This window comes from Kitasatospora sp. NPDC048545 (assembly GCF_040651155.1).
GTDB lineage: Bacteria > Actinomycetota > Actinomycetes > Streptomycetales > Streptomycetaceae > Kitasatospora.
The window spans coordinates 1-55,919 of record NZ_JBEZIQ010000024.1; the positions used below are offsets into that span (position 1 = coordinate 1).

Sequence of the window (55,919 nt, forward strand, 5' to 3'; positions counted from 1 at the left end):
ACGCCCGGTTACATTCCGAACCCGGAAGCTAAGCCTTACAGCGCCGATGGTACTGCAGGGGGGACCCTGTGGGAGAGTAGGACGCCGCCGAACAACCTTTGTGAAGAACCCCCATCCGGATTCCGGATGGGGGTTCTTCGCATTTCCGGGGCCGGCTATGGACGACGCCCGCCCGCCCGCTCGCCGAAGCAGCGAGCGGGCGGGGGAGCGGTGGGCTCAGACGAGGTGGTCGAACTCGCCGGCCTTGGCGCCGAGGATGAAGGCGCGGAGCTTGGCGGTCGAGGTGGTGACGATGACGGATGGGTCGTCGGATTCGCGAACGTGGCGGAGATCTCCGTCTCCTTGCGCCAGTTCGAGGCAGTTGTCGGCGCCTTCGGCGTCGCTGTACGACGACTTCTGCCAGACGAGGTGGGACATCGGACGCCTTTCAGGTTTGAAGCTCGTAGAGGAGGTGGTGGATGAGCCCCCAAGAGTCGCGAGTATCGAGCTTACGCAGGGCGTCGCTGCGGTCGACAGGTGGTAGCGCGAGTTCGCTCAGCTGCTGGAACTTCTTGATGTAGGCGTCGACCTCAGCCGGCTCACCGAGGTGTTCGGCGCGCTTGGGCCCGGACAGGACGATCGTTGAGAGCTCATGGCACCCGGGATCGCAGAGCAGGAATGACGCTGAGAGGGGCGCATGCTTCGGCGCTGTGAACGGCAGCACTTGGATGCTGACGTTGGGCATCTCCGCCATGTCGAGCAGGTGGAGGAGCTGGGCCCTCATCGTCGCGTCTCCCGCGAAACGCATGCGCAGGGCGGCTTCATGAATGACGAAGCTGAGCTGCTTGTCTTCGGTGAGGATGCGTTGCCGATCCATCCGGAAGCGGACCTGCGTCTCAAGCTCCCACGGACTTCCGAGAGCACCTTCGTAGATGGCCCTCGCGTAGTCAGGTAGTTGAAGGACACCTGGGACGTAGAGCGAGTCGTAGCTGTGGAGCTGGACGGATCGCTGTTCCACTTCAGCCAGATCGAGGGCCAGCGTGGGAACCTTCCCCTTGTACTCGGTCCACCAGCCCTTGCCATCGCTGGCTCCCAGGTCGCACAGAAGCGCGACGTAGGTAGCATCCGTGCAGTCGTAGCCTTTGAGCAAGGCCAGGAGTCGCTCTCGATCCAGGCCAGTTCGTGCGGCCTCGATGTGGCTCAACTGCGGACCGACGATACCGATGAGAGCACCGGCATCCTTGACCGCCAGGCCCGCAGCTTCGCGCAACCTCCTCAGCTCAGCGCCGAACCGCCGCTGCCGCTCGCTGATTTGGGTCCTGAGTGCCAAGGGGGATTCCTTCCGTTTCGGGCCAGTCTCCACCCACACGAGTGAGCTTGGCCAGGTTGGGCGAGGTATCTCGGAGATCTAGTTGCACGCGTAATACCTTCGGCCCTACTCTCAGTGTTGCACTGATCACATGACGAAGCGTCAGTCTCGTCGATTCCCCTCTCCTCTCTCCTGGGGGTCTCTCATGCGTGCCTGCAACCCGCCCGACTGGTCCACCGCTCGGGCTGAGCTCTCCGACCTTCTCGCCGCCGCCGGGTGGTCGCCCTCCCTCATCGGGGACGCCGAGTTGGCGCTCCACGAACTCTTCGTCAATGCCTGGCGCCATGCCGGGAGTCCGGCGCCGCTGGTGACCCTCGTGCTCTCCGCGCAGCGCCTCCGGGTCTCGGTCTGCGACGACAGTCCGGTCCTCCCCGGAGACCCCCGGCCGCCGGCCGACCCGCTGTCCTGCTCGGGCCGGGGTCTGCACCTCGTTCGCGCCCTCACCCACCGTTTCGGTGCCGACCCCCGCAAGCAGGGCAAGGCCGTCTGGTTCGAGCTGGAGGCCGCCGCGTGAACCGTCGTCGCTACCCCATGCAGCCCACCGATCCCCGGGTCCGCGCCTACACCGACGCCCACATCCGCACCCTGCTGGCCGAACTCCACGAACGCGGCAAGAAGTTCGGCCTCGTCTTCCCCTCCGCCGCCACGGACAGGACCCTCGACGGCCGCGTCCTGGTCCGCTTCAACACGGCCCCGGCGTCGACCCTCCTGAACCTCCTCACCCTCCTCCTCGACGCGGACCGTGAGTGCTCGTGCGGTTCCTGATCGCCGCTGTCTTCCTCGCCCTCCTCGCTCTGGCGTTGGCCACCGTCGCCCTGGGCGTCGTCACCGCGCTCAACGTTGCAAGGCCCGACGGAGAAGAGCCCCACGATGTCTGACCCCGCCCCGGCTGTCGCCAACGCCCTTGCGGCGACGCACTACGCGGTCGCCGCGGCCTTCAACACCCTCGCCGGCGTTCCCGTGACCCCGCCCGTCGCCGATGACTTCGACTGGCCCGACCTGGAGACCTTCATCCACCACCTGGGCTTCGCCGCCGACGACTCCGAGACCGCCCTCAACCTGTACCGCCTGCTCTTCGCCGTCCAGCGGATCGCCTACCGCGACGCCGCCGGCCGTAACTCCCCCTGGTCGGCCGCCCGTCTCAACCCCCGCTCCGGCTAGCTCCGCGGGAGGTCGAGGGCGGGGTGAAGGTGCAAGTCCTCGTACCGGGTCCAGCCCACCGCACCGGCCCCGCTCGCACCCCCGTCGTAAGCACGCCCGGGCATCGGTTCGGTGCCCGGGCGTGCTTACGACGGGCCGGGCGTAGGGACTAGCCTGACCTGCATGGACGCGTTCGAGAGCCGGCTGCACGGCGCCTGGGAGTGGTGGGACGCCGCCATCGGGGACGCCCAGGAGGGCCGCTGGGTCCGGACCCCCGTCGAGCGCCGGGTGATGGACGACATCGCCGCCGCGACCGTCGGGTTCGGGTACCCGGACCCGTCCGTCGAGCTCTCCCTGCGCGCCCGGGTCAGCCGCGTCGCCACCTGGGCGGGCGTGCTCCGGCTCGCCGCCCGGGCCGGCGACTGGGAGCTCAGCCCTGTCGCCGGAGTGCTCCCGCCCAGGCCCGCGGGCATGGCCGAACTGCTCTCCGCCGTCCATGCGGTCGGCGAGCAGGGCGAGGTCTGGCTGCGGCAGCTGCCCGTCGACGGACCGCCACCGCCGCGCGCGGTGGCCCGGGTCGAGGGCTTCCTCTTCGGGCCGGGTTCCGTCGAGGACCTCCGCCAGTACTTCTACGACTGAGATCCGCGGTACGGCCGGTCCGGGTCGAGGAGGTCCCGGGCCGCCGGAAGGGTCGCGTGTAACGCCTTGGACCGCCGGAGCCAAGTAGAGACGTAAGGAAGTGCGCGTCGTCCCAAGGAGTCATCCGTGTCAGCGGAGCACCTGATAGCACCACCCTCGCGTGACCCGGCGGCGTTCGCCGTGTTCTACCAGCAGCAGTTCGACACCGTGCTCGGCTTCGTCACGCGGCGCACGGACAGTGCCCACCTGGCGGCCGATCTGACGGCCGACATCTTCCTGACGGCGCTGGAGCAGGCCGACAGTTACGACGCCCGGCGCGGCGCGCCCGTCGCCTGGCTGTACGGCATCTCCCGCAACGTCCTGGCCTCGCACTTCCGCGGCAGTGTCCGGGAACGCGACGCGGTGGCCAGGATCGCCGGTCAGCGGTTGCTGGACGACCAGGACGTGTCCGCGATCGAGGGGCGCATCGACGCGGAGCGCGAGGCCCGTGGGCTGGCGGGCAGGCACGCCGCCCTGTCCGAGCCGCTGCGCGCGGTGCTGGACCTGGTGGCCGTCGACGGGCTGGCCGTCCGTGAGGCGGCCAGGGCGCTGGGCATCAGCGCGGCCACCGCCCGGGTGCGGCTGCACCGGGCCCGCAAGGCACTGCAGAAGGTCGTCCCGCAGACCACCACCACCAGCACGTCCCTGAACGTTCTCCTGGAGGCCGCCTCGTGACCACGCCCCTGCACTTCCAGCAGAAGCTCGGCGCCGAACTCGCCGCCCGTGCCGAAAACCTGCCCGTCGCGGGCACCACCGCCAGGGTCCGGCCGCGCTACACCCGCAGGCTGGTGGCGACCGGCCTCGGGCTGGCCGCCGCGACCACTGCGGTCGTCCTGATGCCGCACGGCGGCGCCTCCGGCGTGGCCCCCGCGCCGCAGGCCGGCTCCGTCGCCCCGCACTCGGCCGGTGGCGGCTCGACCGCGGTGCAGCTCACCACCGCCTCCTACACGGTGACCCCCCACCAGGACGGCACCGTCTCCTTCCAGCTGATCGGCGCCGAGTGGTCCGGGCTCCAGGACGCCCTGCGCTCGGTGGGCGTGCCCGCGCTGGTGATGACGCCCTCGGCCTCCTGCCACACCCCGGTGGCCACCGACAGCAGCCGACTGGAGTCGGTGATGTCGCTGGACCCCGCGAACGGCCGCATCTCGATCCTGCACCCCGCCGCCATCCCGCCGGGGGAGAGCCTGCTGCTGCTCGACACCGCTCCCAAGGACGGGCTCCACCCGAACGCCGTCGGGAGTCTGGAGATCTCGCTGACCAAGGAGACTCCCGGCTGCTTCCCGCTCTCCCAGACCAACGGGGTCGGTGTGGGCTGAACCGCCCGGTGGGGGCGGCTTAGCCTCTCGGTATGACGAATTCCTGGCCCGAGCAGGCCGCGCTGGCCCACGGCGAGCGGGTGGAACTGACCACCCCGGATCCGCCCCGTCCGGAACTCGGGCACCTGGGCCCGGAGGTCCTGGGCACCCGGGGTGTGGTGCTCGGATGCGTCATCGAGCGTGACGACCGCGACGGCGGTCGCGTCGGGCCCGTCTACCAGGTGGAGACCGAGGACGGCAGTCCTTGGCGACTTCGGCCGGAGTTCCTCGTTTCCCTGGACCGCTGATCACCCCGGAGCAGGAAATCGGCCGGGCCGACTTCCTGCTCCGCGGGCCTCACCGTTCGGGAGTGAGCGGCGTCAGCGGCAACGCGACCCGGCTCTCCCAGGCCTGCTCCAGCGCGCGGGTGAACGTTTCCGCGGGCTGGGCGCCCGAGACTCCGAGCCGCCGGTCCAGGACGAAGAACGGCACGCCCGTCGCCCCCATCGCGCTCGCCGTGGTCTCGTCCTCGCGCACCGCCTCCGCGTACGCCTCCGGATCGGCCAGCACGGCGGCTGCGGCCCCGCCGTCCAGGCCGGCCTCCACGGCCAGTTCGACCAGTCGGCCCGCGTCGAACGCGGAGCGCTCCTCGGCGAAGTTCGCCCGGTACAGGGCGTCCAGCAGCAGGTCCTGCCGGCCGTGCTCCTCGGCGAAGTGCAGCAGGCGGTGCATGTCGAAGGAGTTCGCCGCGTCGCGCCCCTCGCGCAGGTACGGCAGGCCTTCGGCGTGCGCGTTCTCGGCGATCCGCGCCTCCGCGGCCTCGGCCTGCTCCAGGCTCATCCCGTACTTGGCGGCGAGCAGCGGTACGACCGGCCGCGCCTCGTGCGGCGCGCGCGGGTCCAGCTCGAAGGAGCGGTGGACGACCTCCACCTCCTCGCGGTGCGGGAACGCCGCCAGTGCCCGCTCGAACCGGGCCTTGCCGATGTAGCACCACGGGCAGTTGATGTCGCTCCAGATCTCGACGCGCACGGCGCTGTACTCCTTCCAGCCTCGCGCGGACCTCCCGCGCCGACGTCTACCCGGAACATCCTCGTCCACCTGAATATTTCAGGGAGAGAAATATTCAGGTGGACGAGGCGCCGCCGGTCTCGCCACCGGGTCCTCGGCCCGTCGGCCGCTCCGGCGCAGGACGTCGGCCCGACCGGCCTCCTGCGCCGATCCGCCGCGCGGGCTACGGGGCCGCGACCCATCCCGGGAGGGTGGGCAGTACCGTTTCGGCGAGGCGGTTCAGGGCCGCTTCGTCGGGGGCCAGGTCGTCCTGGCGGAAGACGGCGAACTCGAAGGCCCGGCCGCCGGGGGCCTTCGGGTCCTGGGCGACGACGAGGTTGCGGGTGGCGGGGCCGGACTTCATCTCGGGGCCGAGCACCGTCGCACTGGACGAGTAGGTCACGGCGGGGTGGCCGAGGACGGTGGCCGGCTTGGCGAAGAACTGGGGCATGCCGATCATGTCCTGGACCGAGGTGTTGCTGTCCATGAGGCTCACGACGGTGTGCTTCAGCCGCACCTCCACCATGACGTCCTTGCCGAAGGCGAGGGGAGCCGGGTGCGCGGTCGTGACGCGGTCCTCGGGCGTACCCAGCAGGGCCGGGAGGTCGGGGCGGTCGAGCGCGGCGCACAGGCTCGGGTACCCCGGCTGATCCGTGGGCCCGGGGGCGGCGCACTCGACGGGCTTGTCCTCCGGCTTCGGAGGAGTGTCGAGGAACCCCAGCCCCCACAGACCGGCCAGGACACCGGCGGCCAGCGCCACCACGGCCGCCAGCTTGAGGCCCGGCCGGTCGTTGCCCGTGTCGGCGGTGTCGTTGCCCGTATCGGCGGCGTCGATGCCCTCGGTCCGGTCGGCGGTGCCGGTCGTGTCGGATTCCATCCTTGAGTCCCCCGTTCGAGCGGCTCGCCCCCGACCACCCGGGAGCGTCGTGAGCCGGGCTGATCGTAGCGTCGGCCCGGTGGCGGCGATGCGGGTGGTCGGCCCTCTGACCTGTGGAGACGTGGCACGCGCGGCAACTTCCGGAGCATGCCGGGGCGGTCGCGTCCCGGGCGAACCGCCGGACCCGGGCAGCTCGGTGCGGATCCGGGGCCACTCGGCGTCGAACGCGGCCGCCGCTACAGGCAGATCCAGCAGTACAGCCGCTCGCCCGCCGCGTGCACCCGGCGGGCGAGGCCTATCGACTCCTCGGCCAGCGGCAGGAGGTCGGACGGATCGGCGCCGTTTGAAGTTCCAGCTCAGCTGCAGCGGTCCGCGGCCGTAGTACGCGGACTGGCCGGCCGGGCAGCCGTACGGCTGTGACGCGTCGCAGTAGTGCGGGTAGTCGGCGGTGTTCTGTTCGACGACGTACTTCAGGCCACCGGTCTCGTGGCTGACGTTGGCGAGGAAGGCCGCGGCCTCGCGCTTGCGGGTGGCGTCGTCGCCGGTGGTGGTGAACTTCGGTAGGCGCTCAGGGCGTCGACCAGGCCCTTGTAGGTGTGGAAGGCGTTCCGGCTCGGGAACATCGTGTCGAACTGGGCCTCGCTGACCACGAACGAGCCGGCGGCGGAGGCCGGGGCGGTCCGGCCGGCCAGGGCGAGGGTGCTCAGGACGGCGGCCGAGGCGGCCGCCGAGAGGGTGCGCGAAAGCTTCACGGTGCCCTCGATCGGTACGGGGGAAGGGGGAGTCGGCGCAGTGCCCGGAGTGTCTCTTCGGCTGCGAAGCGCCTCGGCCATCGTGCTGGGTGGTCCCTGCGGGTTGAACCCCCTGGAGGTCCAGGCCACTCGTAAGAGGCTTATCCGATCGAGGAGTTGGACGCGCACCTCCGGCGAGCTGGTCGCGGCACCACCGCCAGCACCGGATAGCCTCCTCCGGAGCGAGACGACGCAACCCGGGGGGCAGGGCATGGGCGGTCACACCGACGACGAGGGCGACGAGCGGCTGGCGGCCGAGGGCGAGGTCGCCGTCGCCCGGCTGGCGATCGACTCGGGCGAGCTCGACCACGCCGCCGACCACCTCTCCGACGCCATCCTCGCCGACCCCCAGCTGCCCGAACTGCACGAAGCCCTGGCGGAGTTGTGCGCCGCTGCCGGCGGCGCGGCGGCCGCCCGCGAGCTGTTCCCGCTGGACGGCGAGGTGTACCTCGGCACGGTCGTCTGCCGCGCCCACGTGGAGGCCGCCGCCGGGGACTGGGACACCGCCGTCGGCCTGCTCGCCTCCGCCATCCGGCACGAGCCGGCCCGCCCCTGGGCGCACACCGCCTGGCTGGCCCGCGAGGACCTGCCGGGCCTGGTCGACCCGGACGCCGTCGCCCAGGCGGTGGCCCGCGCGGCCGCCGCGCTGCCCGACCCGCTCCCCGCAGAACTCGCCGAAGCCGTCAGGCCCTTCGACGCCTTCGTACTGGCCGTGCTGGACCGCCACGGCGACCACGCGCTGCTGCTGGCGATGGCCTCCGGGCTGACCCGTCGCCTCGGCGCCACCGCCCACGCCGTCGAACTCGCCGAGCGGGCCCACCGCGCGGCCCCCGGCTACCTGCCCGCCGTGATGCTCGGCAACGCCCTGCGCGCCGACGGCCACCCCGAGCGGGCGCTCGCCGTCTGGGAGGCCGAACTGGCCAGGGTCACGCCGGACCGGGACAACTCCAGCAGCTACCTCGCCGTCGACGTCGCCGAGCTGTACGGCGTCCTCGGCCGCCCCGCCGAGGGCCTGCCCTGGCTGGACCGGGTGCTCGCCACCGAGCCCGACCACCCCAAGGCGGCCCCGGCCCGGTACGGGCTGCGCCACGCCCTGGACGGCGACCCGGTACACCTGCTCGGCCTCGCCGACCACCACCGCGACCACCCCGACCACGAGTACGCGCCGGACCTCCTGGCGCGGCTGAGCCACCGGGAGCCCTGGCTCGGCATGGTCCCCGGCACGTCCGAGGCCACCGTCAACCTGCTGCACCAGGTCCTCGCGGCACCCGACACCGGTCCCGACACCGCGGTCGACTGCGAGGTCTCCACCCTCGAACCGCCCAGCTCGCAACTGGCCCTCCACCTGGCCCTGCCGCGCTGCACCGTCGCCTACCGGTCCGTCGACGAACCCGACCCCCGGCGGCCGCTCACCGCGACCGTCACCCGGGTCTGGACCTGGGGCGGCACCGACGGCACCGACCCCAGACCCGCCGTCGCCCCGCCCGCGCCGGAGAGCGCCGAACTCGTCCGCGCCGTCGTCGGCATCGTCTGGCCGACCGTCCCGGCCGTCTACGACGAGGCCGTCCGCCTCGCCGGACTGTCGCTCGACGACCTGCTCGGCGTCCTGGTGCACCCGCCGCTGCCGCGCGAGGACGAACTCGGCCGGGCCCTGCTCGCCCACCAGCCCGAACTGTGGGTGCGCGCCGTCCAGGCCTTCGCCTGCCTCGGCATCGCCCACCACCGCACCGACCAGCCGTGGCCGGAGTCGGACCGCCGCCGGGTGCTGCTCGACCTGCTGCTCGGACCGGAGGACTGGGTCACCGAGGCGGCCGGTTTCGCGCTGGTCGCGATCGGCTGGACGCACCCGGAGGCCCGCGCGGACATCGCCGCCCAGCTCCGGCGTCGGCTGCACTACTGCGTCGACGCCCGGCGGGTGCGGGTGGTGACGATCCTGCGCTCGGTGTGCCGACTCGTGCTCGCCGCGCCCTGGGTGTCGCCCGCCGACCGCGACCTCGCGCGGGCGGCCATCCGCGCCGAGGACGGCACCCACGCGCCGGAACCCGGGCCCGCCCCGGTGCCCGAACCCGAGCCGGAAGCCGATCCGGAGCCGGAACCGGCCCCCGAGCCGCAACGCCCGGGCTTCCTCGGCCGGTTCCTCGGCCGCGGCTGACGCCCCCGCCGCCGGGCCGGACGGTCCGCAGACCGAGGGTCCCGCGCGGTCCCGCCGACCGGAGTCGGCGGGAGTCGGAGCCGTCCCGCCGACCGAAGGCTCCGCAGTCGCAGTCGCAGTCGCAGCCGCCCCGCCGGCCGAAGCCGGCCCCGCTACCCGATGCCCGGCAGCGGGTCCTGGTCGACGTCGAACCGGGCGACCCGCTCCGCCGGGTCGCGGCACTCCGGCCCCAGCCGCAGCATCCGCGACTCCGGATCGTGCAACGGCCGGTGGCACCGTCGGCAGGTGACCCGCCGGCGGAGGGTCTGCGCGGTGTCCGTACCGGGGAGCGGCTCAGGGCTGGTCATGGGGGAGACGGTAGCGGCCCGTGCCGTGCCGGGCCCCGGTCGATGCGTGAAACGATGGCTGCCATGGCCACCGACCGCAGCAGCGCAGGAGACCCGGCGCGCACCCTCGCCCTGCTCTGGGGGCTCACCGCCGAGGAGAAGCCCGGCCGGCGCGGGCCCCGGCAGGCGCGCTCGACCGCCGAGATCGCCGCCGTCGCGGTGGCTCTCGCGGACGCCGAGGGCGTGGACGCGGTGACCATGCGCCGGGTCGCCCAGGAGCTCGGGGTGTCCCCGATGGCCCTCTACACCTATGTGCCCGGCAAGGCCGAGCTGCTCGACCTGATGCTGGACTCCGTCTACGCGACGATGCCCCGCAGCACTCCCGCCGACGACGGCTGGCGCGCCCGGGTGGCCGCCGTCGCGGACGACAACCGCGCGCTGCACCGCGCCCACCCCTGGGTCGCCGCCGTCTCCACCAGCCGCCCGCCGCTCGGCCCCGGCCTGATGGCCAAGTACGAGTACGAGCTGCGCGCCGTCGAGGGCACCGGCCTGCCCGACGTCGAGCTGGACGCCGCGCTGACCCACCTGCTCGGCTTCGTCCAGACCTGCGCCCGGATGGCCGCCGACGAGCGCGCCGCCCGGCAGGACAGCGCGATGACCGACGAGCAGTGGTGGGCGGCCAACGCCGGGCTGCTCGCCCGGGTCTTCGACCCCGAGCGCTACCCGGTGGCGGCCCGGGTCGGCGCCGCCGCGGGCGAGGCGCACGGCGGGGCGTACAGCCCGGACCACGCCTACGCCTTCGGCCTGGCCCGTGTCCTGGACGGCCTGGAAGCCCTCATCGCGCAGCGGTAGACCTCATCGCCCAAGCGGCAGCCGTCAGGCACCGGCGGCGGCCCGCCCGCCCGCTTGCCCGCCGGCCCGCTCACGCGCCGGCGGCCCGGGCGTCGTACTCGTCGCGTGCCGTGATCACGGCCGGCACCCGCCGCTCCGACCAGTGCGCCAGCGCGGCGACGAGCTCCGCGGCCTCCCGCCCGAGCGGGGTGAGGCTGTAGTCGACGCGCGGCGGGATCACCGGGTGCGCCTCGCGCAGCACGAAGCCGTCCCGCTCCAGCGTCTGGAGGGTCTGGGCGAGCATCTTCTCGCTGACGCCCGACACCTGCCGCCGCAGCTCGCTGAACCGGTAGCCGCGCTCGCGCAGCGCGCCGAGGACCAGGACCCCCCACCGGCTGGTGACGTGCTCCAGCACGCCGCGGGAGGGGCACATCCGGTCGAAGACGTTCGGTGGGGGGAGCTCCCTCAACTGCTCGCTTACCTTCATGTCAGTACCCTACTTTGAAGTGCGTACTTTCGAAAGGTTAGTGCCACCTCTAGGGTGAGTTTCGAGGCCAGAGCCCCACCGGATCCCGCCACAGCCCCACCGGATCCCGACGGAGCACCCGCAGATCCCGAAGAACCCCTGAGGAGCATCACCATGTATGTCGTCACCGGTGCCACCGGCCAGCTCGGCCGTCTCGTCGTCGAGGGCCTGCTGGCCCGGGTCCCCGCGAGCGAGGTGGTGGCCGCCGTCCGCTCCGCCGAGAAGGCCGCCGACCTGGCCGCGCGCGGTGTGGACGTCCGCGTGGTCGACTACGACAAGCCGCAGACGCTCGCCGGGGCCTTCGCCGCCGGCGACCGCGTGCTGCTGATCTCGGGCAGCGAGGTCGGCCGCCGGATCCCGCAGCACCGGGCCGTGGTCGATGCCGCCGCGGCCGCCGGGGTCGCACTGCTCGCCTACACGAGCGCACCGGGCGCGGCCACCTTCCGACTGGCCGACGAGCACCGGGCGACCGAGGAGCTGATCCTCGCCTCCGGTCTGCCGTACGCCTTCCTGCGCAACGGCTGGTACACCGAGAACTACCTGGGCGACGCGGCCGGCACGGTGGCCCGCGGCGTGGTGCTCGGCAGCGCCGGGGAGGGCCGGATCGCCACCGCCCCGCGCCGGGACTACGCCGACGCGGCGGTCGCCGTCCTGCTGGGCGAGGACGTGAACGCGGTGTACGAGCTGAGCGGTGACACCGCCTGGAGCCTGCCCGAGCTGGCCGCCGAGCTGGCGAAGGTCTCCGGCAAGCCGGTCGGGCACCGGGACGTCGCCCCGGCCGAGCACCTGTCGGTCCTGGTCGGCGCGGGCCTGCCGGAGGGCTTCGCCGCGGCCCTGGTCGACGTGGACGCGGGAATCGCCCGCGGCGAGCTGGCCGGCACCCCGGGCGACCTGGCCCGGCTGATCGGCCGCCCGACCGTTCCGCTCGCCGAGTCGGTCCGGGCCGCGCTGAACGCCTGAACCGCGGGGAACGCCTGAACCGCGGGGAACGCCTGAACCGCGGGGAACGCCTGAACCGCGGGGAACGCCTGAACCGCGGGGACGAGCCACCCGTCCGACCGGCCCGGATGCCGGGAACGTCCAGCATTCAAGCACTGTCATGACCAAAATACGGAAACGGAGATGACAGTCCGCCCTTCCGCCCGCTACCGTCGCCTCCACCACACGCGCGCGGAAGGGCACCCGGCCATGCCACAGACAGACCAGCAGGACAACGGCCGGGGCCTCTGGTACGGCTTCGCGGCCTACGGCATCTGGGGGCTCTTCCCCCTGTTCTGGCCGCTGCTGGAGCCGGGCGCCGCCGACGACATCGTGGCCAACCGCATGGTCTGGTCCCTGGTCGCGGTGGTCCTGCTGCTGGTCGCCCAGCGCCACTGGGGCTGGATACGCCCGCTGCTGCGCCAGCCCCGCCGGCTCGCCATGCTGGCCGCCGCGGCCGCCGTGATCTCCGTCAACTGGGGCGTCTACATCTGGGGCGTCAACGCCGGGCACGTCGTCGAGACCAGCCTCGGCTACTTCATCAACCCCCTGGTCACCATCGGCTTCGGCGTGCTGGTGCTCAAGGAACGGCTGCGCGTCGCGCAGTGGACGGCGGTGGGCATCGGCGCGCTCGCCGTCGCGGTGCTGACCGTCGCGTACGGGCAGCTGCCGTGGATCGCGCTGACCCTGGCGCTCTCCTTCGCGACCTACGGCCTGCTGAAGAAGAAGGTCGGGCTGAGCGGGGTGGAGAGCCTGGCGGCGGAGAGCGCCTTCATGTTCCCGTTCGCCCTCGCCTACCTGGTCTACCTGGAGGTCAGCGGCCGCGGCACCTTCGGGCACACGGTGGCCGGCTCGTACGGCTGGGGCCACTCCGGGCTGCTGATGCTGAGCGGCGTGATCACGGCGATCCCGCTGCTGTTCTTCGGCGCGGCCGCCGTCCGGGTGCCGCTGACGGTGCTCGGACTGCTGCAGTACCTGGCGCCGGTGTTCCAGTTCCTGATCGGCGTCGCCGTCTTCCACGAGTCGATGCCGCCCGCCCGCTGGGCCGGCTTCGGCCTGGTCTGGGCCGCGCTCGCGCTGCTCACCTGGGACGCGCTGCGCCAGGTGCGGGCCGACCGCGCGGCGCGGGCCGCGGCCGTGCCGCAGCCCGCACCGGTGGACATGGCGAAGGCGACCGTCACGCGCTGACGGCCGTCACCCGCCGACGGCCGTCACCCGCCGACGGCCGTCACCCGCCGACGGTCCTCACGCGCTGATGTCCCGGCTGGCGAAGCGCGACCAGGCCGCCGTGCCGAACACGGCGACGTAGGCGGCCTGCAGCCCGAGGTCCTTCAGCACGCCGTCCCAGTACATCGGCTCGCGCAGCAGGTCGGCGAAGCTGAGCCAGTAGTGGGTGAACAGGAACGGCCTGATCGCGTCCAGCTGCGGGAAGGCGTCCAGGATCTGGACGGTGATCACCAGGCCGACCGTGGCGGCCATCGCCGCGATGCCGCTGCCGGTCAGCGTGGAGACGAACAGACCGATCGCCACCAGCCCGGCCAGCGAGGCGGCGACCACGCCGGCCACCAGCACCGCGCGCAGCAGCGCGTCGGCGAAGCCGATGGTGTCCCCGGAGATCAGCGTGACCTCGCCGAGCGGGAAGAGCGCGGCGCCGGTGGCCAGGGCGGCCGCCGCGACCGCCGCCGTCGCGGCCAGGCAGAACACCAGCCCGGCGGTGAACTTGGCGGCCAGCAGCCTGGTCCGCCCGGCCGGGGCGACCAGCAGGTAGCGCAGCGTCCCGGTGGCCGCCTCGCCCGCCACCGAGTCCCCGGCGACCACGCCGACCGTCATCGGCAGGAAGACCGGCAGTGCCACCGCCAGTGCGGTGAAGACCAGGAACAGCCCGTTCTGGGTGGTCTGTGCGATGAAGCTCGGACCGCCGCCGCCGTCGTGCGGACCGTCCGTGTTGAGCTTGACGATCACCCCGATCAGGACCGGCAGCACCGCCAGGATCCCCAGCAGCACCTTGGTGCGCAGCCGGCGGAAGGTCAGGTGCAGCTCGTTGCGGAACAGCGCCAGGAACCCGGCCGCCGTCTGCGGCCGCCTGCCCGTGCGCAGCGCCGGCGCCTCAGCCCGCGACATCGAAGCCCTCCCCGGTCAGCGCCACGAAGGCGTCCTCCAACGTGCCCCGCTCCAGCCCGAAGCCCTGCACCCGCACCCCGGCCTCGACCAGCGCCGCGCACAGCTTGGGCAGCGCCTCGTCGCCGCGGTCGCCCAACTCGCCGTCCACCCGGCCCTCCCCGGGCACCAGGGCGGCGACCTGGTGGGCGGCCAGCACCTCGGCGGCCTGCGCCACGTCCGGGGTGCGGACCACCAGGCGGCCCTGCGCCCGGGCGGCCAGCTCCGCGACGGTGCCCTGCACCACGAGCCGGCCCCGCGACATCACCGCCGCGTGGGTGCAGACCTGCTCGATCTCGTCCAGCAGGTGCGAGGAGAGGAACACCGTGGTGCCCTCCGCCGCGACCTCCCGCACCAGTGCCCGGATCTCCCGCATGCCCTGCGGGTCCAGCCCGTTGGTCGGCTCGTCCAGCACCAGCAGCTCGCGCGGCTGCAGCAGCGCGGAGGCCAGGCCGAGGCGCTGCTTCATGCCGAGCGAGTACGCGCGGGCCTTCTTGCCCGCCGCCGCGGCCAGCCCGACCCGTTCCAGTGCCGCGTCGACGCGCTGCGACCGGGTGCGCGGGTCGGCGGTCGGGTCGGCGGCGTCGAAGCGGACCAGGTTGTCCCGGCCGGAGAGGAAGCCGTACAGCGCGGGGCCCTCGATCAGGGCACCCACCCGGGGCAGCACGGTGGCCACGGACTGCGGCATCGGCTCGCCGAGGACGGCGGCCACGCCCGAGGTGGGGGCGATCAGGCCCATCAGCATCCGGATGGTGGTGGTCTTGCCGGAGCCGTTGGGGCCCAGGAAGCCGAAGACGGAGCCGCGCGGCACGGCCAGGTCCAGGCCGTCCACAGCGAGCTGGCCGCCCCGGAAGCGCTTGGTCAGGCCGCGGGTGCTGATCACGTCGTCGGAGCCGGAGCCGGGAAGGGAAGCCGGGGCCGAGGGAGTGGCGGCGGCGGAGGAGGGCGGAACGGGAACGGGGGCCGGGCGCGACTCGGCGCCCGGACCCCCGGCCGACTCCGTAACGTCCCCCGTTACGGGAGTCCCGGTCATCCGTCAGTTCACCCCGGCGGCGTGCTGCAGGACCGGCAGGGTCACCGCGCCGGCGAAGACCCGGCCGTCGTCGGTGAGCAGGACGTTGAGCACCTTGGTGCTGATCAGGGTGCCGCCGTCGACCTGCTTGCCGAGCGACTTCATCAGCCCCTGCGGGTTCACCGGGGCGCGGCCGCCGTGCTTGCCGTCCCCCTTCGGCGCGGCGACCGGGGCGCCGGGCACCTGCGAGGTGAACACGGCCGTCCAGCCCTCGCCGATCACGTTCGTGCCGTCGTGGCCGCCCTTGGCGGTGTCGGCCGCGGCCCCGTGCTCCTTCGCGGCCCCGTCCGCCTTCTGCTCCGTCACCTTGGCGCCCTTGGGCAGTGCGAAGTCGAAGGTCTTGGCGGCCGGCTTGGCGAAGGAGACGTCGGTGAAGTGGACGTCCAGCACGGTGGTGCCGTCGGTGGACTTCACCGCCACCGCGAGCGGCACGCCGTTGTCGGCGGCCACCGCGATCCGGACCTCGGCGACGGTCGAGCCGCTCTGGGTCGGCTTCACGCTCAGCTGGTAGGCCTTCTGCCCGGCCACGTTGGCCGTTCCGGCCACGGTGACGGAGGTGGTGCCGGCGCTGGCGGTCAGGAACTGCCGGGCCGCCTCCTGCGGGGTGGTCGGCAGCTGGGACAGCGGGGCCGCGGGGTGCTTGTCGCCGGCCCGGCCGGTCAGGTGTACGGCGCTGTTGGTCGAGCTGTCCCAGGCCCAGGCCTGGTCGCCGTTGCGGACGACGGTGTAGCCGGCCATGTTCTCCATCATGTCGACCCGCTGGTGGTCCGGGCCGTCCACCGCGACCCGCAGCGTGCGGTCCCCGCCGAGCAGGCCGAGCAGCTTGGCCTGCGGGTCCGCCGACGCGCTCGCGCCGTCCCCGCCGTGGCCGCCCGCGGCCGCGCCGATCCCGCCGGCCGCGCCCAGCAGCTGGGTGGGCAGGCCGAGGTCGGTGCTGACCGAGACCGTCCCGGACAGGCTCTGGGCCTCGGAGCCGAGGGCCTTCGCGACCACCTGTTCGGCGGTCAGGGTCGGCAGGTCGGGCGGGGAGTCGGCGGCCAGCGCGGGCACCAGCCCGACCCCCGCGGCGATCACCGCGGCCACCGCCAGCGGCACCGCGGCGCGCACCAGCACGCGCCGCCGCGAGCGGTACGGCACGCCGCCGTCCAGCTCGTCCCCCGTCGCCGTCTCATTGGTCATGGCGTACTCAACTCCTCTGCGAACACGTGCGCTTGGCCTTGCCCTTCCATTAGAGGATGCCGCGCCGCCGCCGTCATCGCCCTGCAGGGCCACATCGGGTTGGCCTTCGTGGGTATGTCGACCCTGATACGGCCTCAGGGTTACTCATCCCGGAGTACCACCGCTGGCGTAGGGTCGCGCCATGGACGGAACCGCCACGGACGCAAGCAACCCCCCGACCGTGAACGCGATGCGCCGCGCCCTGCGCCGCGCCAGGGACGGCGTCGCCCTCGACGTGACCGAGGCCGCCGTACTGCTGCAAGCCAGGGGCGAGGACCTGCGCGGACTCTGTTCCAGCGCCGCCCGGCTGCGCGACGCCGGCCTGGAGGCGGCCGGCCGCCCCGGGGTCATCACCTACTCCAAGAGCGTGTTCATCCCGCTCACCCGGCTGTGCCGCGACAAGTGCCACTACTGCACCTTCGCCACCGTGCCCGGCAAGCTGCGCCGGGCCGGCCACGGGATGTTCATGTCCCCCGACGAGGTGCTGGAGGTCGCCCGGCGCGGGGCCGAACTCGGCTGCAAGGAAGCCCTGATCACGCTCGGCGACAAGCCGGAGGACCGCTGGCCCGAGGCCCGCGAGTGGCTGGACGCGCACGGCTACGACGACACCATCGCCTACGTGCGGGCGATGTCGATCCGCATCCTGGAGGAGACCGGTCTGCTGCCGCACCTCAACCCCGGGGTACTGAGCTGGACGGACTTCCAGCGGCTGAAGCCGGTCTCCGCCTCGATGGGCATGATGCTGGAGACCACCGCCACCCGGCTGTGGAGCGAGCCCGGCGGTCCGCACTTCGGCTCCCCGGACAAGGAACCCGCCGTCCGCCTGCGGGTGCTGGAGGACGCCGGGCGCAGCTCGGTCCCGTTCACCAGCGGCCTGCTGATCGGTATCGGCGAGACGTACCGGGAGCGCGCCGAGTCGCTGTTCGCGCTGCGCAAGGTCTCCCGCGCCTACCAGGGCGTCCAGGAGCTGATCCTGCAGAACTTCCGCGCCAAGCCGGACACGGCGATGCGCGGCATGCCGGACGCCGAACTCGACGAGCTGGTCGCCACCGTGGCGGTGGCCCGGCACCTGATGGGCCCGGCCGCCTGCCTCCAGGCCCCGCCGAACCTGGTGGACGGCGAGTTCGAGCGGCTGATCGAGGCCGGCGTCGACGACTGGGGCGGGGTCTCCCCGGTCACCCCGGACCACGTCAACCCCGAGCGCCCCTGGCCGCAGATCGAGCGCCTGGCCGAGCGGTCGGCGGCGGCCGGCTTCGAGCTGCGCGAGCGCCTCGCCGTCTACCCCGGGTACGTGCGCCGCGGTGAGCCCTGGCTGGACCCGCGGGTGCTGCCGCACGTCCGCGCCCTGGCCGACCCGGAGACCGGCCTGGCGAACCCGGACGCGGTGGTTCGCGGCCTGCCCTGGCAGGAGCCGGAGGACCTGCCGGCGTCGTACGGCCGGACCGACCTGCACGCCACCATCGACACCGAGGGCCGCACCGGCGACCGACGCGCCGACTTCGAGGACGTGTACGGCGACTGGGAGGTGCTGCGCGAGCAGGTGCTCGCGCAGGGCGCGCCCGAGCGCCTCGCCGGGGACCTGCGGGAGGCCCTGGCGGTGGCGGCCGACGACCCGGTGAAGCTGACCGACGACCACGCCCTGGCCCTCTTCCACGCGGACGGCCCGGCCCTGGACGCGCTCTGCCGGATCGCCGACGACGTGCGCCGCGACGCCGTCGGGGACGACGTCACCTACTGCGTCACCAGGAACATCAACTTCACCAACGTCTGCTACACCGGCTGCCGCTTCTGCGCCTTCGCCCAGCGCCGCACCGACGCCGACGCCTACACCCTCTCCCTGGAGCAGGTCGCCGACCGGGCCGCGCAGGCCTGGGAGGTGGGCGCCACCGAGGTCTGCATGCAGGGCGGCATCCACCCCGACCTGCCCGGCACCGCCTACTTCGACATCGCCCGCGCGGTGAAGGAGCGGGTGCCCGGCATCCACGTGCACGCCTTCTCCCCGATGGAGGTGGTCAACGGCGCGACCCGCACCGGGCTGTCGATCCGCGACTGGCTGCAGCGGGCCAAGGAGTCCGGCCTGGACACCATCCCGGGCACCGCCGCCGAGATCCTGGACGACGAGGTCCGCTGGGTGCTCACCAAGGGCAAGCTGCCGGCCGCGACCTGGGTCGAGGTGGTCACCACCGCGCACGAACTGGGCATCCGCTCCTCCTCCACGATGATGTACGGGCACGTCGACACCCCGGCGCACTGGCTCGGCCACCTGCGGCTGCTCGCGCAGATCCAGCAGCGGACCGGCGGGTTCACCGAGTTCGTGACCCTGCCGTTCATCCACACCAACGCCCCGGTCTACCTGGCCGGCGTCTCCCGGCCCGGCCCGACCGCCCGGGACAACCGCGCGGTGGTGGCGATGGCCCGCCTGTTGCTGCACCCGCACATCCCCAACATCCAGACCAGCTGGGTCAAGCTGGGTGCCGAGGGCGCGGCCGAGATGCTCCGCTCCGGCGCCAACGACCTGGGCGGCACGCTGATGGAGGAGACCATCTCGCGGATGGCCGGCTCGGCGTACGGCAGCTACAAGTCGGTGCGCGACCTGCGGGCGATCGCCGAGGCTGCGGGCCGCCCGCACCGCCAGCGCACCACCACCTACGGCGAGGTGCCGGCCGAGCGGCAGGCTGCGGCGCTGGCCTCGGACGGGCACCTGCCGGAGCTGCTGCCCGTGCTGGACTGACCCCGCGGTGCCCCGGCGGCGATCCCGTGGTGTCCCGGCCGCCGCCCGCGCGGCGGCCGGGCCCGGGGCTGCGCGGGGGCTCCGGGGAGCGGGAGCCGGAAGCGGGTACTGCAGTTCGAGGGATGCCGTCGATCCGTACGGGCCGTCGAAGTACAGTGCGAGGGCGCGCGACCGGCCGAGCGTCGTGCGCGGCCCCCGCTCCGAGGAAAGGCGCCCCGTCGTGATGCCACTGTGGTCACGCGCCCAGCAGCAGGACTACCGCAGCCGGGTGCGGGGCTGCCTGCTCGGCGGGGCCATCGGCGACGCGCTCGGCGCCGGTGTCGAGTTCGAGGCGCTGGAGAAGATCAGGGCCCAGTACGGCCCGCAGGGCGTCACCGGCTACGTCCCCGCGTACGGGCGCACCGGCGCCGTCACCGACGACACCCAGCTCAGCCTGTTCACCGTCGACGGACTCATCCGCGCCCACATCCGGCGCGACACCGGCAGCTGGCACCCGCCCACCGACCTGCACCTGGCCTACCTGCGCTGGGCCGCCACCCAGCGCGACTGGGGCCCGGACGAGCGCCGCCCCGACCTCGGCTGGCTCGGCCGCGAGGAGTGGCTGTACGCCCAGCGCGCCCCCGGCCAGGGCTGCCTGTCCGGCCTCACCGGGCCCGACGCCGAGCGGCTCGGCACCCTCGACCGGCCCAAGAACCCGCACTCCAAGGCCTGCGGCACGGTGGTGCGGGCGGCGCCGTTCGGGCTGCTCACCACCTGGGAGCCGGGCCTGGTGTTCCAGCTCGCCGTCGAGTGCTCGGTACTCACCCACGGCCACCCCACCGGCTACCTCGCGGCGGGCGCGTTCGCGGTGGTCATCCAGTCGGTGGCCCGCGGCGGCACCCTGGAGGAGGGCGTCCACCTCGCGCTCGCCCTGCTCTCCGAGCGGCAGGGGCACGAGGAGACCACCGCCGCGCTGCGGGCCGCGCTGGACGCCGTACGGGCCGGCGAGCCCTCCGCGGAGCGGGTCGAGGCGCTGGGGGAGGGCTGGGTCGCCGAGGAGGCGCTGGCGATCGCGGTCTACTGCGCGCTGGTCGCCCACGACGTCCGCTCCGGCCTGCTGCTCGCCGTCAACCACTCCGGGGACAGCGACTCCACCGGGGCGATCTGCGGCAACCTGCTCGGCGTGCTGCACGGGGACACCGCGCTGCCGCCGGGCCTGGTGGCGGGAGTCGAGGGGCGCGCCGCGATCCTCGAACTCGCCGACGACTTCGTGCTGGAACTGATGCACGGCGCCGAACTGCACGACCGGCGGACGGCGGAGGGCACCGGCTGGTGCGCCCGCTACCCGGTGACGGACTGAGGCACCGCCCAAGCCGGCCCCGACCGCTGGGCCATGTCCGGCCCAGGGGCCGCCCCCTGGAACGGAAGTTGCCCGTAGCGCCGACGGCCGCCGAGGGGCGACGGACACCGCTACGGGCAACTGGTCCGGGTACGGAACCGCTCGGGCGGGTCAGCCCGGGAGCTCGCCGAAGCCGCCTGCCGCCGCCGCCGAGGCGAAGGCGTTCCAGGCCTCGGTCGAGAAGCGGAGATGGGGTCCCCGGGGATCCTTGGAGTCCCGGACCGCCACCTCCCCCGCGCCGGGGAGGGCGATCTCCACACAGGCGCCTTGGCCGCCGCTGTGACTGCTCTTGCGCCATCGGGTTCCGTGCTCGGACGGGGTGATCATTCGTGGAATTCCTTTTCGATGTCGGCTATCAGCGACCGGCTCTCCGCGACACCGAGTGCGGCCGCCCTCAGGTAGTCGTACAGACCGGTATAGCGGCGCACATCAGCCTCCTTCTCCAGGTAGAGATCGCTCGTCACACCTTCGAAGTAGACAACCGTGGAATCGGCTGACTCCGGGAACTCCAGCAGGGAGAATGTCCCGGTCATGCCGGGATGCGCGCCGTGCGAGAACGGGATCACCTGGATGGTGATGTTCGGGCGCAGGCTGAGCTCCAGCATCTGCTGCAGCTGCCGGGCCATCACCCCCTTGCTGCCGACCTCTCGGCGCAGCACCGCCTCGTCTATGACGGTCCACAGGCTGCCCAGCTGGTTCTCGCCGTGGACGCGCTCCTGGCGCTTCATCCGGACCTGCACCCGGCGCTGCACGGCGTTCGCGTCGGTGTCCGGCTGGGTGCCCTCGACCACGGCCTGGGCGTACTGCTCGGTCTGCAGCAGGCCCGGGACGAAGGAGGACTCGTACGCGCGGATCGAGGAGGCCTCGGCTTCGAGCCCGATGTAGACGCTGTACGGGGTCGGCATGTCGTTGAAGTCGTGCCACCAGCCGCGCTGGCGCGACTCCTTGGCCATCTCCATCAGGCTGGCACGCATCTGGTCGTCGGCCACCTTGTACACGTCGCAGAGGTCGCGCACGTCGCGCTGGCTGATGCTGCGGCGGCCGTTCTCCAGGCGACTGATCTTCGACTGGGAGACCATCAGCCGGCCGGCGACCTCCTCCGCCGTCATGCCGAGGCCCTCGCGGAGTTTGCGCAGTTCGGAGCCGAGGCGTCGGCGGCGGACGGTGGGATTGACGTTGGCGGACACTTCGACCTCCGGCCGGACCTCTCGTGATCGTTGGAACGGCAGTCCTCGGAACACTTCGGACATTGGGACCAACCCCCCTGACTTGGAGCAGCATGTCACCTTGGGCCAGGTCGGCGCCGGGGAATCACAGCAGCGCGGTAGAACAGATCATCGGAAAAGTGCTTCCGCGAGACAGCGAAAGCCCCCAGGTGGTAATGCGGCTGGACGACTCGGACGGGTAGTGCGGCGGACGCCCCTCGGGGCCGCCCCCGCACATGCCCCTGGCACGGGTGGGAGCGGACCGCTGCGGGCCTCCGGGGACGGCAAGAGGGGCGGTCGCCGGGCGACTTGCGTCGCGGGGCGACCGCCCCTCGGTGCTGCCTCTGGTGGTGCTCGCGGTGCTTGTGGCGCGGGTGGTGCCGGTGGTTCGGGTCGTGCGGCGGGTCGCTCGGCGCCTCCCGGAGGCGCGGACGGGGCGACACGCGCCGTCAGGCGTGCCCGCGGATGCGTCGGACGGTGTATCGTGCGCCGGCCCGTCCACCGGGGACCGGCCGGACCGCTCCGGTCACCGGACCGTTCGGAACAGCGGACGGATCCGAACGCCGGACCGCTCCGGTCACCGGACCGCCGCGGCGTCCCCGGGTCAGCGGACGCCGACCCGGGAGGCGGGGACCCGCCCGCCCGAACCCCGGCCCGCGGTACGGGCGCCGGAGCGGCCGGTGGCAGGGGCGGACCCGGGGCCGGGGCCCTGGGAAGAACGGTTCTGCTGCGTCGGCAGGCCGTTCTGCACGTCCATCACGGCGTGCGCGACCATCCCGCCGAGCGGGTCGTACCGGATCAGGTCGCGCAGCCGCGACCGCGAGGACCGGCCCTCGTTGCCCGGGTACAGGTGCTTGCCCAGACCCACCGAGTGAGCGAGCGCGGCGAGCGCCGCGGTCCGCGGGTCCGGCGGCACGCCGGTGCGGATCGCGGTGTCCAGCCGCTGCTTGATCGCGGCGTTGGTGCAGTCGTCGGACGCCTGGTACCGGGTCGTCGGCAGCACCCCGCACACCTGGCCCGCCACGGCGGTCACCATGCCGCAGCGCTCCAGGTGCGCCAGATAGGTCTGCCGCAGCCCGAGCCGCGGTCCGCCGATCCAGTGCGCCGCGCGGACCGGACTGCCGCGTCGGCGCAGCAGTTCCAGTGCGTGGTCAAGGGTCGGGTCACCGGTCGGCCGTGCGAGCACGACAGCGATCCGGTCTCCCTCCGGTACGATCCGTCCGGCCAGGGACAGCTCGACGAGCTGGGCCCCGGCGAGTCCGAGGTCGAGGGTCTGCGGCTGCGCCGTGGTACCCGTGGTCGGGTCCAAAGCGAGCAGCAAGAGTTCCTCGGGAACAGTTCTGCGGCTCTTGCCCATCCAAGCCTCCCCGCGTGGATGAGAGACAGGGTGACGCCTCTCACACGGGCTTGTCGAGTACGCCTCCGAATCGTGACCTTGCGGTGAAGGCGCGGAACCGGGGGCCGCGGGCCCGGCGTCTGATCGGTGAACGGACCGCGGTGCGGCCGAGCGATGGCAATAAGGGCCGGTCGGGCGGGGTGTGCGCGGTGGGAACGGCCGCCGGTGGCGGAGACTGTACAGGTACACGGGGCGGGGCGTCGGCTTCCCGAAATCGGGTTCGCCGGTGCCCCGCCGGGCGTTGAGGAGGCTGGGATACGTGGGCGAGTCCCCCGACAGGGTGCTGAGGGACGGCGGGCGGGAGCAGGACCGCGAACGCGAACGGACCGGTGCGGCGGCCGATGTCGCCGGGTCCGCCGGGTCCGCCGGGTCCGCCGGGTCCGCCGGGGGCGGCTCCGGCCCGGCTGCTGCCGGGGCGTCAGCCGGGAACTTCCCGGGCGGCTCCTCGGACAGCGCTGCGGAGACCTCCGGGGAGGCGTCCCCGAAGACGCCCGCGAAGACGCCCGCGAAGGCGTCCGCGAAGCCATCCTCGGAGTCGTCCGCCGAGGGCGCCGCGAAGGCACCGGACGAGGTTCCGGAGACGGGGGCCAAGGGTGCCTCGACCGTACAGCTCCGCGTCCGGGATGTGGACAGCAAGACGACGATGCTGCGACTGCCGGTGGACAACAAGACCACCGCGCTGCGGCTGCCCGAAGAGCTGGTGAAGCCCGCGGGCAAGCCGAGTTCCGGTGGTGACGGGGAGAAGGGGAAGGCCGCTCCGGCCGCCGCCTCGGCGAAGGAGCCCGCCGAGCGCCCGCCCACCGCCGACCCGCGTCTCGCCATGCGGACCACTGCGGCGGGGGTGGAGGAGGCGGCGGACCGGGCGCCGGAGAAGGCGGACGCCAAGGCGCCGGCGAAGGCGGTCGAGCCCGCCGAAGCCGGGACCGGGCCTGCCGAGGCCGAGGCTGCCGGGACCGCGGCTGCCGGGGCAGCGACCGAAGCCGCCGAGGCCGAGGCCGCTCCCACCACCGCGAAGGGCAAGGACGAGAAGTCCGCCGGGCCCGAGAAGGCCGCGAAGCCCGAGAAGGCGGCGAAGCCCGAGAAGGCGGCGAGCGCCCAGGACACCGAGGGCACCGACGACGCCCCCGACGAGGGCACCTCCTCCGAGGACGTCTCCGCCGCCGACGCCTCCCCCGTCGCGCTGACCGAGACCGGGCAGCCCGGTCAGAAGTCGGGGCAGGCCGAGAAGCCGGAGAAGCCCGCGCCGCCGCGCACCGTCGCCGCCGCGTCGGCCGGCACCGTGCCCGAGCCGAAGCCCCGGCCCGTCCCGGAGCCCGAGCCGTCGCCCGAGCCCGAGCCGTCGCCGGAGCCGAAGCCGGCTCCCAAGCCCGTGCCCGTCCCCGTGCCGCCCCCGAAGCCGCTGCCCGATCCCGACCCGCGGCCGGTGCCGCCGGTCCCGCCGCTGCCGAAGCCCGAGCCGCTGCCCGCTCCGGTGCCGCTGCCCTCGCCCGAGACCACCGCGGAGGCGATGGAGGTCCTGGCCTCCCTCAACGCCCGCCCGGTCTCGCCGCTGCGCCGCGCCCTCAAGCGGGCGACCATCTGGACCGTCTTCCTCGCCGTGGTGCTCGGCGTGGCCGTGGTGGCCCAGCTGCTGCGTCCGCTGCCGGACGCCAAGGTGAAGATGACCGCCACGGGCAGCTACAGCTTCTCCGGTGACCAGTTGGACCTCGCCTGGCCGGCCAAGGGCCAGTCCGCAGCCGAGGTGGTCGGCGTCGGCAGCCTCGGCAGCTCGGGCCAGGAGACACCGGCCTCGATCGCCAGCGTCACCAAGGTGATGAACGCCTACCTGATCCTGCAGAAGTTCCCGCTGAAGAAGGGGGAGAGCGGCCCGAAGATCGTCGTCGACAAGCAGGCCGCGCAGGAGTCCGGCAACGTCGACGAGTCCAAGGTGACGCTCACCGAGAACCAGGTGCTCACCGAGTACCAGGCGCTGGAGCTGCTGATGCTGCCGTCGGCCAACAACGTGGCCCGGCTGCTCGCCCGCTTCCACTCCGGCTCCGAGGACGCGTTCGTCAAGCTGATGAACGACACCGCGGCCAAGTTCGGCATGACCAACACCATCTACGCGGACCCGGCGGGCTACAACGCGGACACCAAGTCCACCGCCAAGGACCAGCTGAAGCTGGCCGAGCAGGTCATGCAGGACGAGATCTTCCGCCAGATCGTCTCCACCCCGGAGACCAACTTCAACAACACGCGGATCCCCAACACCAACAACCTGATCAACCCGAAGACCGGGGTGATCGGCGTCAAGACCGGCTCCAGCACCCCGGCCGGCGGCTGCCTGATGTGGGCCGCCTACAAGGAGATCGGCGGCGTGAAGCGGCTGATCCTCGGCGTCACCCTGGGGCAGCAGGCCACCTCGCCCGCCGCGAACGACGGCATCCTGCCGACCGTGCTCAAGGTCAGCGGCAAGCAGATCCAGGCCGCGCAGAACGGCGTGACGGGCCAGACCGTGGTCAAGCAGGGCGACGTCGTCGGCTCGGTCGACGACGGGCTCGGCGGCAAGGTCCCGCTGGTCGCGACCAAGGACCTGGTGGTGGCGGGCTTCCCGGGCATCTCCGGCACGGTCACCCTGGACGCGTCGAAGATCGGCCACACCGAGAAGGCCGGCAAGGAGGTCGGCGTGCTGCGGGTGGGCGCCGGCGACAACAAGGCGGAGGTCCCGGTGGCCCTCCAGGCCGACCTCAACCCGGCGTCCATCCAGTCCCGACTGCTGCGCACGCTGTGAGCCGTCGAGGCAGCCGGGACAGCCGAATCGCTGAACTGCTGGAACCGCTGAACCGCTGGAACTGCTGAACTGCTCAACTGCTGAACGACGAAGGGGAGCCGGTCCGCACCGGCTCCCCTTCGTCGTTCGTTCCCCACCCCGGCGCCGGGCGCGCGGTCCCGCGCCGGGCCTATGTGTCGCGGTCGAGCAGCGCGAGCGTGAACCCGCCGAGCGGGGTCACCTCGTCCGGGTCCCCGTACTGGGTGCGGAGCACCTGCGCCTGGTCCGTCGGCATGGTGCCCAGCGGGTCGGAGGTGTCGCCGAGGACCAGCAGCCAGATCCGGGACACCGGGCCCAGGCACGCCTCGGGCTTCGCACAGGGCGTCGGCGACAGGTCCTCCGCGTCGTCGGCGCTCTGCGCGACGAACACCGGGTACAGGTGCACGTCCGACGGCAGGTAGTGGCTGACGCCCGGCCAGACCATCGCCCACGACTGGTTGCCCAGCGGGGCCGCCATCCCGTCCCCGGAGCGGTAACCGGCGGCGATCGTTCGGGCGGCCGCCTTGAACGGCTCCTCCGAGCCGTTGTGCGAGCCGACGTACCGCACCGCGGGCTGCTCGGGCAGCGCCGCCACGGCCGGAACGGCGAGCAGCCCCACCGCCAGCAGCCCGGCCGCCGCGACGGCCCTCCGCGGCTCCGGGACGCGGCGCGCGCGGGCCACCAGCGCGCCGTACGCCGCCCCGACCCCGCCGCCGGCCAGCACCGCCCAGGCGGGCACCGTGAACAGCAGGTACCGGTCGATGAAGTACGAGGTGCCGCCCAGGCGGGACACCAGCCAGACGCTCACCACCGGCAGCTCGGCGAGCAGCAGCACCTGCCAGGCCTGCAGCCGCCGGCCGGGCAGCGCCAGCGCCGGCACGGCCAGCAGCACGAAGAGGTAGGACACCGGTCCCGAGCCGAACAGGTGCTCGCCGAAGTGGGCCAGGCGGCTGAGGGACGGCGTGGTGATCCAGCCCAGCTGCCGGTCCGACTGGCTGCTGCCGAGCAGCACCACCGGCAGCACGGGCAGCGCGGCGACCGCGACCGCCAGCGGGTACTGCCACAGCAGCCGCCGGTCCGGGGCCTCCCGGGTGCGCCACAGGTGCAGCGCGACCAGGGCGGCCTGCCCGGCCAGCGTGCTGAAGGAGATCAGGTGGCCCGCGCCGGCCACGGCCATGGCCGCGCAGTACGGCGCCCAGCGCCGCCACGTCGGCCGCTCCAGCGCCCGCAGCAGGAAGTAGGTGGCGGCCGCGATCGCGCAGGTCACCAGCGCGTACGAGCGCGCCTCCTGGGCGTACCGGGAGACCAGGGGAGGCACCGTGAACAGCAGGCCGGCGCCGACCGCGGCGACCCGCCCGCCGAACAGCCGCCGTGCGGTCAGCGCCACGAAGGCGGCGGCGCCCGCCATGGCCAGCACCGACGGAATCCGCAGCGCCACCGTCGAGTCGCCGAAGACCGCCGTCCAGCCGTGCATCAGCAGGTAGTACGCGCCGTTGCTGGCGTCGATGTGCTGGAGCAGCCGCAGCAGGTCGCCCAGCGAGCGGGTGGCCACCGTCGAGGTCGCTATCTCGTCCCGCCACAGGTCCGGCGTCCCCAGCCGGTACCCGCCCACCGCCAGCATCACCAGCGCGGGCCACAACCACACCTGCCCCAGCAGTCGGACGACCGGGCGCACAGCAGGTCTCATCGGGTCCTTCGTCTCCTTCACGCGGCGTGCCGGGCGGACCGGGCACCTCCCGGCAGGCTACTTGACCCGCCCTGACACCCCGTCGGCACCCGTGCTCCCACCCGCACCCCGTCCACCACCCCGCTCCCCACCCCCGATCCGGTACGCTGTGAGCGGCCTCGCCACAGCCGGGCCACGCCTCAGTAGCTCAGGGGATAGAGCACGGCTCTCCTAAAGCCGGTGTCGCAGGTTCGATTCCTGTCTGGGGCACGACCAGCACGAAGGCCACAGGCCCCCGCCCACTCCGGGTCGGGGGCCTGTTCCTTTTCCCGGCGGGACCGCTGACACCGCCAGGACCGCCGGCACCGCCTGCCTCCGGCCCGTCCGCCCTCCGCCCGGCCCGTTCTGCCGCTCCCGGCCGGGCTTGCCTGCCCGTCCGCGCGCTCGCCCGCGCATGGTCAAGATCGCCCACCGGCAGATCCTCCGGCCCGTCCCAGCGGCCCCACCCCGCCCACCCGCACCGACGCCCAGGTCGGAGGTCGTTCCGTCGACGAACCCGGCCGTGACCCGATACCGGAATTGAGGATTCACATTGTGTGCGACCGGTAATTGAACCTCCGGTGATTTCGTCGTGCAATTGCCGGTTCGGCTGGACGGAGTATTCGCGAATTTCCGACCGAGAGGGCTCAGTCGTCGCGAGATTCGCGAGTGGCAGCAAATCGGGTGAATCGGCCGGGCGGCCGTTGCGATTCGGCCACCCGGGCATGCCCTGATTGCGTCGTTGGTGGGCCCTGACCTGTGGATGTGTGGGGGCGGTGAAGCTGCTCGACAGTCTCCCGTGGCCGAAACGGAGTGAAATACTGCGTTAATATTTCGATCGCCGTGGACGTCGTGCTAGAAATGCTTTCGCCCCGCCGACCCGGTGTTTTTCGCCGGGGCCGGCCGCTTGTGCGGAGGGGGCAAATGTCCGAAATCAACAGCACGGAGGAGAGATATGTCGAACAACGACTTTGACCTCGACGTCCGCGTGGCCACCGCCCCGGTCGCCGCGTCCCCCGATGGCTTCCTGAGCATGGGCAGCACTTGCTACTCCTGCCACTACTCCTGTGACTGCCAGTACACCGACACCTGCGGCAGCTGCGGCTGCGCCGGCTCCAGCGTCTGCTGAAGCCCGTAGGTCCGGTAGCCGTGGCTCCCCGGAGCGACGGCACCTGATCGGGCACGGGGCTCCCGGCACCATGGGGCCGGGAGCCCCGCGCCGTCCCTGAGACGACCCCGGCGCGAGCCGGATCCACTGCGAGATCGGGAGCCCCACTGTGGCCGAGCCCAACGATGGAACAGCGCTGACCGGGCTCACCCGGGACATCGCCGACCGCCTGGCGGACTTCGCCCTGAGGACGGCCTCCGGTGACGGTCCGGACCGGCCGCACCTGCACCACGACCGGCTGGGCCTGGCCAACGGCCACCCCGGCATGGCCCTGGCCCTGCTCTGCGCGGGCCGCGCCCTCGACGACTCCGGGCTGCTGGACGGCGCCCGCGCCGTGCTGCGCAGCGCCGCCGCGGGCACCGCGCAGCGCCCCTACTCCGGACCGGGCCTGTACACCGGCACCGCCGGATTCGCCTCCGTCCTCCTCGCGTTCGCCGAACACGACGAGCGCTACCTGCCGTCCCTGCGCCGGGTCGCCGACAGCTTCGGCGAGCAGGTCGCCGCCACCCGCCGACCCGCCCCCGGAACCGGCCTGCCGTTCACCGCCTACGACGTCGTCGAGGGCGCCTCCGGGCAACTGGCCGCGGCCGTACGGCTCGCGACGGTCGTCGGCGCGCCCGAGGGCTCCCCGCTGCGGACCGCCATCGACGAGCTGGTCGACTACCTCGACGCCGTCACCGCCGCGGACGGGCAGCAGCGCTTCGGCTGGCTGATGACGCCGGCCCACTACCCGCCCGCCTTCCCCTGGTACGCCGAGCGCGCCCCGCACGGGATGTACAACCTCGGCTTCGCGCACGGCCTGCCGGGCATCCTCGGCGCGTTCACCGCCGCCGCCGCGGCCGGCTACGGCGGCTCCCGGGTGACCGGGAAGGTCGCCGACCTGGCCGAGTGGCTGGTGCTCCACCGGACCGCCGACCCCGACCCCCGGGCGGGCTGGGCGGTCTGCCTCCAGGCGGAGGAACACACCCTGCGCCCCGTCCACGACCCGGCCGAGGAGCCCTCCCGCGCGGCCTGGTGCTACGGCGCGCCCGGCATCGGCACCGGGTTGCTGGCCGCCGCCGCCGTCCTGGACGACGCGGACCTGCGGGAGACCGCGATCGGCGCGCTGAGGCGCGTCCTCGACACCGATCCCGCGTACCGCCACGTGTTCGCCCCGACCCTGTGCCACGGGCACGCCGGGATGGCCGCCGTCTACCGCCGCGCCCACGCCGAGACCGGGGTCGAGGAGTTCCGCGACATGGCCGACCGGAGCCTGGCGGCGGTCGTCGGCCTGGCCGACCCGGACCGGCCGTTCCTGGTCGCGGACGAACCCGAGGCCGGACAGCGCGTCGACGACCCCGGCTTCCTCACCGGCGCGGCCGGCACCCTGCTGGCGCTCTCCGCCGCCGTCCGTCCGGAGGTGGCGGACTGGGACGAACTGCTCTTCCTCACCCCGGCCCGGAGCGGCGAAAGGACGGCGGCCCGATGACCGCGACGCACACCCACCGGACGGAGCCGAACGGCCGCGCCCCCCGGGCCGGCCGCCGCTCCTACACCGCGACCGACTTCTTCCTGCTCCGCGCCCCCGCCCTGCCGGCCCGCGGCCTGACCGACCTGCTCGCCGCCTGCGCCGGCGACCCGGCGACGGCCGTCCCCGCCGACTGGGAGGACGGCTACCTGCGCGGCCTGCTGGAGCTGTGGGCCGACCCCCAGGTGCGTTCCGCGATCCGGATGGCGGCCCCCGACCTCGCGCAGGCCGTCGACCGGCTCGACACCCTGGCACCCAAGGACCGCCACCGGGCGATGATGAGCCTGGGCCGTTACCTGAACCGGATGAGCGCGCGCCCCACGCCGCTCAGCACGGTCGCCGGTGTCGCCGGAGGGTTCTTCGGCGACGGACCGGCCCCCGTTCTCGGCAGCCCCGCGATCAGCTCCTCCCGGGCCCGGCTGGATTCCGGTTGGATGCTCCACCTGTTCAAGTCGGCCGCCGACTCGGCGGAACCGCGTCCGGACCTCGAACTGCGCACCAACGACCTGACCCACCTGGGCCGCGGCCGCGCCTGGCTCTCCGTCGCGGACGGCTACGGCGAAGGGACCCGCCGGACCGCCTCGGTGCGCTGGTCCCCGGCCGTGCGCCTGGTGCTGGAGGCGGCCCGCCGGCCGCGGACCCTCGCCGAACTGGCCGGCCTGCTGACGGAGCAGTACCCCTCCGTGCCGGAGGACCAGGTGCTCGGCCTGCTGCGGCAGTTGGTCCGGCTGGACTTCCTCATCACCTCGCGCCGGCCCGCCCTGCTGGGCGATCCCGGCCGAAGCGACGCCGCCGCTCAACTGGGCACCGCTCTCGCGCCGGACGCCCTGGCCGCGCTGCGCCGGGTCGAGCAGGAGGTGGCCGCGTTCAACCGGCACGGCCGCACCAGCGACCTGCCGGGCCTGTTCGGTACGGTCGAACCGCTCGGCGCCGAGGTCGACGCCGACTACCAGGGTCACTTCCTGCAGGTGGACTCGACGCTGGATCTGCCCGGACGGCCGGGCCTGCCGGCCGACGTCCAGCGGCTGGCCGAGGACGCCGCCGAACTGTTCACCACCGTCGGCACCGTCTTCAAGTACCCCCAGCGGCTGCGCGACTACGCCACCGCGCTCACCGAGCGGTACGGCTCCCAGGCCGAGGTGCCGCTGCTCGAACTGCTCTCCCCGGAGACCGGTCTCGGCGCGCCCACCGGCTACCGCAACCCGCCGCGCGGATTCGACCTGCAGCCGGTCACCCCAGACCACGGGCGCGAGGAGCGCGAGGCCGTCCTGGGCCGGATGGTGGCGACCGCACTGGCGGCCGGCTCACGCGAACTCGTCCTGGACGAGCGGACGCTGGCGGACCTGCGGGCGGCCGGCACGAGGCCGAACGACCGCAGGGAACCGACCCCCGCGCTGGACGTGCACCTCCAGGTGCTGCCGCCCTCGCCCTCGCACCCGCGCTGGCGCGGGGTCGTCACCGAGACCGGGGTGGCCTTCGGCGGCCGGACCTTCGCCCGCTTCCACGACCTGCTGACGGACGAACTCCAGGACCGCCTGCGCGGGCTGGCCGCCGCCGAGGAGGAGCGGCTGCCCGGCCTGGCCGTGGTCGAGCTGACCTACCTGCCCGCCAAGGCCCGGGCCGGCAACGTGTCGCTGCGCCCGGTGCTCCGCGAGCTGGAGCTGCCGCTCAACGTGGCCCCGGGCCTCCCGGCCGACCGGGTGCTCGCGCTGGACGACATCCTGGTCGGCGTGCGGGACGGCGAACTCTACCTGTACAGCCGGGCGTTGGAGCGCGAGCTGCACGTCACCCAGAACACCATGCTGAACCCGCTGTCCGGACCGAACGTCTGCCGCTTCCTGCTGGAGGTCTCGGCGACGCAGTTCCGCGGCGCCGCCCCCTTCGACTGGGGCGAGCTCGCGTCGAGCATGCCCTTCCTGCCCCGGCTGGTCTGGCGTGACCTGGTGGTCAAGCGGGCGCGCTGGCTGCTGACCGACCGCGACGTGCCGGCCGGGTGCACCGGTCGGCTCGCCGACTTCGCGGCGGCGGTCGCGGACTGGCGCTCGCGCTGGTCGGTGCCGCGCTTCTGCCACCTGGCCCAGAGCGACAACACCCTCCTGCTGGACCTGGAGAGCGCGCCCTCGCTGGAGGAGCTCAGGCTGGCCGCCGGCAAGCACGCCGAGGGCTTCGCGCTGCAGGTCGAGGAGGCGATGCCCGCTCCCCGGGACGGCTTCCTGCGGGACGGCCGGGGCGAGGACTTCGTCGCCGAGGTCGTCGTCCCGGTGCTGTCGGCCGCGCCGCCCGCCGCCCGCCCGCCGCTGCCCCGGGGCCCGTACCGGGTGGCGGAGGAACAGCGGCTGCGGCCCCCGGGCGGCGAGTGGGTGTACGCCAAGCTGTACGCCGAGAGCGACTCGCTGGACGGTCTGCTGACCGGGGAAGTGGCCGCGCTGGCCGCCGAGCTGGGCGACCGATTCGGCACCGGCCACCCGTTCTTCCTCCGCTACGTCGACCCGGCCCCGCACCTGCGGCTGCGCGTCCACGTCCCGGACCGGGACCGGGCCCGGGACGTGTTCGGGCACGTCGCCGCGTGGGCGCACGGCCTGATGGCGGACGGGCGGATCACCGACCTGGCCTTCCCGGTCTACCGCCGGGAGGTCGAGCGGTACGGCGGGCCGTTCCTCATCGACCGGGCCGAGGTGCTGTTCCAGCGGGACAGCGCCGCCGCCCTGGCCCTGCTGGGGCACCTGTCCGAGCCGCTGCCCGAGGGTTCGGCGCCGGCCCTCGACCGGATCGCGCTGACCGGCCTCAGCCTGGAGCGCGTCGGCCGGATCCTGCTGCCGGACTTCGCCGAGCGGCACGCGATGGCCCGTTCGATGTCCGGCCCGACGGCCGGCGGACCGGAGTACCGCGCGGCGGCCAGGGACCTCTGGCGCGGCCACACCGAGCCGGGCCGGGACGCCCGGGTGCTCGGCCTGGTGGAGTCGCTCTGGCAGGAGGACGGCGACCGGTACGTCCGGGAGCTGGCGAAGCGGGTGGAGAGCGGTGAGCTCTGGTCGGACCGGACGGGTGTGGTCCGGGCCCTGCTGCACATGCACTGCAACCGGATGGGCCTGCCCCGGGACCAGGAGGAGGCCGCCTACGGGGTGTGGCGGCGGCTGCTCGACCGGGTGGTCGGCCAGCAGCGGGGTGCGGCGGCCCGGGGGGACGGGTGAACCCCGTGCGCCGGATCCGCAGCCGGGTCGCGAGGCTGCCGGCCGACGTCGCACCCGCGCTGACCGTGCTGCGGCTTGCCTGGCAGTCGGACCGCCGGGCGACGGTCCAGGTGGTGCTGTTCGCCGTCGGCGCGGGAGCCCTCCCGGGCGTCCAGGTCAAGGTGACCGCGGCGTTCGCGACCGCGCTGGTGCACGCCGCCGGCGCCGGCGGCCAGGTGTCCGGGGCGATCGGCTTCCTGGTCCTGCTCGGGGCGCTGGGCCTGGCCGGCCAGCTGATGGCGGTGTTCCAGAACCGCGCCATGCAGCGCTGCCAGAGCCGCCTGTCAGCGGGCCTGGCGGACCGGATCATCGGGCGGGCGGCCGGCTTCTCGCTGTCGCAGGTCGAGGACCCGCGGGTGCAGGACTCGCTGCAGCGAGCCGTCCGGGAGGTCAACTTCCGGCCCGGGCTGATGCTCAACCAGGTGATCCAGGTGGCCACCCAGGTGGTGACCTTCGGCTCGGTCGGAGCGATCCTCTGGACGCTGGACGTCCGGGTGGCCGTGCTCGCCATGTTCGCGCCCTTCCCGGCGATCGTCTCCCAGATCGTCCAGGGCCGGCGCGGTCACGCCCTGGAGCACGGACGGTCCGAGGAGCGGCGGCGGCTCACCTACTGGCAGCACCTCGCCTCCCAGCCGGGTTCGATGAAGGAGGTGCTGGCCTTCCGCCTCGGCCCGGTGCTGCAGGCCAACCACGGCCGGCTGCTCGCCCGCATCGTCGGGGCGGACCTGCGGCTGGCCGACCGCAACGTGCGGCTGGCGATCCCGATGATGGTCCTCACCGCGGCCCTGACGCTCGGGGCCCAGGCCACCGCGATCCTGGCCGGCAGCGACGCCGGCCACCTGGCCCGGCTCTTCGCGGTGATCCCGGCGATCGGCATGCTGCAGAGCAGCATGCAGCAGTTCTTCGGCGGGGTGGCCGGGATGTACGTCAACCAGCTGTACCTGCGCAACGTCGTCGAGTTCCTGGCCATCGACCCGCAGCAGGCCGAGGGCGGCGACCGCTCCTTCCCCGCCCGGCTGTCGACCGGCATCGAGTTCCGCGACGTCTCGTTCCGGTACCCGGGGGCCGGCCGGGCCGCGCTGTCCGGGGTGTCGTTCACGCTGCGCCCCGGCGAGGTGACGGCGATCGTCGGGCTCAACGGCGCGGGGAAGTCGACGGTCGGCAAACTCGTGGGGCGGCTGTACGAGCCGACCGGGGGCGAGATCCTGGTGGACGGCGTGCCGCTGGGCGACTACGACCCGGACAGCCTGCGCGACGGGATCTCGTACGTGTTCCAGGACTACGTCGAGTACCAGCTGACGGTGGGGGAGAACATCTCGCTCGGCGCCGTCCACCAGCCCGACCGGGGGCCGGAACGGGTGCGCGAGGCGGCCGAGGAGGTCGGCATCCACGAGCACGTGGCGACCCTGCCCGAGGGCTACGACACCCAGGCGGGCCGGTCCTTCCAGGGCGGCGTGGAGTTCTCCGGCGGGCAGTGGCAGCGGCTCGCCATCGCCCGTGGCCTGGTCCGCCGGGCCGGGGTGCGGGTGATGGACGAGCCGACGGCCGCGCTGGACACCATCACCGAGGCGGCGCTGCTCGACACCCTGACCACCGCGGTGGACGGGCAGGTCTCGGTCCTGATCGCCCACCGGTTCTCCTCGGTGGTCCGGGCCGACCGGGTGCTGGTGTTCGACCGGGGCCGACTGGTCGAGGACGGCAGCCACCGGGAGCTGCTGGAGCTCGACGGGCTCTACGCCCGGATGTTCCACGCGCAGGCGACCGATCGCGAATCCGTGTCCCAGTCCCACTCGTGAGGCGGCGATGAAGCTCACAGCGTTCGACCAGGTGATGATCTACGACGGGAGCGGCCCGGCGGGGGCCGCCCGGGAGGCGGTCGAACTGGCCGTCGCGGCGGAGCGTCTGGGCTACCACCGGTTCTGGGTGGCGGAGCACCACGGCGTCTCGGGCGGCTGCGGCTCGCCCGAGGTGCTGGTGGCGGCCGCGGCCTCGGCGACCGGCCGGATCCGGGTCGGCACCGCCTCGGTGCTGCTGCCCTACTACGCGCCGCTGAAGGTGGCGACCACCTTCAACCTGCTGGAGCGGCTCTTCCCGGGCCGGATCGACCTCGGGGTGGGTCGCGGCCCGGGGGCGGTCCCCGCGGTGAGCCGCCGGCTGGCGTGCGAGGGCGAGGCGCCGTACGAGGAGAAGCTCGCGGAACTGCTGCGGATCCTGACCTCGGAGGGGCCGGAACATTCACTTCCGGAATCCGGGCGACCGGATTTCTGGCTGACCGGATCCGGGACGGGCGGGGCACTGGCCGCCGCCCGGCACGGACTCCCCTTCTGTTTCGCCCAGTTCGTCCACGGAGAGCTCCGCCCGGAGGTGGTCGAGCGTTATCGCGAGGAGTTCCGCCCCGGTCCGTTCGGCAGTGAACCCCGGGTCGGCGTCTGCGTCCGGACGGCCGTCGCCGAGGATCCGCGGGACGCCCGGGCGCTGCGCTCGCTGGTGGACTGGATCGCGGATCCCGGGCGGGGGTCCGCCCTGCCCGCCGGGGTCCTGCCGTCCTGGCGCGAACTCCGGGAATACCGGCCCGCGGTGGCCTCTCCGGACGGCTTCGCGGTGTTGGCGGGTGTGCCCGAGGAGGTCGGCGGGAAGGTATCGGAACTGGTCGACGCCTATCGGCCGGACGAACTGGTGGTCACCACGGCCTGTCCCGAACTCGCTCTCCGGGTTCGCGTGTTCGAGTTGGTCGGCCAGATGATGAAACGTCAGTTAGCCTCGGAGGGCGGCCTGGTGAGCCTGGACCCTGTTGGGACCGCTGGTATATAGTCGAAATGTCGTGCACATGTCGAAATTGGCCCGGGAATTGCGGTGCACGCGCAACGGGGGAAGAGCTCATGGGGTGGGCGCGCGCATGATGGTGCTTCAAGCCAAAGGCGTAGGGAAGAGCTACGGGGACACCTGGGTGCTCCGGGACTGCGAGTTCGAGTTGCCGGAGGCGTCCGTCACCGCCCTGGTCGGGCTCAACGGCGCCGGGAAGTCCACACTGCTGCGGCTGATCGCCGGACTGGACCGCAGCAGCGCCGGCGGGATCGAGATCGCCGGCAAGGACGTGGTGTTCGGCGAACCCCCGGCCGTCTCGTACCTCTCCCAGGAGCGGCCCCTGTACCGGGCGCTGCGGGTGCGCGAGATCCTCGGGTACGCGGCCGCGCTCAACGAGGGCTTCGACGTCCGGCTCGCACGGGACTGGCTGGACAACTTCGGCATCCCGCTCGCCCGGCGCTGCCAGGACCTCTCCGGCGGACAGCACACCCAGGTCGCGCTCGCGGTGGCGCTGGCCAAGCGGTCGCCGCTGGTGGTGCTCGACGAGCCGATGGCCGACCTGGACCCGCTCGCCCGCGAGGACGTCTCGACCCGGCTGCGCGAGATCGCGGCCGCCAGCGGGCGCTCCTTCCTGCTCTCCTCACACGTGATCGGCGACCTCGAACCGGTCTGCGACCGGCTGCTGGTGCTCGCCGGCGGGAGGATCGTGCTCGACGGGCCGGTCGACGGCCTGGCCGAACGGGTGCGGGCGAACGGCGGCAGTGCGCCCGACTCGGCCTCGCTCACCGAGATCGTGCTCGGCACCCTGCGCGGCGCCCAGGCCGGGACGGCCGCCCCGCGCGACGCGGACTGACCCCACGGCCGGCTGGTCCGACAGCCGATCGACCCCGAAAGGCAAGGCTCACAGATGTTTCGGCACACCCTCCGGCTCGACCGGCTGCCGCTGCTGGTCACCGGCGTCGCGCTGCTGCTCTACTTCCCCTCCAGCTACTGGGAGCTGTCGAGCAAGCCGGGCAGCGGAATGACCCAGGGCCTGGCGCCCTACCTCGCCATCCTGCTCGCCGTCGTGTGGGCCGCGCCCATGCTGGCCCGCGAGTTCGAGACCGGCACCAGCGTCTGGGCCTGGACCCAGGGCACCACCCGCTCGCGCTGGTTCTTCAGCCGGGCCGCCCTCCCGATCCTCGCCGCCGTCGTCTCCGGACTGGCACTCACCGGCGCCGTCATGGTCAGCGGGATGCACCGCCCGGTCTTCGTCGCGCACGACCACATGAGCGAGGCCTACCTCAGCACCCACGGCCCCTACCTGGTGCTGAGCTCGCTGTGCGCGATCGCCACCGGCCTGGCCGCCGCCGCCGCGACCCGCCGGGCCGTCCCGGCCATCGGGATCAGCCTCATCGCGCAGATCGCGATGACCCTGCTGATGCCGAAGCTGGCGACCTCGATCGCGCCGACCACCACCGCCACCTTCGGCCGGACCGTGTCGGACTACCAGATCGCGGTCCTGGACGGCCACCAGACCTCGGTGACCCGGCTGGCGGACGGCGGCACGGCCGTCGAGTACCAGGCGAACAGCCACTTCTGGGAGGCCCAGCTGGTGACCGGCGCCGTGTTCCTGGCACTGACCGCCCTGCTGCTCGCCTACGCCTGGCGCACCGTCCGCACGCTCCCGGGCAAGGCCTGACCGGCCCCGACCCCGCGAAGGCCCCCACCGGACCCGGTGGGGGCCTTCGGCGTTCCCCGAGACCACGCCCCGCGGGCTGCGGCGCTCCCGGACCGCCGAGGCTGACGAAACGGCCGGCCTCAGGGGCGCCCTACCTGTACTGACCACGGAGGTTGGTGACGGGGCTCACGGCGTGGTGATCTTGAAATGAGTGAGGGCCTTCTGGCTCGGTGTGGATTGCGACATCTGCACCGGCTCCCAGAAAGGCCCTCATGCCACACCGTAACGCACCGCTGACCGAGACCGGACGCCTGCGCCTGGCCCGCTGCGTCGTCGAGGACGGCTGGCCACTGCGGCGGGCGGCCGAGCGCTTCCAGGTCTCGCCGACCACCGCGAAGCGCTGGGCCGACCGCTACCGAGCGCTCGGTGAGGCCGGCATGACCGACCGCTCCAGCCGCCCGCACCGCAGCCCCCGCCGGACCCCGACCCGCACCGAACGGCGGATCGTCAAGGTCCGCGTCCTGCGCCGCTGGGGACCGGCCCGCATCGCCTACCTGCTGCGGCTCAACCCGGCCACCGTGCACCGGGTCCTGACCCGCTACCGGCTCGCCCGACTCGCGCACCTCGACCGCGCCACCGGCCGCCCGGTGCGGCGCTACGAACGCGCCGCACCGGGCGAGCTGGTCCACGTCGACATCAAGAAGCTCGGCAACATCCCCGACGGCGGCGGCCACAGGTACCTGGGCCGCCAGGCCGGCCGCAGGACCCGCTCCGGGGCCGGATACAGCTACCTGCACAACGCCGTCGACGACCACTCCCGCCTCGCCTACAGCGAGATCCTCCCCGACGAACGCAAGGAGACCGCCGCCGCATTCTGGGCCCGGGCGAACGAATTCTTCGCCCGGGCCGGGATCACCGTCCAGCGGGTGCTGACCGACAACGGCGCCTGCTACAAGTCACACGCCTGGCGTGATGCCCTCGCCGCCGAGGGCATCACGCACAAACGCACCCGGCCCTACCGGCCGCAGACCAACGGCAAGGTCGAACGCTTCAACCGCACCCGGCCCTACCGGCCGCAGACCAACGGCAAGGTCGAACGCTTCAACCGCACCCTGCTCGACGAATGGGCCTACGCCCGGCCCTACCGCACCGAACAGGAACGCCGCGACGCCTACCCCGACTGGCTCCACACCTACAATCACCACCGCGGACACACCGCACTCGCAGGCAAGCCACCCGCCAGCCGCATCCCCAACCTCACGGGACAGAACACCTACCTCTCGGGGAGGAGCCTGCGGGCCCGTTGATCCGTCCACGGACTGATCGCCCTCGCCGACCACCCCCAGGTGATCGTCACCGACACCGCCGCGCAGGCGGACACCCTGCGGGCCCTGCTGGACCGGATGACGGCCGTCAGCATGGCCCCTGCTGTCCTTCTCCGCCGCCATCGCCGGCCTCGGCATGGCGGCCACCCTGATGCTCGGCATCAGTGAGCGCTCCCGCGAGATCGGCATGCTGCGCGCCATCGGCATGTCCCGCCGTCAACTGCGCCGGATGCTCACCCTGGAAGCCGTCCTGCTCTCCCTGGCCGGCGCCCTCGTCGGCACCACGCTCGGCATCGCCTTCGGCTGGGCGGCCGCCCGCTCCGTCACCTCGACCGTCGGCACCGTGGCCGGCCCGCCGGTGCTGCTGGTCCTGGCGGCCCTGGCCCTGACCGTGCTGACCGGCCTCGCCGCGGCCGTCCTCCCCGTGCGCCGCGTCGGCCGGATGGCGGCCGTGGCCGCCATGAGCGCGTCCTGACCGGAGCCCGGTTCCACCGGGCTCCGACCCGGCCGGTTACCGGTCCCACCGGGCGCCGACTCCCGCCCCGACCGGCGGAGGCGGCCGGCACCGGGGCGGGCCGCCCGTCCGGGTCAGGCCAGGCGGAACCGGGTGCGTTCCGCGGCGGGGCGTCCGGTGGCGAGGGCGAGGTCGGCGAGCAGGGTCTCCGACTCCCGGGTGGTGCGCAGGACGGTGGGGTCGAGGTCGACGACGACGACCTCGCGGCGGTCCTCGCTCGCCTCGGCGATCAGGCGGCCGTCCGGCCCCCAGACCGCGCTGGCGCCGCAGGTCTGCCAGGGGCCGGTGCGGCCGATGTGGTTGGCGAGCACCGTGTAGAGGGTGTTGTCGAGCGCCCTGGCGGGGAACCAGACCCGGGACTCGTGGTAGCCGTGGCCCGTGCTGAACAGCGCGCCGACCAGGTAGGCGTGGCAGCCGTCGAGCGCGGCGGCGCGGGCGTGCTCGGGGAAGCCGGAGTCGTAGCAGACGCCGAGACCGAGCCGCCAGCCGTCCAGCTCCAGGGTGCAGCCGGCCGTCCCGGGGCGGTAGAGGTCGCGTTCGGACTTGAAGAGGTGCTGCTTGTCGTAGCGGGTGACGACGTTGCCGTCCGCGCCGATGACGAGGGCGGAGATCAGCAGGTCGGCACCGTCCTGCACGGCGGCGCCGACGACGGCGACGGTCCCCGTCCCGCGGCACGCGTCGGCGATCGGCGCGAGGCGCGGGTCGTCGGGCTGGACGGCGTACTTGAGCGGGTCGGTGCGGATCAGGTCGGGCTCGTACCCGGAGAGGAACTTCTCTGTGAACAGCACCAGGCGGGCACCGGCCCCGGCGGCCTCGCGGATCAACTCGGCGGCCTGGGCGGCGTTGGCGGATATGTCGCCGGCCACGGCCTGGGCCTGGACGGTGGCGATCCGCAGCGGCCGCCCGGGGAGTCCGGGGAGTCCGGTGGTGGTGGCGGGAACGGGGGTGGTGGACATGACGGTCACGCTATCGGACGGCCCCGCCCAGGTGGCGGTGACTCAGTCGGCGCTTCCGCTCCGTCGATCGGCGGTCCTGCTCAGCGCACCGTCGCCCGGAACCCCGCCGTCCTGGGCGCCGCCGTCCTGAGCGTGAGAGTCCTGGGCGCCACTGCCCTGGGCGCCGCCGTCGGCGGGACCCGGATCGGTCGGAACGCGGTCGTCCAGCGGGGCGTCGGCCAGCGGATCGGGGGTGCGGGGCGGCCGGACGGAGGGCACGATGACCCGCTGGACCCTGGGCCTGGTGCGCCAGTTGACCCGCCGGACGTCGCGGGCCAGGGCGCCGGGCCGCCAGAGCTCGATCGCGGTGGTCACGGCGCCGAACACGATTCCGGCGGCCAGCCAGCCGCCCAGCACGTCGCTGGGCCAGTGCACGCCGAGCGCGACCCGGGTCCAGCCGATCGTCAGCACCGTCGCCACCGCGACCGCGCAGGCGGCGGTCCGGCCCCGGCGCTGGACCCGGTACCAGAGCAGCCCGACCAGGACGGCGCAGGTGATCGTCGAGGCCATGGCGTGACCGGAGGGGAAGGCCGGGCCGCCGGCGTGCGAGACCGGGTCGGAGAAGGAGGGCCGTCCACGGTCGAAGGCCGCCTTCAGCGCCCACTGGGCGCCCCAGCCGACGAGGGTCTGGGCGGCGACCCAGCCGGCCAGCACCCGTGCGCCGATCAACCAGAGCCAGGCGGCGGCGATCCCGAGGAGTGTACGCATCGTGACGGTGCCACCGATGTCGGAGAGCGTCTGCACCGAGGCGGTCCAGATCCGGTGTTCCCGGGCGTACATGTGCAGTTCGCTGATCCACTCCTGGTCGAAGCGGATCAGCGGGCGCCAGTGGCCCGTCACCAGAGTCGCCAGGAGGCCGAACAGCGCGGCACAGCCCAGCGCGACCGCGGCATCCCGAAAGAGGCTTCGGCTACGCGCAGTGACGGACGTCGTGCTGTTGGTCAGGTGCATGGCTGACACCTTCCCAGTGTCCTGTGCCGATCAGGAGCTGCAGCGATAGCGATTCGGCATCGTTTGTGCGGAGGTCCTGCGTGCGCCGGGGCGCGGGCGCGGGCGGAAACGAGCGGCGTGCGGGAACGCGCACGGCTGTTCGCGGGTTCAACGGGTAGGCGACGGGGGCGTGAGGGTCGGGTGAAGAAACCGCTCCGGGAGTGGTCGCGCGTGGACACGGGAGGTGCCCGGGTGGTCACCGAGCGTCCAAAGTCGGAGTGAAAACCAGCAGGATACTGCATCACGCGGAAGAATCGGAGTGACTTGGGAATGTTGTCCGGAATCTGTTCGTTGGATCGTTACGTGTGAGCCCCGTGGGGCCCGCACTTCTTGCCCTCCGGGCAGGCAGGCAGACCTCGGCAACACCAGCAAAGGGAGCAAGCATGGCCACCCGTGCCGTCGTTCGCGACAGGGCCGACCGGACTCGCGCGGCCCGCCCGACCAACCTTGAGGCCGACCGCGACCTGGTCGGCATGTACCTCGACGAGATCGCCAGGACGCCCCTGCTCGATGCCGCCGAGGAGGTCGAGCTCTCGCTGCGGATCGAGGCCGGGGTGTACGCCCAGCACCTGCTGGACGAGGACGGACTCCCCGACGGCGCCACGCGCGAGGAGTTGGAGGCGATAGCCGCCGACGCCGAGCGCGCCAAGGACGTCTTCATCCGCTCCAACCTCCGCCTCGTGGTGGCGGTCGCCCGTCGGTACCCGCGCAGCGGCCTCCCGCTGCTGGACCTCATCCAGGAGGGCAACGCGGGCCTGGTGCGCGCCGTCGAGAAGTTCGACTACGCCAAGGGCTTCAAGTTCTCCACGTACGCGACGTGGTGGATCCGGCAGGCGATCACCCGGTCCATCGCCGACCAGTCCCGCACCATCCGGCTGCCCGTGCACCTGGTGGAGGAGCTGGGACGGATCCGGCGGGTGCAGCGCGAGAAGTCCAAGGAACTGGGCCGGGAGGCCGAGCCGGCCGAGATCGCGGCCGAGTTGGACACCACCGAGGCCCGCATCAAGGACGTGCTGGACTGGGCGCGCGACCCGGTCAGCCTCAACATGTCGGTGGACGACGAGGGCGAGACCCAGTTCGGGGACCTGGTCGAGGACACCGGGGCGACGTCTCCCGAGGACGCCGTGATGGTCATGCTCCGGCGTGAGGAACTGGACGACCTGATCGGGCGGTTGGACGACCGCACGGCCTCGATCATCCGCTCCCGCTACGGCATGGAGGACGGCCGTGAGCGCACCCTCACCGAGGTGGGCAAGCAGCACGGCCTCACCCGCGAGCGGATCCGCCAGATCGAGAAGCACGCGCTGGCCGAGCTGAAGAAGATCGCCGACCACGCGGGCTTCGAAGCCGCCTGACCGCGCCGCCGGACAGGCCTGCCGAGCCCCATCCGGGCCCCGGCGCGGATCGATCCGCGCCGGGGCCCGGGGCGTGCCGCGGGCTCTTAGGCTGGAGGGGCAGGACGAGGCGGACAGGACGAGGCGAACGACGGAGTGGACAGGGTGAACGAGCAGGGACGGGAAGGGTCGACGGAGCGCGGCCAGAACCAGGACCAGGACCAGAACCAGGACCAGGACCGGGGTGGGAACCACGACCAGGGTGGGAACTGCGGCCAGGACCAGGACCGGAAGCAGGACCGGGAGCCGCAGGCGAAGCCCGCGGCCAAGACCGGGCTGGTCTTCCGGGACCCACTGGACCAGCAGTCCCGGGACGACACCGACGCCGGCTGGGGCGAGCGTTCCGGGGCCGGTGGGAGCGGTGGGCGGGGGCTGGACTGGTACCTGAGTCAGCGCCCGCCGCACCACGGGTAGGGGAACGGGAAGGGGCGGTCAGCGCAGCGGCGCGACCAGCGCGTCGCGGATCTCGGTCAGCAGTTGGACCTCCTTGGCCTCGGCTTCCGCAGCCGCCTCGGTGGGGGACTTGCGGCGGGCCGCCATCCTGATCATGGGCACGATCAGAACGAAGTAGACGACGGCTGCGGTGATCAGGAACTGCAGGGCGGCGCTGAGCACCGATCCCCACAGGATCAGGACTCCGGACGTGACCTCACCGGCCGGGCCCACCTCGCAGGGCCCCTTGAGGCAGGAACTGTAGGCACCCAGGTCCTTCGTTCCGAATACCCCGATGATCGGATTGATCACGCCCTTGACGAAGGCGTTGATGATGTTGGTGAATGCCGCACCGATGACCACGGCGACGGCGAGTTCGACGACGTTTCCACGCAGCAGGAATTCCTTGAAGCCCTTCATGCCGCCTCGAACGACGGAGTCGTTCCGGGGTTACGGGTGATCTTCGGCGGCTCCGGATTGACAACCCGTCCGGCCCAGAGCGCCCCCGCCGGGCGGCGGCAGCCCGGCCCGCGCGGGCCCGAGCGCGAGCGCGGCCGCCACCGCGAGCAGTACCAGCGCCGGCACCCCGGCCCGTCGGCGGACCGCCCGGCGCCAGCGGTGCCACCCACCGCAGCCGCGCCGGATCGGGGGGAAGCTCGGCACCTCCTGCCGGGGCGGCACGGTGGGGGCGGGCAGGGGGACTGAGAAGCTCGCGGTCGTCATCGACGCACCTCCGGAGGGTCCGGCGGTCGGCCCGGGGCGGGCCGGCCGACGAACCACACGATGCGCGCTCCGGGCGGCATCGGAAAGCCGTTTCCCCAGCCTGTGGAAAACCCGCCCCTGTGGACGAATTCGTACGCCCACACGAGTCAATCCGACCCGTTGAAGGTGACGAGAGCGGGCCGTGAGCGGAGGCCCGGACGCGCAGGCCCGGACGCGTAGGCCGGAAACCCAGGCAGGGCGCACAGCCGGAAGAAGCGAAGCCGGAAGCGAAAGCCGGAAAACGAAAGCCGTAAAACGAAAGCCGGAAACGCAGGCCGGAAGCGAAAGCCGGGGCCGAGACGCGGCAAGGCCCGCCGCCCCCGCGTGGTCGCGGGGCCGACGGGCCTTGCCGAGGACTGCTGGGCGTCCGGAGCGGTCCCGGCGCCGGGGTCAGCTCGCGGCCGGAGCCGGGCTGGCCGGGGCCGAAGAGCCCGTGCCCGACGCGGGGGCCGGCGTCGACGTGGTCGACGACGACCCGGAGCTGACGGTGCTGCTGGAGGAGGAGCGGCTGTCGGTCCGGTAGAAGCCGGATCCCTTGAACACGACACCCACGGCCGAGAAGACCTTGCGAAGCCGTCCCTGGCAGTCGGGGCACGTGGTCAGTGCCTCGTCGGTGAACTTCTGCACCGCCTCCAGGCCGTTGCCGCACTCGGTGCACTGGTACTGGTACGTGGGCACTTGTCTTCCTCCTGGCACTCTCGCCTGATGAGTGCTAACGATGGTCAATGATGCGGCATTCCGCGGGATCAGTCCAGCGACTCCGGTGTGAGATCGGCCCCGCCGTCGGCCCGGGATCGGCCGCGAACCACCGCCCGCTCAGCCCTTGGCCGCGCCCACCAGCTGCGCAGCACCCCCGCGCTCGGCGGAGCCGGCGACCGAATCCGCGACCGGGCCGGCGACCGAATCCGCGACCGGACCGGCGGCGGAACCCGGCGCCACCAGCAGGTGTCGCAGCGAGAACAGCGCGACCAGCCCCAGCCCGGCGCCGATCAGCGGCACCAGGAACCCGGTGGACGGCCCGTGCCCGTCGATCAGCTTGCCCGCCACCATCGAGCCGACCGCCAGGCCCAGCCCGATGGCGCCGGTCAGCCAGGTGAAGGCCTCCGTCTTGGCGCCGTCCGCGACCAGCGTCTCGACCAGGGTGTAGCCGCTGATCAGGGTCGGCGCGATGGCCAGGCCGCAGACCAGTCCGGCGACGGTGAGCGCGACCAGGTTCGGCATCGCCCACAGCGTCGAGCAGCCCAGCACCAGCAGTGCGTAGCTGAACAGCATCCGCTGCTGGACCGGCCGCCGCCAGGCGATCACGCCGTACAGCACGCCGGCCAGCATCGAGCCGCCCGCGAAGATCCCGTACACGGTGCCGCCCGCGTCGTGCTGCCCGACGGAGTCGGCGAAGGCGTTCACGGAGACCTGCATGCCGCCGAAGACCGCGCCGACCCCGAGGATCGAGCCGGCGAGCAGCCGGACGCCGGGCGAGGCGAGCGCCGAGACGCGCTTGGTGCCGGGCTGCGGCACGATCCGGGCGGGGGCGGTTCGCCGCTGGGCGGCGAAGGCCAGGCCGCCGACGACGGTCAGTGCGGCCTCGGCGACCAGGGCGGTCGCCGGGCTGGCCATCGCGGCGATGCCGGAGGCCAGGATCGGGCCGATCACGAAGGTGAACTCGTCCGTCACGGACTCGAAGGCGAAGGCGGTGCTCACCCGGGCCGCGGAGGCCTCGGACGGGCCGTCCGCGGTGAACCGGGCCACCCAGCGGGCCCGGACCATCGCGCCGATCTGCGGCACGCTCGCACCGGCCGGGACGGCGGCCAGGAAGAGGCTCCAGGCGGGGGCGTGCCCCAGTGCCAGCGCGATCAGCGCGCCGACCGAGGCCCCGTGCACCAGGACGGTCGGGACCAGCACCGAGGCCTGTCCGTACCGGTCGGCCAGTCGCCCGGTCTGCGGCCCGATCAGGGCCTGGGCGACGGCGGCGACGGCGGTGACGGTACCGGCGGTGCCGTACGAGCCGTGGGTCCGGGTGACGAGCAGCAGGATGCCCATGCTGAGCATCGCGTAGGGCAGTCGCGCGACGAGGGCCGGGGCCAGGAAGGTCCAGGCCCCGGGGGTGCGCAGCAGTTCGCCGTACCCGACGCGGGCGGGGGCCTGGGCTGCGGTGGTGTCCGCGGTGCTGTCCGCGGAGGTGTCGACCGTTCGGCGGGCCGTCACGGTCGGTCCTTCCTGCTGCCTGGTAGCGCGGCAGGGCATGGGGTGGCCCCGACGGCGCCGAGAGTCGTCCTCTCGCGCGTCGACCGGGGTAGATACCGGGTCGGCCCGGTGTGGTTACCGGGGTCGGACCGCGGCCGCCGAGCGGTCGCGCCAACTCTGCGTCAGGCAGATGCTGGGGGTGGTCTAGCGGTGGTTATACGGCGTGGTCGAACCAGCATACAGTTACGCGCGTAGATCCCGCTAGCCGCCCCTTCCCCGAGCGCCCCGGAAGCCCTGGAGGCCCCGGGAACCCCAGGCGCCTCACACGCACGGGGAGCCCAGGAGTCCCGGAGCCCCGGAGCCCCGGGACCTCCGGAGACCCAGGCCCCCCGCGGACCCCCTCCGGCTCCCGCGCGCGCCCCGGGCTACCGCCCGTTGAGCCACCCGGCGAGCTTGCCGCCCTTGTCGACGGCCCGCAGCCGCCGCTCCGCGACCTCGCCGACCTCGTCCGTGGTGACCACCAGCAGTTCGTCCCCGCCGCGCAGCACCGTAGCCTTGTCCGGCACGAAGGAGTTGCCCTCGCGCACGACCAGGGTGACCGCCGCGCCCTTGGGCAGCCGCAGTTCGCTGACCTCCACGCCGGACATCCGGGAGGCGGGGGAGAGGGCGACCGACAGCAGGTGCCCGTGCAGCTTCTCCAGCGGGGCGGACTCGATGTCGATGTCCTGGCCCATCGCGCCCTCGCCGATCTTCAGCTGCTTGGCCACCCACGGCAGGGTCGGCCCCTGGAGCAGGGTGAAGACGACGACCAGGATGAAGACGATGTTGAACACGTCCTCGGCCCTGTGCGCGCCCGACACCACCGGGATGGTGGCCAGCACGATGGGCACCGCCCCGCGCAGCCCGGCCCAGCTCAGCAGCGCCTGCTCGCGGGCCGGCACCTTGAAGGGGGTCAGCGAGACCACCACGGACAGCGGCCGGGCCAGGAAGACCAGTACGCCGCCGATGACGAGCGCGGGCACCACCGCGGAGCCCATGGTCGCGGGCGTGCAGAGCAGGCCGAGCAGCACGAACATGCCGATCTGCCCGATCCACGCCAGTCCGTCGGCGAAGCCGCGGACGGCCGGCCCGTGCGGGAGCTTGGAGTTCCCGAGGATCACCGCGCAGATGTAGACCGCGAGGAAGCCGGAGCCGTGCAGCAGTGCGCCGCCCGCGTAGGCGAGCACGGTGAGCGCCATCACGGCGATCGGGTAGAGGCCCGAGGAGGGCAGCGCGACGCGCTTGACCCCGTACGCGCCGATCTTGCCGACGGCGAAGCCGATCGCCGCGCCGATCGCGAGTTCGGCGACGATCGTGCCGATCATGACGTACCAGGGGTCCAGTTCCCCGGTGGTGGCGAAGGCGACGACCAGGATGACGACGGGCGCGTCGTTGAAGCCGGACTCGGCCTCCAGCAGGCCGGTGAGCCGGTGCGGCAGCGGGACCATCCGCAGCACCGAGAAGACGGCCGCGGCGTCGGTCGAGGAGACGATGGCGCCGAGCAGCAGCGAGGTCCGCCAGTCCAGGCCGACCAGCCAGTGCGCGCCGGCCGCGGTGGCGAAGACGCTGACGCCGACGCCGACGGTGGCGAGCACGGTGGCCGCCGGCATCACCGGCTTGATCTCGCGCCAGCTGGTCTTGAGGCCGCCCTCGGCCAGGATCACCACGAGCGCCGCGTAGCCGATCACCTGGGTGAGTTCGGCGTTGTTGAAGGTGAAGCCGATCCCGTTCTGGCCCAGTGCCACGCCGATCCCCAGATAGATCAGCAGGCTGGGCAGCCCTGATCGGGTGGAGATCCGGACGGCGACCACCGCGAAGAGCAGGATCACGGAGGCTTCGAGAAGCAGCTGGTTCAGATGGGAGACGTTCACGCAGGGGCACCTCGGGCAGGCATGGGCGGGCGGGGTGTCTGGCAGTGCGGTGAGGTCGACCCGTCAAGAAGGCGTCAATGCTCCCCTTGCGGATCGTTACTCAGTCTAACATTTTGCCATACCTTTAGCTTGGTCCCCCGTTCACAGTGCCCGGCCGACTCGGCCTAATGTGGTGCCCTGTCACGGCCGCTGGCCCTGGACACGCCCGCCCGCCCCGAAGTCAGGACCGCAAGGACCCAGATGCCCCGCTCGAAGAAGTTCCGGCGCGCCCGTCTGTTCGTGATCGTGCTGGTCGTGCTGCTGGTGGCCGGCGTCGGCTACGGCGGCTACCGCGGGGTCACCGCGGTCCGCGCCTCCTTCCCGGAGGTGGACGGCAGCGTCAAGGTGGCGGGCCTGACCGCGCCGGTCGACGTCAAGCGGGACGCCAACGGCATCCCGCAGCTGTACGCCGACACGTCCGAGGACCTGTTCCGTGCCCAGGGCTACGTCCAGGCGCAGGACCGCTTCTGGGAGATGGACGTCCGGCGGCACATCACCGCCGGCCGGCTCTCCGAGATGTTCGGCGACGGCCAGGTCGACACCGACACCTTCATCCGCACCATGGGCTGGCGCCAGGTGGCGCAGAAGGAGTTCGACACCAAGCTGTCGCCGGAGACCAAGAAGTACCTGCAGGCCTACTCGGACGGCGTGAACGCCTGGCTCGCCGAGCACCCCGGCGGCGAGAAGGCCTCGCTGGAGTACGCGCTGCTCGGCGCCGTCAACAGCGGCTACACGCCCGAGCAGTGGTCCCCGGTCGACTCGGTGGCCTGGCTCAAGGCGATGGCCTGGAACCTCTCCGGGAACCTCCAGGAGGAGGTCGACCGCTCGCTGCTGGCGCAGGACTTCGGCCCGGACAAGATCGCCGAGCTGTACCCGGACTACCCGTACACCCGCAACGGCACCATCGTGAAGACCGGCACCGTGTCCGGCGACGCCTACCGCCCCGCGGACGGCGCCGCGCAGCCGGGCGCCGGCAACGGCACCGCCACCGCGCAGGGCGCGGCCACCACCAAGGCGCTGCTGCAGGGCCTCACCGACCGGATCGACGGGATGCCGCAGCTGCTCGGCCGCCCCGGCCAGGGCATCGGTTCCAACTCCTGGGTGGTCGCCGGTTCGCACACCACGACCGGCAAGCCGCTGCTGGCCAACGACCCGCACCTCGGCCCCGGCCTGCCCTCGGTCTGGTACCAGATGGGCCTGCACTGCCGGACCGCCTCCCCGGCCTGCCAGTTCGACGTCTCCGGCTTCACCTTCGCGGGCATGCCCGGCGTGGTGATCGGCCACAACAAGGACATCGCCTGGGGCTTCACCAACCTCGGCGCCGACGTCACCGACCTCTTCCTGGAGAAGGTCACCGGCCCGGACACCTACCAGGTCGACGGCAAGGACGTGAAGTTCGACCTCCGCAAGGAGACCATCAAGGTCGCCGGCGGGGAGGACCGCACCATCACCGTCCGCACCACCCAGACCGGCGCCCCGCTCATCTCCGACCAGAGCAACGAGCAGCAGAACGTCGGCAAGTACGCCCCCAACGGCACCTCCGCCCCCGACCGCGGCACCAGCGGCTACGGCGTGGCCCTGCAGTGGACGGCGCTCAGCCCCGGCAAGACCATGGACGCCGTCTTCGGGCTGGACAAGGCGAAGAACTGGGACGAGTTCCGCGCCGCCGCCAAGGACTTCTCCGTCCCCGCACAGAACCTGATCTACGCCGACGCCAAGCACATCGGCTACCAGGCGCCGGGCACCATCCCGGTCCGCGGCAAGGGCGACGGCACCTACCCCGCGCTGGGCTGGGACTCCGCGTACCAGTGGAAGGACCCGATCCCCTTCAACGCGCTGCCGTGGAGCCTCGACCCCGCGGCCGGCTACATCGTCACCGCCAACCAGGCCGTGGTGGACCCGAGCTACAAGTACAGCCTGACCAAGGACTGGGAGTACGGCACCCGCGCCAAGGAGATCACCGACCAGATCGAGGGCCTGCTCAAGAACAACGGCAAGATCTCGCCGGACGACATGCAGACCCTCCAGCTGGACAACACCAACGTGATGGCCAAGACGCTGGTCCCGCTGCTGCTCAAGCAGCAGATCGACGACCCGTACGTGCGCGAGGCCCAGGACCTGCTCAAGGACTGGAACTACCACCAGGACGCCGACTCGGCCGCCGCCGCCTACTACAACGGCGTCTGGCGCCAGCTGCTCACCCTCGCCTTCGGCCAGAAGTTCCCGGCCGACCTGCGGGCCAAGGACAACTGCCTGCTGGTCCGCCAGCAGGACGACCCCACCAAGCCGGACAGTGCCACCAAGATCGTCACCGAGTGCGGCACCCGCGACCCGGGCAAGGCCCAGCCGGACGGCGGTGACCGCTGGACCGAGGTGGTGCGCCAGCAGCTGGAGAAGCCCGACAGCTCGTGGTGGACGTACATCGACTCCCAGCACAACGTCCAGAAGGGCCTGGACAACCTGCTCAAGGAAGCGATGAAGAACGCCCGCCAGGAGCTGACCTCGCTGCTCAGCAAGGACGTCTCCACCTGGAGCTGGGGCCGCCTGCACAAGCTGGAGCTGCGGGAGCAGACCCTCGGCAGCGACAACTCCTCGATCGCCTCCGGCGTGCTCCACAAGCTGCTCAACCGCGGCCCGTACCGGCTCTCCGGCGGCTCCGCGGCGGTCGACGCGGCCGGGTGGAACGCGGCGGCCGGCTACCAGGTGGACTGGATCCCGTCGATGCGCATGGTGGTCGACCTGAACGACCTCGACTCCTCGCGCTGGGTCAACGTCGGCGGCGCCTCCGGCCACGCCTTCCACGACAACTACAACGACCAGACCGACCTCTGGCTCAAGGGCAAACTGCTCACCTGGGCCTACACCCCGGACGCGGTCGAGAAGGCCACCAAGCACAAGCTGGTGCTCACCACCGGCTGACGCCCGGAAAGCCCCCGGGGGCCTGAAGGCCCGGAACGGCGAAGCAGGCGGCCCCGCTCCCACCAGGGAGCGGGGCCGCCGCCGTTCGCCCGGGGTCATCCCAGCCGCCGCACCCCCGAGGGCGTGACCGCCAGGTCCACCGGCCGGTCGTGCGGCTCGGCGGGCACCCGCTCCAACACCTCGTGCTCGTACAGCAGCACCGCCAGCACCGGCCGGACGTCCGCCCGCCCCAGCCGGTCCAGCACCCGGTCGTAACTGCCGCCGCCCCGGCCCAGCCGCAGCCCGGTGCCGTCCACCGCCAGCCCCGGCAGCAGCACCACCGAGGCCTCCGTCACCGCCTCCGGCCCGAGCCGCGGACCGACCGGCTCCAGCAGCCCGCGCCCCGCCGGGGCCAGCGCCTGCGGCCCCGCGTACTCGGCCCAGTCCAGGTCGTTGTCCGCGAGCAGCACCGGCAGCAGCACCCGCACCCCGCGCGCCAGCAGCGCGTCCAGCAGCGGCCCGGTCCCGGGCTCCGCCCCCACGGAGACGTACGCGGCCACCGTGGCGCCCCGGCCGGCCAGTTCCCCGGCGTGCCCGGCCAGGGCGAGCCCCGCCGTCGCGCGCTGCTCGGCGGAGAGCGCGCGCCGCCGGGTCAGCAGCCGTGTCCTCAGGTCGCTCTTCTCGTTGTGCACCGGATCCTCCACGTCACCAGACCGTCGACGCGCAGAGCCTGCCACGCGAAAGGGCGCCCCGATTGTCCACCCCGCTGCTGGTCCAGGCCCTGGCCGCGCTGAGCGCCCCCGCGCTGGCCGGCGCCACCGCCCTCGGGCTGAGGGCCCGGCGGGACCGCGCGGGCGCCGCGGCCGGGGCACAGCGGCTGCGCGAGCGGATCGCCGAACTGGAGTACCGCTGCGCCGAGTTGGAGCGCACCGCCTCCTGTGACCCGCTCACCGGCGTGTGGAACTACCGCCACCTGCAGCTCACCCTGGACCGGGAGATCGAACGGGCCCGCCGCGCCGAGCACGCCGACCAGGCCGACGGCCCCCGCCCGCTGGCCGTGCTGATGCTGGAGATCAGCGGCTTCGACGCGGTCATCGCCGAGCACGGCCGCGGCCGGGCCAACGCGATACTGCGCGACCTCGCCCAGCGCCTCGCGATGGAGATCCGCCGGGCCGACACCCTGGGCCGCTACAGCGGCGAGGAGTTCCTGGTGGTGCTGCCCGACACCGGCGCCGAGGGCGCCGCGCAGGTCGCCGCCCGGCTGGTCTGGTCGGTCCGCCGCCACCTGCTGCTCGACTGGTCCTCCGGGACGCGCGAGTCCCGCCCGGCGCACGGCAACGGCCTCACCGCCGCCGCCGGGGTCGCCGTCCTGCCCGAGGACGGCGCGCACGCCGCCGTCCTGCTGCGCGCGGCCGACGCGGCCCTCGCCGAAGCCCGGGCGGCGGGCGGCGACTGCTGGCGGATCTCGTCACGCCGTGGCGACCGGACGTCCACCGGGGTTCGCGAAACGGTCACTTCCGGTACGGAGTACGGTCCGACAGCCGAACGTGACCGTTCGGAAAAGCCGGGTAGTCTGTCGGCCTGTGCCGGAGGGGACCCCCTCGCCCAGCCGGTCCCTTCCCATACACCAGCCACTGTGGCCGTGCCCCGTGACGTGCTGTCCTAGCCGTCCGACCGCGCTCGGCCGGGCGAAAATGTGCCTGAGTAAGGTAAACGCATGACGACGACCAACTCCCGAGTTCCGGTAACCAAGGCCGTGGTACCCGCGGCCGGACTGGGCACCCGCTTCCTTCCGGCGACCAAGGCCACCCCGAAGGAGATGCTGCCCGTCGTCGACAAGCCGGCCATCCAGTACGTCGTCGAGGAGGCCTCCAGCGCGGGCCTGTCCGACATACTGATGGTCACCGGCCGGAACAAGCGCGCCCTTGAGGACCACTTCGACCGCGCCTACGAGCTGGAGGAGCTCCTCGCGCGCAAGGGCGACCAGCAGCGCCTCGCCCGGGTCCGGGAGTCCGTCGAGCTGGCCAACATGCACTACGTCCGCCAGGGCGACCCCAAGGGCCTCGGCCACGCCGTCTCGGTCGCCGAGCAGCACGTCGCCGGCCAGCCCTTCGCCGTCCTGCTGGGCGACGACCTGATCGACCCGCGCGACCCGCTGCTCTCCCGGATGATCGAGGTCCAGCAGGAGCTCGGCGGCTCGGTCGTCGCCCTCATGGAGGTCGACCCCTCGCAGATCCACCTCTACGGTTGCGCCGCCGTGAAGGCCAACGGCTTCGGCGAGGACGTCTTCCAGGTGACCGACCTGGTCGAGAAGCCCGAGCCCGGCGAGGCCCCCTCGAACTACGCCGTCATCGGCCGCTACGTCCTCGACCCGCTGGTCTTCGACGTGCTGCGCGAGACCCCGCCCGGCCGCGGCGGCGAGATCCAGCTCACCGACGCCCTGCGCGAGCTCACCACCCGTGATCCGGCCGACGGCGGCCAGGTGCACGGCGTGCTGTTCAAGGGCCGCCGCTACGACACCGGCGACCGCGCCGACTACCTGCGCGCTATCGTCCGTCTGGCCGCCGAGCGCGATGACCTGGGCCCGGAGTTCCGCTCCTGGCTGCGGGAGTTCGTCGGCTCCGAGATGCAGGACTGACACGACAGAGAGCGAGTCGCCGATGACCGGGTCCACCGAGCACAGCACCACGTCCGCAGCCTGCTGCGACGCCGGAACGGACCCGGCACCGGCGGCCCCCCGCCTCTGGACGGTGGACGAGCACCTCGCCGACGTGCTCGCCGCCGTCGGCCCGCTGCCCGCGATCGAGCTCCGACTGCTCGACGCCCGGGGCTGCCGGCTGGAGGAGGACGTGGTCGCCGACGGCGACCTGCCGCCCTTCGACAACAGCTCGATGGACGGCTACGCCGTCCGCACCGCCGACACCGAGGGCGCCACCGACGCCTACCCGTCGGTGCTCTCGGTGGTCGGCGACATCGCGGCCGGCGCGGGCGAGCTGCCGAAGGTCGGCCCCGGCCAGGCCGCCAGGATCATGACCGGCGCCCCGCTCCCGCCCGGCGCCCGGGCGGTCGCCCCGGTCGAGTGGACCGACGGCGGCACCGGCACCGGAGTGGCCGCCGCCGCGATGACCGCGCCGGTCCCGGACGAGGAGGTCCGCGTCCTGCGCCCGGTCGCCGAGGGCGCGCACATCCGCCGCCGCGGCAGCGACGTCGCGGCCGGCTCGAAGGTCCTGGAAGCCGGCACCAGGCTCGGCCCTACCCAGCTCGGCCTGCTCGCCGCGATCGGCCGGGCCGCCGTGAAGGTCCGCCCGCGCCCCCGGGTCGTGGTGCTGTCCACCGGCAGCGAGCTGGTCCAGCCCGGCGAGCCGGTCGGGCCCGGGCAGATCGCCGACTCCAACAGCTTCACCCTCACCGCCGCCGCCCAGGAGGCCGGCGCCATCGCCTTCCGGGTCGGCGCCGTCCCGGACGACGCCGACCGGCTGCGCGCCGTCCTGGAGGAGCAGCTCGGCCGGGCCGACCTGATCGTCACCAGCGGCGGGGTCAGCGTCGGTGCGTACGACGTGGTCAAGGAGGTCCTGGAGGCCCACGGCGGAGTCGACTTCCGCAAGCTGCGGATGCAGCCCGGCAAGCCGCAGGGCTTCGGCCGGATCGGGGGCGCCGACGGGGTCCCGCTGCTCGCCCTGCCCGGCAACCCGGTGAGCGCCTACATCTCCTTCGAACTCTTCGTCCGCCCGGTCATCCGCACCATGCTCGGCGCCCCCGACGTGCACCGCCCGGTCGTCCGCGCGCTCTGCCCGGTGGCGCTGCGCTCCCCGGCCGGCCGCCGGCAGTTCCTGCGCGGCCGCTACTCGGCGGCGGACGGCACCGTCGAGCCGGTCGGCGGTGCCGGGTCGCACCTGGTCGGCGCGCTGGCCCGGGCCGACTGCCTGATCACCGTCCCCGAGGACGCCACCGAGCTGCCCGCCGGCAGCGCGGTGGACGTGGTGCTGCTGGACTCCTGAGCGGCCCGGCGCGGCCCGCCCGCGCCGACCGCCGACACCGGGTCCTGAGCGCCCGGCGCGCCGGGGGAGTTGTACGGTAGCGCGGTACTTCGACCTGCGCGCCCCTGGAGCCACCCGTGACGACACCTCCCCCCGGCGACCGCCTCACCCACGTCGACGACCAGGGCGCGGCCCGCATGGTCGACGTCTCCGAGAAGGCCACCACCGCGCGCACCGCCGTCGCGGCCGGGCGGGTGAGGGTCTCCCCGAAGGTGGTCGAGCTGCTGCGCGGCGAGGGCGTGCCCAAGGGCGACGCCCTCGCGGTGGCCCGGATCGCCGGGATCATGGGCGCCAAGAGGACCCCGGACCTGGTCCCGCTCTGCCACCCGATCGCCGTCTCCGGCGTCAAGGTCGACCTGGCCGTCGTGGACGACGCGGTGGAGATCACCGCCACCGTGCGGACCGCCGACCGCACCGGCGTCGAGATGGAGGC

51 protein-coding genes, 1 tRNA gene, 1 rRNA gene and 1 pseudogene (1 of these 54 running past the window's edge) are annotated in these 55,919 nt (G+C 73.1%); 33 read left to right on the forward strand and 21 right to left on the reverse strand.

Translation table 11 applies throughout. The features are described 5' to 3' along the window. Positions 1-93 (forward strand): 5S ribosomal RNA (rrf, locus tag AB0D10_RS22510); the annotation flags it as partial. A 123-nt stretch (positions 94-216) separates the two neighbouring features. On the opposite strand, the gene AB0D10_RS22515 is transcribed toward rrf, so the two are convergent. Together AB0D10_RS22515 and AB0D10_RS22520 are read right to left on the reverse strand one after the other, a co-directional pair. Further along, complete coding sequence (locus AB0D10_RS22515) at positions 217-417, reverse strand: DUF397 domain-containing protein (RefSeq protein WP_360259137.1); 201 nt, start codon at positions 415-417, stop codon at positions 217-219. Positions 418-427: 10 nt separating this feature from the next. Then, positions 428-1,309, reverse strand: coding sequence for a helix-turn-helix transcriptional regulator (locus AB0D10_RS22520; protein ID WP_360259139.1), 882 nt, complete (start codon positions 1,307-1,309; stop codon positions 428-430). A gap of 184 nt (positions 1,310-1,493) precedes the next feature. On the opposite strand from AB0D10_RS22520, the gene AB0D10_RS22525 reads away from it, so the two are divergent. The 8 genes from AB0D10_RS22525 to AB0D10_RS22560 all read left to right on the forward strand — a co-directional run bounded on the left by AB0D10_RS22525 (position 1,494) and on the right by AB0D10_RS22560 (position 4,769). Then, positions 1,494-1,862, forward strand: coding sequence for an ATP-binding protein (locus AB0D10_RS22525; RefSeq protein WP_360259141.1), 369 nt, complete (start codon positions 1,494-1,496; stop codon positions 1,860-1,862). Then, positions 1,859-2,113 (forward strand): hypothetical protein, encoded by a 255-nt coding sequence (locus AB0D10_RS22530; protein ID WP_360259143.1) that lies wholly within the window; start codon positions 1,859-1,861, stop codon positions 2,111-2,113. The genes AB0D10_RS22525 and AB0D10_RS22530 overlap by 4 nt, the downstream gene beginning before the upstream one ends. After that, positions 2,101-2,226: a hypothetical protein gene (locus AB0D10_RS22535; RefSeq protein WP_360259145.1), complete on the forward strand. Its 126-nt coding sequence runs from the start codon at positions 2,101-2,103 to the stop codon at positions 2,224-2,226. Before AB0D10_RS22530 ends, AB0D10_RS22535 begins: the two co-directional genes overlap by 13 nt. Then, the gene (locus AB0D10_RS22540; protein ID WP_360259147.1) at positions 2,219-2,509 is read left to right on the forward strand and encodes a hypothetical protein; all 291 of its coding nucleotides are present in this window, start codon (positions 2,219-2,221) and stop codon (positions 2,507-2,509) included. Before AB0D10_RS22535 ends, AB0D10_RS22540 begins: the two co-directional genes overlap by 8 nt. Positions 2,510-2,671: 162 nt before the next feature. Further along, positions 2,672-3,127: a hypothetical protein gene (locus AB0D10_RS22545; protein WP_360259149.1), complete on the forward strand. Its 456-nt coding sequence runs from the start codon at positions 2,672-2,674 to the stop codon at positions 3,125-3,127. 126 nt (positions 3,128-3,253) lie between these two features. Next, positions 3,254-3,841 (forward strand): RNA polymerase sigma factor, encoded by a 588-nt coding sequence (locus tag AB0D10_RS22550; protein WP_360259151.1) that lies wholly within the window; start codon positions 3,254-3,256, stop codon positions 3,839-3,841. Further along, positions 3,838-4,482, forward strand: coding sequence for a hypothetical protein (locus AB0D10_RS22555; protein WP_360259153.1), 645 nt, complete (start codon positions 3,838-3,840; stop codon positions 4,480-4,482). The genes AB0D10_RS22550 and AB0D10_RS22555 overlap by 4 nt, the downstream gene beginning before the upstream one ends. Positions 4,483-4,514: 32 nt before the next feature. Further along, positions 4,515-4,769, forward strand: coding sequence for a hypothetical protein (locus AB0D10_RS22560; RefSeq protein ID WP_360259155.1), 255 nt, complete (start codon positions 4,515-4,517; stop codon positions 4,767-4,769). A 49-nt stretch (positions 4,770-4,818) separates the two neighbouring features. Here AB0D10_RS22560 and AB0D10_RS22565 read toward each other — a convergent pair whose 3' ends face one another. From AB0D10_RS22565 to AB0D10_RS22575, 3 genes and pseudogenes are all read right to left on the reverse strand, one after another. Beyond that, complete coding sequence (locus tag AB0D10_RS22565) at positions 4,819-5,490, reverse strand: DsbA family oxidoreductase (RefSeq protein WP_360259157.1); 672 nt, start codon at positions 5,488-5,490, stop codon at positions 4,819-4,821. A gap of 202 nt (positions 5,491-5,692) precedes the next feature. Next, positions 5,693-6,385: a DUF6215 domain-containing protein gene (locus AB0D10_RS22570; RefSeq protein WP_360259377.1), complete on the reverse strand. Its 693-nt coding sequence runs from the start codon at positions 6,383-6,385 to the stop codon at positions 5,693-5,695. 345 nt (positions 6,386-6,730) lie between these two features. Continuing rightward, positions 6,731-7,092, reverse strand: a pseudogene (locus AB0D10_RS22575) (chitinase); the annotation flags it as partial. A 295-nt stretch (positions 7,093-7,387) separates the two neighbouring features. On the opposite strand from AB0D10_RS22575, the gene AB0D10_RS22580 reads away from it, so the two are divergent. Next, positions 7,388-9,328, forward strand: a complete 1,941-nt coding sequence (locus AB0D10_RS22580) for a hypothetical protein (protein WP_360259159.1) — start codon at positions 7,388-7,390, stop codon at positions 9,326-9,328. Positions 9,329-9,480: 152 nt separating this feature from the next. Here AB0D10_RS22580 and AB0D10_RS22585 read toward each other — a convergent pair whose 3' ends face one another. Then, positions 9,481-9,675: a DUF6011 domain-containing protein gene (locus AB0D10_RS22585; RefSeq protein WP_360259161.1), complete on the reverse strand. Its 195-nt coding sequence runs from the start codon at positions 9,673-9,675 to the stop codon at positions 9,481-9,483. Positions 9,676-9,738: 63 nt separating this feature from the next. Here AB0D10_RS22585 and AB0D10_RS22590 point away from each other — a divergent pair, with 63 nt between their 5' ends. Further along, positions 9,739-10,506, forward strand: a complete 768-nt coding sequence (locus AB0D10_RS22590; RefSeq protein ID WP_360259164.1) for a TetR/AcrR family transcriptional regulator — start codon at positions 9,739-9,741, stop codon at positions 10,504-10,506. 70 nt (positions 10,507-10,576) lie between these two features. Here AB0D10_RS22590 and AB0D10_RS22595 read toward each other — a convergent pair whose 3' ends face one another. Continuing rightward, entirely contained in the window at positions 10,577-10,972 is a 396-nt protein-coding gene (locus AB0D10_RS22595) for a helix-turn-helix domain-containing protein (protein ID WP_360259166.1), read from the reverse strand. A 153-nt stretch (positions 10,973-11,125) separates the two neighbouring features. Here AB0D10_RS22595 and AB0D10_RS22600 point away from each other — a divergent pair, with 153 nt between their 5' ends. Both AB0D10_RS22600 and rarD read left to right on the forward strand, forming a co-directional pair. Next, entirely contained in the window at positions 11,126-11,971 is an 846-nt protein-coding gene (locus tag AB0D10_RS22600; protein WP_360259169.1) for an SDR family oxidoreductase, read from the forward strand. Positions 11,972-12,199: 228 nt separating this feature from the next. Continuing rightward, complete coding sequence (gene rarD / locus AB0D10_RS22605) at positions 12,200-13,177, forward strand: EamA family transporter RarD (RefSeq protein ID WP_360259172.1); 978 nt, start codon at positions 12,200-12,202, stop codon at positions 13,175-13,177. A gap of 57 nt (positions 13,178-13,234) precedes the next feature. On the opposite strand, the gene AB0D10_RS22610 is transcribed toward rarD, so the two are convergent. From AB0D10_RS22610 to AB0D10_RS22620, 3 genes are read right to left on the reverse strand one after another with little or no spacing between them, the layout of a single operon-like run. Then, positions 13,235-14,110, reverse strand: coding sequence for an ABC transporter permease (locus tag AB0D10_RS22610; RefSeq protein ID WP_360259175.1), 876 nt, complete (start codon positions 14,108-14,110; stop codon positions 13,235-13,237). Beyond that, positions 14,097-15,179, reverse strand: a complete 1,083-nt coding sequence (locus tag AB0D10_RS22615; RefSeq protein WP_360259177.1) for an ABC transporter ATP-binding protein — start codon at positions 15,177-15,179, stop codon at positions 14,097-14,099. Before AB0D10_RS22615 ends, AB0D10_RS22610 begins: the two co-directional genes overlap by 14 nt. Positions 15,180-15,182: 3 nt before the next feature. Continuing rightward, positions 15,183-16,397: a DUF2092 domain-containing protein gene (locus tag AB0D10_RS22620; RefSeq protein ID WP_360259180.1), complete on the reverse strand. Its 1,215-nt coding sequence runs from the start codon at positions 16,395-16,397 to the stop codon at positions 15,183-15,185. A gap of 181 nt (positions 16,398-16,578) precedes the next feature. Here AB0D10_RS22620 and AB0D10_RS22625 point away from each other — a divergent pair, with 181 nt between their 5' ends. Together AB0D10_RS22625 and AB0D10_RS22630 are read left to right on the forward strand one after the other, a co-directional pair. Next, positions 16,579-19,167: a bifunctional FO biosynthesis protein CofGH gene (locus AB0D10_RS22625; RefSeq protein ID WP_360259183.1), complete on the forward strand. Its 2,589-nt coding sequence runs from the start codon at positions 16,579-16,581 to the stop codon at positions 19,165-19,167. A 223-nt stretch (positions 19,168-19,390) separates the two neighbouring features. Then, a complete protein-coding gene (locus tag AB0D10_RS22630; protein WP_360259185.1) occupies positions 19,391-20,506 on the forward strand; it encodes an ADP-ribosylglycohydrolase family protein in 1,116 nt (371 codons plus the stop codon). A 150-nt stretch (positions 20,507-20,656) separates the two neighbouring features. On the opposite strand, the gene AB0D10_RS22635 is transcribed toward AB0D10_RS22630, so the two are convergent. From AB0D10_RS22635 to AB0D10_RS22645, 3 genes are all read right to left on the reverse strand, one after another. Next, positions 20,657-20,872 carry a DUF397 domain-containing protein gene (locus AB0D10_RS22635; protein WP_360259188.1) on the reverse strand — a complete coding sequence of 72 codons (216 nt, stop codon included), beginning with the start codon at positions 20,870-20,872 and terminating at the stop codon, positions 20,657-20,659. Next, positions 20,869-21,732: a helix-turn-helix transcriptional regulator gene (locus tag AB0D10_RS22640; RefSeq protein WP_360259190.1), complete on the reverse strand. Its 864-nt coding sequence runs from the start codon at positions 21,730-21,732 to the stop codon at positions 20,869-20,871. The genes AB0D10_RS22635 and AB0D10_RS22640 overlap by 4 nt, the downstream gene beginning before the upstream one ends. A 622-nt stretch (positions 21,733-22,354) precedes the next feature. Further along, complete coding sequence (locus tag AB0D10_RS22645) at positions 22,355-23,107, reverse strand: GPP34 family phosphoprotein (RefSeq protein WP_360259192.1); 753 nt, start codon at positions 23,105-23,107, stop codon at positions 22,355-22,357. A gap of 298 nt (positions 23,108-23,405) precedes the next feature. On the opposite strand from AB0D10_RS22645, the gene AB0D10_RS22650 reads away from it, so the two are divergent. Beyond that, positions 23,406-25,916: a hypothetical protein gene (locus AB0D10_RS22650; RefSeq protein ID WP_360259194.1), complete on the forward strand. Its 2,511-nt coding sequence runs from the start codon at positions 23,406-23,408 to the stop codon at positions 25,914-25,916. Between the two features lie 169 nt (positions 25,917-26,085). Here AB0D10_RS22650 and AB0D10_RS22655 read toward each other — a convergent pair whose 3' ends face one another. Beyond that, positions 26,086-27,621: a glycosyltransferase family 39 protein gene (locus AB0D10_RS22655; protein ID WP_360259197.1), complete on the reverse strand. Its 1,536-nt coding sequence runs from the start codon at positions 27,619-27,621 to the stop codon at positions 26,086-26,088. 176 nt (positions 27,622-27,797) lie between these two features. On the opposite strand from AB0D10_RS22655, the gene AB0D10_RS22660 reads away from it, so the two are divergent. The 10 genes from AB0D10_RS22660 (at position 27,798) to AB0D10_RS22705 (ending at position 39,809) form a co-directional block, all read left to right on the forward strand. Beyond that, a tRNA-Arg gene (locus AB0D10_RS22660) sits at positions 27,798-27,870 on the forward strand. Positions 27,871-28,594: 724 nt separating this feature from the next. Further along, positions 28,595-28,768 carry an FDLD family class I lanthipeptide gene (locus tag AB0D10_RS22665; protein ID WP_360259199.1) on the forward strand — a complete coding sequence of 58 codons (174 nt, stop codon included), beginning with the start codon at positions 28,595-28,597 and terminating at the stop codon, positions 28,766-28,768. 148 nt (positions 28,769-28,916) lie between these two features. Further along, entirely contained in the window at positions 28,917-30,275 is a 1,359-nt protein-coding gene (locus tag AB0D10_RS22670) for a lanthionine synthetase LanC family protein (protein ID WP_360259201.1), read from the forward strand. Continuing rightward, positions 30,272-33,505 (forward strand): lantibiotic dehydratase, encoded by a 3,234-nt coding sequence (locus AB0D10_RS22675; protein WP_360259203.1) that lies wholly within the window; start codon positions 30,272-30,274, stop codon positions 33,503-33,505. The genes AB0D10_RS22670 and AB0D10_RS22675 overlap by 4 nt, the downstream gene beginning before the upstream one ends. After that, positions 33,502-35,340 (forward strand): ABC transporter ATP-binding protein, encoded by a 1,839-nt coding sequence (locus AB0D10_RS22680; protein ID WP_360259205.1) that lies wholly within the window; start codon positions 33,502-33,504, stop codon positions 35,338-35,340. The genes AB0D10_RS22675 and AB0D10_RS22680 overlap by 4 nt, the downstream gene beginning before the upstream one ends. Positions 35,341-35,347: 7 nt before the next feature. Continuing rightward, entirely contained in the window at positions 35,348-36,355 is a 1,008-nt protein-coding gene (locus AB0D10_RS22685; protein WP_360259207.1) for an MsnO8 family LLM class oxidoreductase, read from the forward strand. Positions 36,356-36,440: 85 nt separating this feature from the next. Further along, entirely contained in the window at positions 36,441-37,202 is a 762-nt protein-coding gene (locus AB0D10_RS22690; protein WP_360259209.1) for an ABC transporter ATP-binding protein, read from the forward strand. 54 nt (positions 37,203-37,256) lie between these two features. Next, positions 37,257-38,030, forward strand: coding sequence for a hypothetical protein (locus AB0D10_RS22695; protein WP_360259211.1), 774 nt, complete (start codon positions 37,257-37,259; stop codon positions 38,028-38,030). A 251-nt stretch (positions 38,031-38,281) separates the two neighbouring features. After that, positions 38,282-39,316: an IS481 family transposase gene (locus tag AB0D10_RS22700; RefSeq protein WP_360259213.1), complete on the forward strand. Its 1,035-nt coding sequence runs from the start codon at positions 38,282-38,284 to the stop codon at positions 39,314-39,316. Positions 39,317-39,437: 121 nt separating this feature from the next. Continuing rightward, on the forward strand, positions 39,438-39,809 hold the full coding sequence (locus AB0D10_RS22705) for an FtsX-like permease family protein (RefSeq protein WP_360259378.1): 372 nt from the start codon (positions 39,438-39,440) through the stop codon (positions 39,807-39,809). 113 nt (positions 39,810-39,922) lie between these two features. On the opposite strand, the gene AB0D10_RS22710 is transcribed toward AB0D10_RS22705, so the two are convergent. Beyond that, entirely contained in the window at positions 39,923-40,804 is an 882-nt protein-coding gene (locus tag AB0D10_RS22710) for a carbon-nitrogen hydrolase family protein (RefSeq protein WP_360259215.1), read from the reverse strand. A gap of 42 nt (positions 40,805-40,846) precedes the next feature. Further along, entirely contained in the window at positions 40,847-41,794 is a 948-nt protein-coding gene (locus AB0D10_RS22715; protein ID WP_360259218.1) for a phosphatase PAP2 family protein, read from the reverse strand. A 422-nt stretch (positions 41,795-42,216) separates the two neighbouring features. On the opposite strand from AB0D10_RS22715, the gene AB0D10_RS22720 reads away from it, so the two are divergent. Both AB0D10_RS22720 and AB0D10_RS22725 read left to right on the forward strand, forming a co-directional pair. After that, a complete protein-coding gene (locus AB0D10_RS22720; RefSeq protein WP_360259220.1) occupies positions 42,217-43,188 on the forward strand; it encodes a sigma-70 family RNA polymerase sigma factor in 972 nt (323 codons plus the stop codon). Between the two features lie 144 nt (positions 43,189-43,332). Next, the gene (locus tag AB0D10_RS22725; protein ID WP_360259223.1) at positions 43,333-43,641 is read left to right on the forward strand and encodes a hypothetical protein; all 309 of its coding nucleotides are present in this window, start codon (positions 43,333-43,335) and stop codon (positions 43,639-43,641) included. An 18-nt stretch (positions 43,642-43,659) separates the two neighbouring features. Here AB0D10_RS22725 and mscL read toward each other — a convergent pair whose 3' ends face one another. The 4 genes from mscL to AB0D10_RS22745 form a co-directional block, all read right to left on the reverse strand. Then, positions 43,660-44,079: a large conductance mechanosensitive channel protein MscL gene (mscL, locus tag AB0D10_RS22730; protein ID WP_360259226.1), complete on the reverse strand. Its 420-nt coding sequence runs from the start codon at positions 44,077-44,079 to the stop codon at positions 43,660-43,662. A gap of 732 nt (positions 44,080-44,811) precedes the next feature. Next, entirely contained in the window at positions 44,812-45,099 is a 288-nt protein-coding gene (locus AB0D10_RS22735) for an FmdB family zinc ribbon protein (RefSeq protein ID WP_360259228.1), read from the reverse strand. A gap of 138 nt (positions 45,100-45,237) precedes the next feature. Then, positions 45,238-46,623, reverse strand: a complete 1,386-nt coding sequence (locus AB0D10_RS22740; RefSeq protein ID WP_360259231.1) for an MFS transporter — start codon at positions 46,621-46,623, stop codon at positions 45,238-45,240. A gap of 404 nt (positions 46,624-47,027) precedes the next feature. Continuing rightward, on the reverse strand, positions 47,028-48,512 hold the full coding sequence (locus AB0D10_RS22745) for a potassium/proton antiporter (RefSeq protein ID WP_360259233.1): 1,485 nt from the start codon (positions 48,510-48,512) through the stop codon (positions 47,028-47,030). 240 nt (positions 48,513-48,752) lie between these two features. On the opposite strand from AB0D10_RS22745, the gene AB0D10_RS22750 reads away from it, so the two are divergent. Beyond that, a complete protein-coding gene (locus AB0D10_RS22750) occupies positions 48,753-51,470 on the forward strand; it encodes a penicillin acylase family protein (RefSeq protein WP_360259235.1) in 2,718 nt (905 codons plus the stop codon). 95 nt (positions 51,471-51,565) lie between these two features. Here the strand turns inward: AB0D10_RS22750 and AB0D10_RS22755 are convergent, their stop codons facing one another. After that, positions 51,566-52,141: a 5-formyltetrahydrofolate cyclo-ligase gene (locus tag AB0D10_RS22755; RefSeq protein ID WP_360259238.1), complete on the reverse strand. Its 576-nt coding sequence runs from the start codon at positions 52,139-52,141 to the stop codon at positions 51,566-51,568. 62 nt (positions 52,142-52,203) lie between these two features. Here AB0D10_RS22755 and AB0D10_RS22760 point away from each other — a divergent pair, with 62 nt between their 5' ends. The 4 genes from AB0D10_RS22760 to moaC all read left to right on the forward strand — a co-directional run. Further along, positions 52,204-53,115: a GGDEF domain-containing protein gene (locus AB0D10_RS22760; RefSeq protein WP_360259241.1), complete on the forward strand. Its 912-nt coding sequence runs from the start codon at positions 52,204-52,206 to the stop codon at positions 53,113-53,115. A gap of 51 nt (positions 53,116-53,166) precedes the next feature. Next, positions 53,167-54,087, forward strand: coding sequence for a UTP--glucose-1-phosphate uridylyltransferase GalU (gene galU, locus AB0D10_RS22765; protein ID WP_360259243.1), 921 nt, complete (start codon positions 53,167-53,169; stop codon positions 54,085-54,087). A 22-nt stretch (positions 54,088-54,109) separates the two neighbouring features. Next, entirely contained in the window at positions 54,110-55,447 is a 1,338-nt protein-coding gene (gene glp, locus AB0D10_RS22770; protein ID WP_360259245.1) for a gephyrin-like molybdotransferase Glp, read from the forward strand. A 176-nt stretch (positions 55,448-55,623) separates the two neighbouring features. Then, positions 55,624-55,919, forward strand: partial view of a cyclic pyranopterin monophosphate synthase MoaC gene (gene moaC / locus AB0D10_RS22775; RefSeq protein WP_360259380.1) — the 5' portion only. 145 nt of this gene lie beyond the right edge of the window; the window shows 296 of its 441 coding nt (coding positions 1-296); the start codon lies at positions 55,624-55,626; its stop codon lies off the right edge, out of view.

What these genes read in the sequence shown, in the direction of transcription:
- AB0D10_RS22515 (WP_360259137.1), bottom strand. Translation starts at nt 417, where the DNA reads ATGTCCCACCTCGTCTGGCAGAAGTCGTCGTACAGCGACGCCGAAGGC.
- AB0D10_RS22525 (WP_360259141.1), top strand. Translation starts at nt 1,494, where the DNA reads ATGCGTGCCTGCAACCCGCCCGACTGGTCCACCGCTCGGGCTGAGCTC.
- AB0D10_RS22540 (WP_360259147.1), top strand. Translation starts at nt 2,219, where the DNA reads ATGTCTGACCCCGCCCCGGCTGTCGCCAACGCCCTTGCGGCGACGCAC.
- AB0D10_RS22545 (WP_360259149.1), top strand. Translation starts at nt 2,672, where the DNA reads ATGGACGCGTTCGAGAGCCGGCTGCACGGCGCCTGGGAGTGGTGGGAC.
- AB0D10_RS22560 (WP_360259155.1), top strand. Translation starts at nt 4,515, where the DNA reads ATGACGAATTCCTGGCCCGAGCAGGCCGCGCTGGCCCACGGCGAGCGG.
- AB0D10_RS22570 (WP_360259377.1), bottom strand. Translation starts at nt 6,385, where the DNA reads ATGGAATCCGACACGACCGGCACCGCCGACCGGACCGAGGGCATCGAC.
- AB0D10_RS22580 (WP_360259159.1), top strand. Translation starts at nt 7,388, where the DNA reads ATGGGCGGTCACACCGACGACGAGGGCGACGAGCGGCTGGCGGCCGAG.
- AB0D10_RS22585 (WP_360259161.1), bottom strand. Translation starts at nt 9,675, where the DNA reads ATGACCAGCCCTGAGCCGCTCCCCGGTACGGACACCGCGCAGACCCTC.
- AB0D10_RS22590 (WP_360259164.1), top strand. Translation starts at nt 9,739, where the DNA reads ATGGCCACCGACCGCAGCAGCGCAGGAGACCCGGCGCGCACCCTCGCC.
- AB0D10_RS22595 (WP_360259166.1), bottom strand. Translation starts at nt 10,972, where the DNA reads ATGAAGGTAAGCGAGCAGTTGAGGGAGCTCCCCCCACCGAACGTCTTC.
- AB0D10_RS22600 (WP_360259169.1), top strand. Translation starts at nt 11,126, where the DNA reads ATGTATGTCGTCACCGGTGCCACCGGCCAGCTCGGCCGTCTCGTCGTC.
- rarD (WP_360259172.1), top strand. Translation starts at nt 12,200, where the DNA reads ATGCCACAGACAGACCAGCAGGACAACGGCCGGGGCCTCTGGTACGGC.
- AB0D10_RS22610 (WP_360259175.1), bottom strand. Translation starts at nt 14,110, where the DNA reads ATGTCGCGGGCTGAGGCGCCGGCGCTGCGCACGGGCAGGCGGCCGCAG.
- AB0D10_RS22615 (WP_360259177.1), bottom strand. Translation starts at nt 15,179, where the DNA reads ATGACCGGGACTCCCGTAACGGGGGACGTTACGGAGTCGGCCGGGGGT.
- AB0D10_RS22620 (WP_360259180.1), bottom strand. Translation starts at nt 16,397, where the DNA reads ATGACCAATGAGACGGCGACGGGGGACGAGCTGGACGGCGGCGTGCCG.
- AB0D10_RS22625 (WP_360259183.1), top strand. Translation starts at nt 16,579, where the DNA reads ATGGACGGAACCGCCACGGACGCAAGCAACCCCCCGACCGTGAACGCG.
- AB0D10_RS22630 (WP_360259185.1), top strand. Translation starts at nt 19,391, where the DNA reads ATGCCACTGTGGTCACGCGCCCAGCAGCAGGACTACCGCAGCCGGGTG.
- AB0D10_RS22635 (WP_360259188.1), bottom strand. Translation starts at nt 20,872, where the DNA reads ATGATCACCCCGTCCGAGCACGGAACCCGATGGCGCAAGAGCAGTCAC.
- AB0D10_RS22645 (WP_360259192.1), bottom strand. Translation starts at nt 23,107, where the DNA reads ATGGGCAAGAGCCGCAGAACTGTTCCCGAGGAACTCTTGCTGCTCGCT.
- AB0D10_RS22655 (WP_360259197.1), bottom strand. Translation starts at nt 27,621, where the DNA reads ATGAGACCTGCTGTGCGCCCGGTCGTCCGACTGCTGGGGCAGGTGTGG.
- AB0D10_RS22665 (WP_360259199.1), top strand. Translation starts at nt 28,595, where the DNA reads ATGTCGAACAACGACTTTGACCTCGACGTCCGCGTGGCCACCGCCCCG.
- AB0D10_RS22675 (WP_360259203.1), top strand. Translation starts at nt 30,272, where the DNA reads ATGACCGCGACGCACACCCACCGGACGGAGCCGAACGGCCGCGCCCCC.
- AB0D10_RS22685 (WP_360259207.1), top strand. Translation starts at nt 35,348, where the DNA reads ATGAAGCTCACAGCGTTCGACCAGGTGATGATCTACGACGGGAGCGGC.
- AB0D10_RS22690 (WP_360259209.1), top strand. Translation starts at nt 36,441, where the DNA reads ATGATGGTGCTTCAAGCCAAAGGCGTAGGGAAGAGCTACGGGGACACC.
- AB0D10_RS22695 (WP_360259211.1), top strand. Translation starts at nt 37,257, where the DNA reads ATGTTTCGGCACACCCTCCGGCTCGACCGGCTGCCGCTGCTGGTCACC.
- AB0D10_RS22700 (WP_360259213.1), top strand. Translation starts at nt 38,282, where the DNA reads ATGCCACACCGTAACGCACCGCTGACCGAGACCGGACGCCTGCGCCTG.
- AB0D10_RS22710 (WP_360259215.1), bottom strand. Translation starts at nt 40,804, where the DNA reads ATGTCCACCACCCCCGTTCCCGCCACCACCACCGGACTCCCCGGACTC.
- AB0D10_RS22715 (WP_360259218.1), bottom strand. Translation starts at nt 41,794, where the DNA reads ATGCACCTGACCAACAGCACGACGTCCGTCACTGCGCGTAGCCGAAGC.
- AB0D10_RS22720 (WP_360259220.1), top strand. Translation starts at nt 42,217, where the DNA reads ATGGCCACCCGTGCCGTCGTTCGCGACAGGGCCGACCGGACTCGCGCG.
- mscL (WP_360259226.1), bottom strand. Translation starts at nt 44,079, where the DNA reads ATGAAGGGCTTCAAGGAATTCCTGCTGCGTGGAAACGTCGTCGAACTC.
- AB0D10_RS22750 (WP_360259235.1), top strand. Translation starts at nt 48,753, where the DNA reads ATGCCCCGCTCGAAGAAGTTCCGGCGCGCCCGTCTGTTCGTGATCGTG.
- galU (WP_360259243.1), top strand. Translation starts at nt 53,167, where the DNA reads ATGACGACGACCAACTCCCGAGTTCCGGTAACCAAGGCCGTGGTACCC.
- glp (WP_360259245.1), top strand. Translation starts at nt 54,110, where the DNA reads ATGACCGGGTCCACCGAGCACAGCACCACGTCCGCAGCCTGCTGCGAC.